This is a genomic window from Pseudomonas sp. 67(2021) (assembly GCF_017491835.1).
Taxonomy (GTDB): domain Bacteria; phylum Pseudomonadota; class Gammaproteobacteria; order Pseudomonadales; family Pseudomonadaceae; genus Aquipseudomonas; species Aquipseudomonas atacamensis.
In genome coordinates, this window is sequence record NZ_JAFGYL010000001.1 from 115,344 (window position 1) to 173,014 (window position 57,671).

Consider the following 57,671-nt stretch of genomic DNA (forward strand, 5'->3'; position numbering starts at 1 on the left):
CAAGCCGCAAGAAGTGTGCTGACCGCTTTTTCTTGCGGCTTGGAGCTTGGAGCTTGCGCTAAAGAACGACAGTTCTGTTGGCGTTCAGGAACACCCTTCTTTCGATGTGATACCCGACCGCCCGCGCCAAGGTCAGGCCTTCGATATCCCGGCCCTTGGCAATCAAGTCTTCGGGATAATGACTGTGATCCACCGCCTCGACGCCCTGGGCGATGATCGGTCCTTCATCGAGATCGTTGTTGATGTAGTGCGCCGTCGCGCCCACCAGTTTCACGCCCTTGTTGTAGGCCTGGTGATACGGCTTGGCGCCCTTGAAGCCCGGCAGCAGGGAGTGATGAATGTTGATCGCCTTGCCGTCGAGCTTGCGACACAGCTCCGGCGACAGCACCTGCATGTAGCGGGCAAGGATCACCAGTTCGGCGCCGGCCTCTTCGATCACCTGCCAGACCTGACGCTCCTGCGCCGGTTTGTCGTTGGGGTCGAGAGGGAAATGGTAGTAGGGAATCTGATGCCAGTCGGCCAACGGCTTGAGATCCGGATGGTTGGACACTACCGCCGCGACGTCCATAGACAACTGGCCGATGCGCTGGCGATAGAGCAAGTCGTTGAGGCAGTGATCGGCCTTGGAGACCATGATCACCACTTTCGGCCGGTAGTTGGGCGCGGTCAGCTCGAAGAGCATGCCGAACGCCTGTCCGCGCTCGGCCAGCCCGGCGCGGAAGGATTGCTCGTCGAAGCCGTCGGGCTGACGGAATTCCACGCGAATGAAGAAGCGCCCCGAGAGGCGGTCATCGAACGAGTGGTGCTCGGTGACATAACAGCCCTGCTCGAACAGAAAACGCGTGACCGCGTCCACCGTGCCGAGGACGCTGGGACAGTCGGCGGTCAGAATCCATGTGTCTGGGGCGCGGCTCATATTTTTTCCTCTGATCGTTCCTACGCTCTGCGTGGGAATGCCGCCATGGACGCTCTGCGTCCGCTCTTGGGACGCGGACCGTCCCGGGATGCATTCCCACGCGGAGCGTGGGAACGATCATCTATCTGCTCCCTTTCCCCTCTCCCCCTTGGGGGAGAGGGCTGGGGTGAGGGGGTAGCTTTTGATCTTTCAGGCCTGAACGCTGAGGCCGTACTCGGCCGAAGCATCCTGCAACCACAACCACCAGTAATCCGAGAAACTGCGCCGGATCAGCAGTTCCCAGGTGTCTTCGGCGGTATGACGAATCATCAGCTGCGATTTGGCGAACACCGTGCCCACCGCTTTGCCCACCGGGAAGTTGTTCGGGTGCACGTCATAGCTGGTGGATTTCATCAGCACCTGACGCACGTTCGGCCCGCTCAGTTCGAGGATCTGCTGGCCGCCGCTGACGTTGACAATGGCAATGTGCAGATCACCCAGCGCTTCACGCAGTTTCTGCTCGGCGGCGAATTCTTCGCCGCTTGGCACGATCAGCAGCCACTCGTCCGGGCCCATCCATTGCAGGCTGGTTTCGCCTTTGACGATCACGCTGAGGGCGCCGGGCAATTCAATGCCCAACACTTTGTGCACGCCGGCCGCGAAGGCTGCATCGTGGCCATCGCCACGAATGGTCAGGTGGCCGAGGAGTTTTTTCTCACGCACGATCACGCCGGCGTTCTTGCGGCCCTTGCCGACCAGGCTGGCGAGGTCGGCATGGTGCAGCGACGACTCGGCACGGGCACCGGTGGTCGGGCGTTGCTGGTAAACATTGGCTGTGGTCATAAAGCACCTTCTTGTATTGATCGTTCCCACGCTCTGCGTGGGAATGCCGCCATGGACGCTCTGCGTCCGCTCTTGGGACGCGGAGCGTCCCGGGATGCATTCCCACGCGGAGCGTGGGAACGATCAGTGTCAGATGTTCTGGCGATCACCCTTCGGATCGAAGAACACCGAAGACACGATTTCCGCCTCGATCACGCTGCCATCGGCCAGCGGTGCGAACACCCGCTCGCCCATGCGCTTGAGACCGCCCTTGACCACACCCATGGCAAACGAATAACCGAGGGAGTTGTGCGCGTAGCTGGAGGTGACGTGGCCGACCATGGTCATCGGGATCGCCTGCTTGGTGTTGAACACCAGTTGGGCACCTTCCGGCAGCCATTTGGTCGGATCGATCGGCTTGAGGCCCACCAGTTGTTTGCGCTGGTCTTTCACGCAATCTTCGCGGTTCATGCCGCGCTGGCCGATCCACGAGAACGGTTTGGTGCGACCGACACACCAGCCCATGTTCAGGTCGTCCGGGGTCATCGAGCCGTCGGTGTCCTGGCCGACGATGATGAAGCCCTTCTCCGCCCGCAAAACGTGCATGGTTTCGGTGCCGTACGGCGTCAGGTTGTACTGCTTGCCGGCCTCGACGATTTTCTCCAGCACGCCCATCGCATAATCGGCCTGCACGTTGACTTCGTACGACAGCTCACCGGTGAACGAGATACGGAACACCCGCGCCGGCACATCGCCGACCAGACCTTCTTTCCAGGTCATGAACGGGAACGCTTCGTTGCTCAGATCGATGTCAGTCACGGCGCTGAGCAGCTTGCGGCTGTTCGGCCCGGACAGGGTCATGGTCGCCCAGTGGTCGGTAACCGACGTGAAGTACACCTTCAGCTCCGGCCATTCGGTCTGGTGGTACAGCTCCAGCCACTGCAGTACGCGCGCGGCGCCGCCGGTGGTGGTGGTCATGACGAAATGGTTGTCGGCCAGACACGCGGTCACCCCGTCGTCGAAGACCATGCCGTCTTCCTTGCACATCAGACCGTAGCGCGCCTTGCCCACGTCGAGCTTGGTCCAGGCGTTGGTGTACACGCGGTTGAGGAACTCGCGGGCATCCGGGCCTTGGATGTCGATCTTGCCGAGGGTCGAAGCATCGAGCAGGCCGACGCTGTCGCGCACGGCTTTGCATTCGCGCTTGACCGCCGCGTGCAGGTCTTCACCGTTTTTCGGGAAGTACCAGGGACGCTTCCACTGACCGACGTCTTCAAACTCGGCGCCGTTCTTCACGTGCCAGGCATGCAGCGCGGTGTAGCGCACCGGTTCGAAGATGTGCCCGCAATGCCGACCGGCCACAGCGCCGAAGGTCACCGGCGTGTAGTTCGGGCGGAACATGGTGGTGCCCATCTGCGGGATGGTCACGTTCAGCGAACGGGCGGCAATGGCCAGACCGTTGACGTTGCCGAGCTTGCCCTGATCGGTGCCGAAGCCCAGCGCGGTGTAGCGTTTGACGTGCTCGACCGACTCGAAACCTTCGCGGGTCGCCAGTTCGATGCCACCGGCGGTGACGTCGTTCTGGAAGTCGACGAACTGCTTCGGTGCTCGCGCCGAGTTCTTCTCGTGCGGCACCTGGAACAGCGCCAGGGTCGGCTCTTCGAGACGGCTCAAGGCTTTCGGCAACACGCCTTCGACAGTCTGGAAACCGGCTTCGGCGGCAGCGCGCACGCCACCTTCAAAACCGTCGGCCAGCGAATCGCCGAGCGCGTAGACGCCATTGACGCCACCGACGCACACGCGCTTCTGCGGTGCTTCGCCCGGTACGAAACCGAGAATGTCTTCACGCCAGACCGGTTTGCCACCGAGGTGCGAAGCCAGGTGAACCACCGGGCTGTAACCGCCGGAGCTGGCGACCAGATCGCAATCGAGCCATTCGCCCGGACTGGTCACGGCGTGGGCCTTTACGTCAATCGCGGCGACGCGGGCAGCGGTCACTCGCTTGCTGCCACGCACCTCGATGACGGCGCTGCCGGTGAGGATGCGAATGCCTTTGGCGCGCGCTTCTTCGACCAATGCACCGCGCGGATTGCTGCGGGCGTCAGCGATGGCGACGACTTGCAGACTGGCATCGAGCCAATCCAGAGCAACGCGATAGGCGTGATCGTTGTTGGTCGACAGCACCAGTTTTTTGCCCGGCGCTACGCCATAACGACGCACGTAAGTCGACACCGCACCGGCGAGCATGTTGCCCGGCACGTCGTTGTTGCCGTACACCAGCGGACGCTCGTGGGCACCGGTCGCCAGCACCACGCGCTTGGCGCGGACACGGTGGATGCGCTGACGCACCTGACCGATCGGCGCGCGGTCACCGAGATGATCGGTCAGGCGTTCGTGAATGGTCAGGAAGTTGTGGTCGTGGTAACCGTTGACCGTGGCGCGCGGCAACAGCAGCACGTCCGGGGTGTTCTTCAATTCAGCGATGACGCTGGCGACCCATTCCATCGCCGGTTTGCCGTCGAGGCTTTCGCGGGAATCAAGCAGGCTGCCGCCGAACTCTTCCTGCTCATCGGCCAGAATCACGCGGGCACCGCTGCGCGCAGCCGCCAGGGCAGCGGCGAGACCGGCCGGGCCGGCACCGACGATCAGCACGTCGCAGTGCTGGTTCATGTAGTCGTAGGTGTCCGGATCGTTCTCGGTCGGCGAACGGCCGAGGCCGGCAGCCTTGCGGATGTACTTCTCGTAAGTCATCCAGAACGATTGCGGGTACATGAAGGTTTTGTAGTAGAAACCCGGCGGCATCAGCTTGCCGCCGACCTTGCCGAGAATCCCCATCATGTCGTTGTTGACGCTCGGCCAGCCATTGGTGCTGGTGGCGACCAGGCCCTGATACAACGCCTGTTGCGTGGCGCGCACGTTGGGAATCTGCGTGGCTTCGGTGGCACCGATCTGCAGCACCGCGTTCGGCTCTTCGGAACCGGCGGCGAAGATGCCGCGAGGGCGCGAATACTTGAAGCTGCGGCCGATGATATCGACGCCGTTGGCAATCAGTGCGGCGGCCAGCGAGTCGCCTTCATAGCCTTTGTAGGTCTGGCCGTTGAAGGTGAAGCTCAGCACTTTGTTGCGGTCGATCCGTCCACCGTTGGACAGGCGATTGGTCTGGCTCATACCTTCTCTCCCAGCGCCGTCGTGGCTGTTTTCGCAGTGCCAGCCTTGTCGGTGAATTGCGGCTTCTCGCCGATCTTGTAGCTCTCGAGAATCTCGTAGGTCACGGTATCGCGAGTGACGTTGAAGTACTGGCGGCAACCGGCAACGTGGTCCCACAACTCGTGGTGCAGACCGCGCGGGTTATCGCGAAAGAACATGTAGTCGCCCCACTCTTCATCGGTGCAGGCGTTCGGATCCAGCGGACGCGGGATGTGCGCCTGACCGGATGCGTGGAATTCCTCTTCAGAGCGCAGTTCGCCGCAGTGAGGACAGAAGATATGCAACATGGGGATTTCTCCTGTTAGTGGGCAACCGCAGCAGCGCCGTGTTCATCGATCAACGCACCGTTGTGGAAACGGTCGATGGAGAAAGGTGCAGCCAATGGGTGCATTTCACCCTTGGCCAGACTCGCGGCAAACACGTTGCCCGAGCCGGGTGTGGCCTTGAAGCCACCGGTGCCCCAACCGCAGTTGAAGAACATGTTCGGTACTGGCGTCTTGGAAATGATCGGGCAGGCATCCGGAGTGGTGTCGACGATGCCGCCCCACTGGCGGTTCATACGTACGCGGGACAACACCGGGAACATCTCGACGATGGCCTGGATGGTGTGTTCGATCACCGGGTACGAACCACGCTGGCCGTAGCCGTTGTAGCCGTCGATACCGGCGCCGATCACCAGGTCGCCCTTGTCGGACTGGCTGATGTAACCGTGTACGGCGTTGGACATGATCACGCTGTCGATAATCGGTTTGATCGGCTCGGACACCAGCGCTTGCAGCGGGTGGGATTCGATCGGCAGGCGGAAACCGGCAAGCTTGGCCATGTGCCCGGAGTTACCGGCAGTGACCACGCCGACGCGCTTGGCGCCGATGAAACCCTTGTTGGTTTCGACGCCGATGCACACACCGTTTTCCTTGCGGAAACCGATCACTTCGGTCTGCTGGATCAAGTCCACGCCCAAGGCATCGGCGGCACGCGCGAAGCCCCAGGCCACGGCATCGTGACGGGCGACGCCGCCGCGACGCTGCACGGTGGCGCCCATGATCGGGTAGCGGGTGTTTTTCGAGCAGTCCAGGTACGGAATCTCGTCCGCAACCTGCTTGGCGTCGAGCAATTCGCCGTCGACGCCGTTGAGGCGGTTGGCACTGACCCGACGCTCGGAATCACGGATGTCCTGCAGGGTGTGGCACAGGTTGTAGACGCCACGCTGGGAGAACATCACGTTGTAGTTGAGATCCTGCGACAGGCCTTCCCACAATTTCATCGCGTGTTCGTAGAGGTGCGCCGACTCGTCCCACAGGTAGTTGGAACGCACGATGGTGGTGTTGCGCGCGGTATTACCGCCGCCGAGCCAGCCTTTCTCGACCACGGCGACATTGGTGATGCCGTGCTCCTTGGCCAGATAGTAGGCCGTCGCCAGGCCGTGCCCGCCGCCGCCGACGATGACCACGTCGTAGACTTTTTTCGGGGTGGGCGTGCGCCACATGCGCTGCCAGTTTTCGTGGTGGCTGAGCGAGTGTTTGAACAGGCCGAAGCCGGAATAGCGTTGCATAGTCATTACTCCAAAACCGACTCAGCGATAAACCGGGAAGTCTGCGCACAGGGCCGAGACCTGCTGGGCGACATTGGCCTCGACATCGGCGTCGCCGAGGTTGTCGAGGATGTCGCAGATCCAGCCGGCGAGGGTTTCGCACTGGCTGACCTTGAAGCCGCGCGTGGTCACCGCCGGGGTGCCGATGCGCAGGCCCGAGGTCACGAACGGCGACTGCGGGTCGTTCGGCACGGCGTTCTTGTTCACCGTGATGTGCGCGCGGCCCAGCGCGGCGTCGGCGTCCTTGCCGGTCAGGCCCTGACGGATCAGGCTGACCAGGAACAGATGGTTGTCGGTGCCGCCGGAGATCACATCGTAGCCACGCTTGATGAACACGCTGGCCATCGCCTGGGCGTTGTCGATCACTTGTTGCTGATAGGCCTTGAAGCCAGGCTCCAGCGCTTCCTTGAAGCACACCGCCTTGCCGGCGATGACGTGCATCAGCGGACCGCCCTGGGCGCCGGGGAACACGGCGGCGTTGAGCTTCTTCTCAATCTCTTCGTTGGACTTGGCCAGGATCAGCCCACCACGCGGACCGCGCAGGGTTTTGTGCGTAGTGGTGGTGACCACATCGGCGTACGGCAGCGGGTTCGGATACAGGCCAGCAGCGACCAGACCGGCGACGTGGGCCATGTCGACGAACAGCAGCGCACCGACCTTGTCGGCGATCTGACGGAAGCGCGGGAAGTCCAGAGTTTTCGAGTAAGCAGAGAAACCGGCAACGATCATTTTCGGTTTGCACTCGACGGCCAGACGCTCGACTTCGTCGTAGTCGATCAGCCCGGTGTCGGTGTTGATGCCGTACTGCACAGCGTTGTAGAGCTTGCCCGAGGACGACACTTTCGCGCCGTGGGTCAGGTGACCGCCGTGGGCCAGGCTCATGCCGAGAATGGTGTCGCCCGGCTGGATCAACGCCAGGTACACGGCGCTGTTGGCCGAGGAGCCGGAGTGCGGCTGGACGTTGGCATAGTCGGCACCGAACAGTTGCTTGGCGCGTTCGATGGCCAGCGCTTCGACTTTATCCACATGCTCGCAGCCGCCGTAGTAGCGCTTGCCCGGATAGCCCTCGGCGTATTTGTTGGTCAGGCCGCTGCCTTGCGCCTGCATGACGCGCTTGCTGGTGTAGTTCTCCGACGCGATCAGCTCGATGTGATCTTCCTGACGTTGCTCCTCGGCATTCATCGCCGCCAGCAGTGCATCGTCGTAACCCTGGATCTGGTCTTGCTTGCTGAACATCGCGTCTCTCCCAGCGGCATCTGTGCGCCATTCGTCTCGGTAAGGCACTGGCAATGATGGCAGTGCCCTTTAATGCGATGGTATGACCGGCACAGACAGCTCAAATGCCTGCGGACGCCACGCAAAGGTGCGTTTACGACATGGCTGGAAATGACCCGAAGAATGCACTCCCCCTGTAGGAGCTGCCGAAGGCTGCGATCTTTTGACTTTGACTTTGAAGATCAAAGGATCGCAGCCTTCGGCAGCTCCTACAGGGGTCAGGCGATGATTTGGCGGATGGCAAGCAGCAGGAGGAAATGCGCGGGATACAGCGCATACGCCCAGCGCCGCATCGGTGGAGGCCGGACATGTCGCCCATGTCGCAACAAGAACATTCCGAGCATCGGCGCAAACACACATGTCACCAGCCCGAGAATCGCCACGCTGTTGCCGAAACGCGCCGATTCGAGCAGCACTTGCCATTGGTTCGCCGCCAGACACACCAGCCCCGGCAACAGGCTGAAATACCAGGGTCGGCGGAACACCAGCAGCATCGCCAACGGCAACAATATGCCGAAGAAACCGAACATCAGTCGTTCTGAAAAAACCGCCGCAACCACCAGTGCGGCCAGTGCGAGCGATCGCGCCACCAATGCTGAATCCTGCCAGCCGCGCGCCACCAGCAAGCCCAGCGCCAGCGTCGGCATCACGTTGAACGTGTCAGGGTCGGGGATATAAAAGCGATAAGGGACTTCGCTGATGGCGCTGAAGAGCAACAGCCAGCCCAGATAGCGCCATTCCATTTTGCGCGAACCGTCTCGTGCCAGATTCGCCGCCATCGCCAGGCAAAACCATGGAAACGCTAGGCGACCCGGCACATACAACCAATCGGCGGAGAAGCCGACATATCGCAGGTGATCGAGCAACATGCTCAGCAACGCCAGCCACTTGAGCAGATCCAGAGCACCGTCGCGTTGGCTCAGGTGCATAATCGGCCCATAAACTGGTAATTTTCCCCACCCGACATCGCATGTGCTCCCCGGAAGATCTTCGGTAAAGTGCGCATCCTCATTGACCACGAGCCTTCACAAGAGTCTCGATTACGGAAGCCGGCCATGACCGACAAGAGCCAACAATTCGCCAGCGACAACTATTCCGGTATCTGCCCGGAAGCCTGGGCTGCCATGGAACAGGCCAACCACGGCCACCAGCGCGCTTACGGCGACGATGAATGGACCGCCCGCGCGGCGGATCATTTCCGCAAACTGTTCGAAACCGACTGCGAAGTGTTCTTCGCCTTCAACGGCACCGCCGCCAACTCGCTGGCCCTGTCTTCGCTGTGCCAGAGTTACCACAGCGTGATCTGCTCGGAAACCGCCCACGTCGAAACCGACGAATGCGGCGCTCCGGAATTCTTCTCCAACGGCTCGAAGCTGCTGATCGCCGGCACTGAAAACGGCAAGATCACCCCGCAATCGATCCGCGAAGTCGCACTCAAGCGTCAGGACATCCACTACCCGAAACCGCGCGTGGTGACCCTGACCCAGGCCACCGAAGTCGGCAGCGTCTACACCCCGGAAGAAGTCCGCGCCATCAGCGCAACCTGCAAGGAGCTGGGCCTGCATCTGCACATGGACGGCGCGCGGTTCTCCAACGCCTGCGCATTCCTCGGCTGCTCGCCGGCGGACCTGACCTGGAAGGCCGGCGTTGATGTGCTGTGCTTCGGCGGCACCAAGAACGGCATGGCGGTGGGTGAAGCGATCCTGTTCTTCAACCACAAACTGGCCGAAGACTTCGACTACCGCTGCAAGCAGGCCGGGCAACTGGCGTCGAAAATGCGCTTTTTGTCGGCACCGTGGGTCGGCATTCTGGAAAACGACGCTTGGCTCAAATACGCCCGCCACGCCAACCACTGCGCGCAACTGCTGGCAGAACTGGTCAGCGACATTCCCGGCGTCGAACTGATGTTCCCGGTGCAGGCCAACGGCGTGTTCCTGCAACTGTCCGAGCCGGCCATCGCTGCGTTGACTGCAAAGAACTGGCGCTTCTACACCTTCATCGGCAAGGGCGGCGCACGTTTCATGTGCTCCTGGGACACCGAAGAAGAGCGCGTGCGCGAACTGGCGCGCGATATTCGCGAGGTCATGTCGGCCTGATTCCCACCGCATTGATCGTTCCCACGCGCAGCAAAGGAATGCCTCCCGGGACGCTCCGCGTTCCAGCCTCACCATTATCGACACGGTCAAGACCGCAATGACGCAGAGCGTCAGTGGCTGCATTCCCACGCAGAGCGTGGGAACGATCTTTATCTCCACATCTGCCCCACCCTGATCGTTCCCACGCTCCGCGTGGTAACGCCTCCAGGGACGCTCCGCGTTCCAGCTTCACCCTTGGCGACAGGCTGAAAACCGCAATGACGCGGAGCGTCAGTGGCTGCATTCCCACGCAGAGCGTGGGAACGATCTTCGGTCGGGAATGACTTTTCCCACTGTAGTTGCAGACGTCTCTTCTAGCACGTTCCCTACTCCGGCCTCACCCTGATCGTTCCCACGCTCTGCGTGGTAATGCATCTCGGGACGCTCCGCGTTCCATCTCATTCGCACCGCAAGATTCAAGGATCGAATCCCATGGGCCGCAGCCGCTATACGATTACCGAAGCCGACAAACCGCATTTCCTGACCTGCACCGTAATGGAGTGGTTGCCGTTATTCATTCGCCCGTACATCGTTGAGCACCTGCTCAACTGCTGGCGATATCAACAGGCTCATCATGACTTGAAGCTATACGGCTACGTGATTCTGGAAAACCACCTGCACTTCGTCGCCCAAGCACCCGATCTGAGCAAATGCCTCAGCCAGTTCAAGTCCTTCACCGCGCGACAAATCATCAATGACTTGCAAACAAAAGGCGCCGACAAAGCCTTGCAGCGCCTGCGCTTCAGCAAACGCGCGCATAAGCAGGACCGGGTGTATCAACTGTGGCAAGAAGGCACGCACGCGGAAATGGTCTACAGCGAATCTGTGATGCGCCAGAAACTTGAATACATCCACAACAACCCGGTGAAACGCGGATATGTGGATTTACCGGAGCATTGGCGTTATTCGAGTGCCAGGGACTACGCGGGAATCGAGGGTATGATCGAGGTTCAGCGCTGGTATTGAAATGGGACGCGGAGCGTCCCGGGCGGCATTCCCACGCGGAGCGTGGGAACGATCATAAAAGCCTCAGAACTCAATCCGCACATCCCCCTTCGGCACGCTGCAGCACGACAAGATAAACCCTTCAGCCTCGTCATCCTCGGTAATCCCGCCGTTGTGCTCCATCTCCACTTCGCCGCCCAGTTTCATCACCTTGCACGTTCCGCAGATACCCATGCCGCAGGCTTTCGGGATCATCAGGCCGAGTTTGGCGGCGGCTGCGTGGACGGTTTCGCCCGGGCCGACGCGAATGCTTTTGCCGGAGGCGGTGAATTCCACCTGATGCAGATCCGCGGCGTCGATTTCCGGCGCATCGGCGGCTTGTTCGGCCTGTTCCACCGCGTCGGCGCGGGCCTCGGGTGGCGTGGCGCCGAAGGATTCTTCGTGGTAGCGCGACATGTCGTAGCCGGCCGCTTCCAGCAGGCGTTTGACCGCAGTCATGTATGGCGTCGGGCCGCAGCAGAACACTTCGCGTTCGAGGAAGTCCGGAACCATAAGTTCGAGCATCTTGTGGTTCAGGTAACCGCGATAACCGGCCCATGGCTCACCGAGGCCGTGCTTTTCGCAGATCAGGTGCAGGCTGAAGTTATCGATCCGCGAAGCCATGTGCTCGAGTTCGCGGTGGTAAATGATGTCTTTCGGCGACCGCGCGCTGTGCACGAACGTCATGTCGACGTTGGCGTTGGTGTCGTAGAACCAGCGCGCCATCGACATGCACGGGGTGATGCCGACGCCGCCGCTCAAATACAGAACCTTCGGGCTCGGGAAGTCGATCGCGTTGAACAGCCCGACCGGGCCGTGCACCGCCAGTTCTTGCCCCTCATGCAAAGTGTCATGCAACCAGTTGGAGACCTTGCCACCCGGCACGCGCTTGATCGTGACCGAGAAGCTGTACGGCACCGACGGCGAGCTGGAGATGGTGTAGGAGCGCATGATCGGCTGGCCTTCGATTTCCAGCTCCAGCGTGACGAACTGCCCCGGCTTGAAGAAGAACAGGATCGGCTGGTCGGCCATAAAGCAGAAGGTGCGCACATCCCAGGTTTCCTGGATGACTTTGACGCAACGGACAATGTGTCGGCCATTGGCCCAGGTCTGGGTGGTGACCGGATTCAGGAAGCTGTTGGACATGCTGTTCTCCACGGCCGACTGTCGGCCTCTTGTCGGCGATTCTGCGTATAGCGCAGACCGCGCGTTTACCTATCCGCGACATTGACATACTTATCGCGACCAGCCCTTGAACACCGGGGCTTGCGCGTCGGGAACAGATTGCGCCATGTCGCGCATGGATAAGGTTCCCCCCAGCGCCGGCCCCACACTCGCCCCAACACAAGACGACTTCTTTACACCTTGCGTAGCAACCGTTTTGCAGCACACCTGATCAGCCACTTTCGCCGGCCACGCAGAGGGCCATGAGGATTACATCGATGGACGTCACCGCAAAAATCAGCCTGGGCGATCCGCTGGAACCCGCACGCAAGGCCACCGCACAAATGCTCCAGGAGCGCGAGCGCACTTTTTCGCTGCCACAGCCGTTCTACAGCGACGAGCGCCTGTTCGATATCGATATGCAGGAGATCTTCCAGAAGGAATGGTTGATCGCCGGCATGACCTGCGAGATCCCGGCCAAGGGCAACTACCTGACCCTGCAGGTCGGCAAGAACCCGATCATCGTCATTCGCGGCGCAGAGGGCGTGGTGCATGCGTTCCACAACGTCTGCCGCCACCGTGGCTCGCGCCTGTGCACCAGTGAAAAAGGCAAGGTCGCCAAACTGGTCTGCCATTACCACCAGTGGACCTACGAACTGGACGGGCGCCTGCTGTTCGCCGGCACCGAGATGGGCGCCGACTTCGACATGAAGCAGTACGGCCTGAAACCGGTGAATGTGAAAACCGCTGGCGGTTACATCTTCATCAGCCTGGCGGAAAACCCGCCGGCCATCGATGACTTCCTGTCGACGCTCAACCATTACATGGAACCGTACGACATGGAGAACACCAAGGTGGCGATCACCACCACCTTGATGGAAAAGGCCAACTGGAAACTGGTGCTGGAAAACAACCGCGAGTGCTACCACTGCAACGCGTCGCACCCGGAACTGTTGAAAACCCTGCTGGAATGGGACGACGTCACCGACCCGCGCGCCGATCAGGCGTTCAAGGATCACGTCGCCGCCTCCGCCGCTGCCTGGGAAGCGGAAAAGATCCCTTACGCTCACGCCAGTTTCGGCTTGCGCAACCGTATCGTGCGCATGCCGCTGCTCAAGGGCACCGTGTCGATGACCCTCGACGGCAAGCAAGGCTGCGCGAAACTGATGGGCCGGATCAAGAACCCGGACCTGGGCTCGATGCGCATCCTGCACCTGCCGCATTCGTGGAACCACTGCATGGGCGATCACATCATCGTCTTCACCGTGTGGCCGATCAGCGCTCAGGAAACCATGGTCACCACCAAGTGGCTGGTGCACAAGGATGCGGTGGAAGGTGTCGATTACGACGTCGAGCGCATGCGCCAGGTGTGGGACGCGACCAACGATCAGGACCGCCGTCTGGCTGAGGAAAACCAGCGCGGGATCAACTCCACCGCTTACCAGCCGGGGCCTTACTCGAAGACCTATGAATTCGGCGTGGTCAACTTCGTGGACTGGTACAGCGAGCGGATGTTGAACAACCTCGGGGCCGAGCCTGCGCCTTACCTCAAAGGTGTACCGGTTCAGGGCTGATCAGGAGCAAAAGATCGCAGCCTGCGGCGGCTCCTACAGGTGGAATGCATTCCCCTGTGGGAGCGAGCCTGCTCGCGAAGGCGTCCTGACCCACGCTACATCTTTCAGTTGGTCAATTTCCGACCAATCACCCCCGCCCCCATACCCATCAAGCCCTCCAGCCTTCCGCAAACAAGTTATCCACATACCCGCCCACAGCAAATGGGGGTAACTGTGGATGAGTCAAAAAATATCTTCCTGATTTGCAAAGAAAAACCGTGACTTATGCTGAATCACAGTTTCTCAAAACGATTGATCGTTTTTTGATCAACACTATGCAGACCACGGTTTCAAAGGCCTCCAGCGGGTAGCGAACACGTTATCCACAGAAGAGCCAACAGAGATCGGGGACAACTTTCCATCTTCTGTGGAAAACACCTATGACTGGGGAAAACCCGTTCGCCTTAACAGCTCTCGGCGCCCGGGAGTTACATTTGATCAATAATTGATCAAACACCTGTAACCCCTGATCCATATGGCCTACAGCTGAGAGCGAACATCTTATCCACAGAAGCGCCAACAGACATTGGGGGCAACTTGTCGATTTATACCGAAGGAAAAGCCTGAGAAATCCGAGAGTTACGCTGATCGTTTTTTGATCTTAAGGCTGGAAGGCTTGAATGGCGTGGGGTGCGAGCAAGGGCGAACACGTTATCCACAGCTTCGCCAACAGGGTTTGTGGGTAAACAGTAAAGATTGGCTGTGAATGAATACCACTGTGGGAGCGAGCCTGCTCGCGAACGCGTCGGGTCAGTCGATGCATGTGTCGACTGACAGTCTGCCTTCGCGAGCAGGCTCGCTCCCACAGTGGTTATTCCATGCTAGGAAGAGGGTGACTAGCGGACAACGCCCTCTTCAATCAGCAGCTTCAGAATCGCCTCCGCCCCAGCCTGCGCAGTAACGCCTTTGAGCACCTGCCCCCCGCCGCCACTGGCCTTGGCCGTCGCGGCCTTCATCCGATCAGCACCGCTCTTGGCCTTGATCACCTTCAAGCGCTTGGGCCGTGGCTTGGCCGGTTGCAGCGTGGCGACGGCCAACAATTGGTCCTCCACCACTTCAACGTCATCGGCGGCCAGTTCGCCCCGTCGGGCCGGGCCATACGCGCTCTGCCGAGGCTTCGGTGCGGCGTTATCCACAGTGGCCAGAAACGGCAGTTTGACCTTCAAGCAGCGTCGCTGGCCGCGCGGCAACGCTTGCAGGACCAGCGCTGAACCATCATTGATCGATTCGACCTGCGCCAGCCCGACCACCAGCGGCCAGCCCAGACCTTCCGCCAGGAGGAACGGCAACATTCCTGAACCTTCGCCGGTTTCCGCCTGGCTACCGGTCAGCACCACCTGCGCACCGGCATCGCGCAAGTACGCGGTCAGCGCCGGCAAGGCATCGGCGCCAGCGGGTTGTTCCAGCACATGCAGCTGTTCCAGGCCCATGCCCAGATAGGCACGCAGGGCCGGTTCGGCAACATCACCGGCGTGCAGCACTTGCAGGTTATCCCCAGCCAGTTGCAGGCCCAGTTCCACCGCGCGCGCATCCTGATCGGCGCGCCGTGGCCGACCCGAAGTCGGGTGAGCGCCGATTGAAACCAGACTGATAACGTTCGTGTTCATAGGGTTTCCTTAAGCCGCATCGCGCTTGGCTTCGTTGCGGTAAGCCGCGACCGCTTCGATCAACGCTTGCAGAATCTCTGCGCTTTCGCCGATCACCGAGAGGTCGGCACGCTTGATCATGTCGCAACCCGGATCGAGGTTGATCGCCACCACCTTGTCGCAGGCGCCAATGCCTTGCAGGTGCTGGATCGCGCCGGAGATACCGACAGCGACATAGACCCGCGCGGTGACCCAGGTGCCGGACGCGCCGACCTGACGATCCCGCGCCATGAAGCCATCGTCCACCGCAACCCGCGAAGCGCCTTCGGTGGCGCCGAGGGCTGCGGCGGTTTCGTGGAACAACTGCCAGTCCTTGACGCCGTTACCGCCGGAGAAGATGAACTCGGCTTCGGCCATCGGAATCGCCGCCGGATCTACCGCCACTGCGCCGAGATCTTCGATGCGCGACAAGCTGCGCGCAACGCTTGTGGATAACTCCACTGGCAACGCTTCGTGACGAGTTTCGCTGACCGGTTCTGCGCATTCGGCAGCGGCGAGAATCAACCGCGCCACTGGACGCGCCAGGTCTTGCAATCCGGCCCCGGCGCGGCCGATGCATTCCTGATCCTTGACCTGCCAGACCCGCGTGGCCGGGCGCTCGCCCAAGGCTGCAGCAAAGCGCCGGCCGAGTTCGCCGCCACCGCTGCGACTGTCCGGCAGCAACCAGTGACGCGGATTGAATTGGTTATCCACAGCGCGCAAGCCCTGCACCCGCTGTTCCGGTGCATAACCGCTGAATTCCTCGCCTTCAAGCACCAGCAGGCGATCGACGCCAGCAGTTTCGAAAGCGCTTTCCTTGTGCTCGCCGAACACTACAGCAAGCACCGCACCATCGCTGCCGGCCAGTTGGTGAGCGAGGCCGAGCAGATCGCGGTCGTGGCTGCTCAGGCGACCGCCGACCATATCCGGCACCACGCTGATGTAGAACGCAGGAGCCGGTACCTGATGCAGCGGCAACTGCACTTCAACAGCAGCCGAGCGTTTGACCGTCCCACCCTGCTGCGCGCCGCTGCGGTCAATGCGTTTGATGCCGTTAGGGCCGATAAAACCCATGCCGTGCAGATTCTTGCGAATGACGCCATTGGGCCCCATCCAGCTGTGTTGCGCCGGTTGCATCGCCGCGTGCAGCGGGTGCAAACGGTTACGGGCAATCCATTCGGCGCGCGGGTCGCGGCGGATAATGTCGCTCATCAGTGCACCTCCGCAGGTTCACGTTTGGCCGGGGTGGCAGGCTTGCTTGGCGCGGCGTCTTCGAGCAGCGCGTCGGCCACCAGTTCGGCGATGTCCTTGATCAGCGGACGCGGTTCGACCACGCCTTCGAGCATCGCCGTGCACTGTGGACAACCCACCGCCACCAGTTCGGCGCCGGTTTCGCGGATGTCTTCCATGCGCATGTCGGGGATGCGCTGCTTGCCCGGAATGTCAGTGATCGGCGCGCCGCCACCACCACCGCAGCAGCGCGAGCGGAAGCCGGACCGTTGCATCTCTTTGACTTCAATGCCGAGGGCGCGCAGCACTTCGCGCGGCGCTTCGTACTCGCCGTTGTAGCGGCCCAGGTAGCACGGATCGTGATAGGTCACGCTGCTGCCTTTGTGCTGACCGAGGTTGAGCGCGCCGGCCTGAATGATCTCGGCCATGTAGGTGCTGTGGTGCTGCACCAGGTAGTTGCCATCGAAGGCGCCGTACTCGTTTTTCAGCACATGGAAACTGTGCGGATCGCAGGTGACGATGCGGTTGAAGCTGTATTTGGCCAACGTCTGGATGTTGCGCTTGGCCAGCAACTGGAACGTCGCTTCGTCGCCGAGACGCCGCGCCACATCGCCGCTGTCACGTTCTTCAAGGCCGAGTACGGCGAAGTCGATGTTTGCCGCTTTCAGCACTTTGACGAACGCGCGCAGGGTGCGCTGGTTGCGCATGTCGAAGGCGCCGTCGCCGACCCAGAACAGCACGTCGGTGGATTTCTTCTCACTGAGCAGATTGAGGTTCAGATCCGCCGCCCAGTTCATCCGCCCGCCCGGGGCGAAACCGCCGGGGTTATCGGTGGCGATCAGGTTTTCGAGGACTTCGGCACCCTTGTTCGGCGTCGCACCTTTTTCCAGGGTCAGATGCCGGCGCATGTCGACGATCGCATCGACGTGCTCGATCATCATCGGGCACTCCTCGACGCAGGCACGGCAGGTGGTGCACGACCACAGGGTTTCGGCGTCGACCAGACCGTTGACGATCGGTTGATGCGGACTGCCGCCATGCTCGCCGATCGGTTTGCCTGGATACGGGCTGCCGGCGAACTTCGCGTCGGTGCCGCCGGCGAGGCCAACGACCATGTCCTGAATCAGTTTTTTCGGGTTCAGCGGCTGGCCGGCGGCGAAGGCCGGGCACGCTGCTTCGCACTTGCCGCACTGCACGCAGGCGTCGAAACCGAGCAACTGGTTCCAGGTGAAATCCTTGGGTTTTTCCACGCCCAGCGGCGCATCGGGATTGTTCAGGTCCAACGGTTTCAAACCGGTCGAGCGCCCGCCGCCGAAACGTTCCGGGCGACGGTGCCAGGCCAGGTGCAGCGCACCGGCAAAGGCGTGCTTCATCGGCCCGCCCCAGGTCATGCCGAAGAACAGCTCCGACACGCCCCACAGCACGCCAACACCGAGAATGGCGGCGAGCAGCCAGCCGCCGAAGTTTTCCGGCAGGATCCCGGCGACCGGAAGGGTCACCAGGAAAAACGACGCGGAGAAGGCCAGCAGGCTTTTCGGCAGGCGCATCCACGGGCCTTTCGACAGACGCGCAGGCGGATTGACCCGGCGCAGATACATGAAGATCGCGCCGACAAACATCACCGCCGACATCAGCAGCAAGGCGTAGCCGAGGATGCGGTTATGCAGGCCGAAACCGTGCACCAGAATGGCCAGCACAATCGACGCCACCGCACCGCCCGCCGTGGCGACGTGGGTGTTGGCAATGTATTTGTCCCGCGCGACGACGTGGTGCAGGTCGACCATGTAGCGCTTGGGCATGGCCAGCAGACCGCCGAGCAGATCGACCTTCGCCGCCCGCCCCCGGCGCCACATGTTCATCCGCCGCAACGCGCCGAGGACCGCAAGGCCCAAGGCTGCGAACAACAGGATTGGAAGAAGGGTGTTCAACATCAGAGTCACCTCTGGCGAGCGGCAAGCTGCAAGCTACAAGCGGCAAGAAAGAGCAGCATGGATCGGCTGTGCTTTTACTTGCAGCTTGCAGCTTGTGGCTTGCAGCTGAGCCGTCAAAAATCCTTACAGAGCCGAAGTGCGTCGTAAATGGCGGCATGGGTATTACGCTGCGCCACGCAGTCGCCGATGCGGAACAGCAAGTAGCCGTCGCCCGCTTCGCTCAGCGAAGGTTGCGGCTGGATCGCGAACAGCGCTTCGACGTCGATCTGGCCCTTGTTGCGCGAGCCGTCCTTGAGCGCGTAGTAGATTTCCTCGTCCGGGCGCACGCCGTTTTCGACGACCACCTGATCGACCACCCGTTCCTCTTTCGCGCCGGTGTATTCGTTCTCCAGCACCGCGATCAGCTTGTCGCCTTCGCGGTAGACCTTCTCCAGCATCATGTCGCCGGTCATGATCACTTCTTTCGGGTACATGCTGCGGTAGTAGGTCGGGAACGATGTGCCGCCGATGGCCACGCCCGGTTTGATGTCGTCGGTGACGATCTCGACCTGGCTGCCCTTGTCGGCGAGGAAGTCGGCGACCGACATGCCGGTGAACTCGCAAATGGTGTCGTAGACCAGCACGTTCTTGCCCGGCGCAACCTTGCCGTCGAGCACGTCCCAGCTGCTGACCACCAGCCCTTCGGCGGCGCCCCAGTGCTCGTTCTGCTCAAGGTACGGATGACCGCCGACCGCCAGCACCACGACATCCGGACGCAGGTCCATGATGGTGTCGGCATCCGCCGCCGTGCCCAGGCGCAGATCGACTTTCAGCCGCGCCAGTTCCAGCTGGAACCAGCGGGTGATGCCGGCGATCTGGTCACGCTGCGGTGCTTTCGATGCGGTGGTGATCTGCCCGCCGATGAAGTCTTTTTTCTCGAACAGCGTGACATCGTGGCCACGCTCGGCAGCCACGCGTGCGGCTTCCATCCCGGCCGGGCCGGCACCAACGATCACCACCTTGCGTTTCGGCCCGGTGGATTTCTCGATGATGTGCGGCACGCCCATGTACTCACGGGAGGTCGCGGCGTTCTGGATGCACAGCACGTCCAGACCCTGATACTGACGGTCGATGCAATAGTTGGCGCCGACGCACTGCTTGATCTGGTCGATCTGGCCCATCTTGATCTTGGCGATCAGGTGCGGGTCAGCGATGTGCGCGCGGGTCATGCCGACCATGTCGACGTAACCGCCCTCAAGGATGCGCGTGGCCTGGTTCGGGTCCTTGATGTTCTGCGCGTGCAGCACCGGCACCTTGACCACTTCCTTGATCCCGGCAGCCAGGTGCAGGAACGGCTCCGGTGGATAACTCATGTTCGGAATAACGTTGGCCAGGGTGTTGTGGGTATCGCAACCCGAGCCGACCACGCCGATGAAATCGAGCATGCCGGTGTCGTCGTAATACTTGGCGATCTGCTTCATGTCCTCGTGGGACAAGCCGTCCGGGTGGAACTCGTCACCGCACAGGCGCATGCCCACGCAGAAGTCGTCACCGACCTCGGCGCGCACGGCTTTCAGAACTTCCAGGCCGAACTTCATTCGGCCTTCAAAGGTGCCGCCCCATTCATCGGTACGCTTGTTGACGCGCGGGCTCCAGAACTGGTCGATCATGTGCTGGTGCACGGCCGACAGTTCGACGCCATCGAGGCCACCAGCCTTGGCCCGGCGCGCAGCCTGGGCGTAGTTGCCGATCACTCGCCAGATCTCTTCCGGCTCGATGGTTTTGCAAGTGGCGCGGTGCACCGGTTCACGGATGCCCGACGGCGACATCAAGGTCGGCCAGTTGAAACCGTCCCAGCGCGAGCGACGACCCATGTGGGTAATCTGGATCATAATCTTGGCGCCATGCTTGTGCATGGCGTCGGCCAGATTCTGGAAGTGCGGAATGATCCGGTCGGTGGACAGATTGACCGAGCTCCACCATTCCTGCGGGCTGTCGATCGCCACGACGGACGAACCGCCGCAGATGGCCAGGCCGATACCGCCCTTGGCTTTCTCTTCGTAGTATTTGACGTAGCGGTCGGTGGTCATGCCACCGTCAGTCGCGTAGACCTCGGCGTGCGCGGTGCTGAGCACGCGGTTGCGGATGGTCAGTTTGCCGATCTGGATCGGCTGGAACATTGCTTCGAAAGCCATGGCACGGTCCTCGGCTTACAACGGCTTGACGATGAACAAGCCGTCATCGTGGCCCTCTTCGGAGCCTCCGTAGACTTGTTCGGCGACAGTACGGATCTTGCTGCCACGGGCTTCGAGAATCTGGTCCATGGCGCCGGCGAACCAGCCGGTGAACATGTAATCGACCTTGCGCCCGACCTTGCCGTAGACATAGACGAATGCGGAGTGCTCGAGCTTGACGCTGGCGGTGCCTTTGTCGAGGTCGATGTCCTGGATCTTGAACAGGCCCCAGCCGCGCTGCGACAGGCGCTTCATGTAGTGCTCGAACACCGCGACGCCCTCCAGGCCGTGGCATTCGGCTTCCTTTTCACACCAGTGCCAGGCGGATTTGTAGCCGGCCTTGTAGAGGATCTCGGCATAGGCTTCAGCGCCGAGCACTTCCTCGATGCCCATGTGGTTGTTGACGAAAAAGTGACGCGGCACATACAGCATTGGCAGGGCGTCGGAGGTCCAGACACCGGTCTCGCTGTCGACTTCGATTGGCAATTGCGGGGCGATCTTGGCCATGGAAACTTAACTCCAGAAAATTTTGTGTGTTGCCCCCGGCGCGGGTGGCCGGGAGAAAGGATTCAGAAGTGCGGCGGCTTATTCGCCCCAGACGTCTTTCAGGACGCTTACCCAGTTCTCGCCCATGATCTTGCGCACCACGCGCTCGGAATGGCCGCGCTTGAGCAGGGTTTCGGTGAGGTTGGGGAATTCGCCGACGGTGCGGATGCCCAGCGGGTTGATGATCTTGCCGAAGCTGGTCAGGCGGCGGGCGTAGCCCTTGTCGTGGGTCAGGTATTCGAAGAAGTCCTGGCCGTGACCCTGAGTGAAATCGGTGCCGATACCGATGGCGTCTTCGCCAACGATGTTCATGGTGTATTCGATCGCTTCGGCGTAATCGTCGATGGTCGAATCGATGCCCTTGGCGAGGAACGGCGCGAACATGGTCACGCCGACAAAACCGCCGTGGTCGGCAATGAACTTCAGCTCGGCATCGGATTTGTTGCGCGGGTGCTCTTTGAGACCCGACGGCAGGCAGTGCGAGTAGCAGACCGGTTTTTTCGATTCGAGAATGACTTCTTCGGAGGTCTTGGAACCGACGTGGGACAGGTCGCACATGACGCCGACGCGGTTCATCTCGGCGACAATCTCGCGACCAAAACCCGACAGGCCGCCGTCACGCTCGTAGCAACCGGTGCCGACCAGATTCTGGGTGTTGTAGCACATCTGCACGATGCCAACGCCGAGCTGCTTGAACACCTCGACATAGCCGATCTGGTCTTCGAAAGCGTGGGCATTCTGGAAGCCGAAGAGGATACCGGTCTTGCCCTGCTCCTTGGCCCGACGGATGTCGGCGGTGGTGCGCACCGGCATCACCAGGTCGCTGTTCTCGCGGATCAGTTTCTGGCTGGCAGCAATGTTGTTCACGGTCGCCTGAAAGCCTTCCCACACCGACACAGTGCAGTTGGCCGCCGTCAGACCGCCCTTGCGCATGTCTTCGAACAGCTCGCGGTTCCATTTGGCAATGATCAGACCGTCGATAACGATGCTGTCGGCGTGTAATTCGGCTGGGCTCATCAGGCGTCCCCTTATTGGCGATTCATGCGCCGAATCGTCTGCCGGCGCTTTGGGGCCAGCATATGCCTCGGTGCCGGGGCGACCGGGTGCAAAAACGACAGGGGAATTGCCGAAAGCGTCAATCCGCGACAAAGGGTCGTCGGCCGCCCTCCTCGGCTGGCTGTTCAAGCCCGCGCGCTTGCGCCAGAATCTGCCGCAGCCTGCACCTACCAACGGATTAGAGCGACCCCAATGAAATCGATCTTCCTCGCCCTGGCACTGATTGCGACCGGCGCCCACGCCGCCGAAGAATCCGAGAACAACCCGTGCGACGCGGTGGAAAACGACATCCAGACCCTGGAATGCTCCGCCTACAGCCGCAGCACCGCCGAAGACCTGCTCAAGGACAACTACGCCAGCCTCAACGAACGCATGCAGGCCGCCTACGGCAAGAACCCGACGCAACTGGCCGACATCACCGCCAAACTGAAAACCGCCCAGCAGCAGTGGTTGAAGACGCGGGATGCGGATTGCGCGGTGGAAGCGTTCCCGGCCACGGCGGGGAGCAAGGCGTTTACCATTGCGCAGAATGATTGTGTCGCGCGGATGAGTGATGAACGGTCGGAGTTTTTGGAGTCGATCGGGCAGGAGTAAGTGTTTGAGCTGTAAGCTGAACCTCTTAAGCCAGTCTAAGGATTCCCATGAACATCTGCGGCATTGAAATCAAAGGCAGCGAAGCGATCATCGCCGTGGCGGCGCTCGATGGTTCGACGTTGAGCCACGTCCCTCTCGCCACGAAGAAGATTGCTCTGGATGACGATGACGAGGCGGCGAACGTGCGGCGGTTTGCGGCGCAGGTGGCGTTGTTTGTGCGGGAAAACTCGGTGGACCGGATCGCGATCAAAAAGCGCAGCAAAAAGGGCGAGTTTGCCGGTGGGCCGACGACGTTCAAGATCGAGGGCGTGTTTCAGTTGCTTGATGGCTGTGAGGTGACGCTGCTGTCGCCGCAGACGATCAATGCCCAGGCCAAGAAGCACAATTTCGAGCTGCCGGGGACGTTGAACAAATATCAGCATGAGGCTTACAAGGCGGCGTGTTCGGCGTTGGTGAAGAAATAACCCGATTCCCGAAATCACCTTGGAACCTGTGGGAGCGGGCTTGCCCGCGATGGCGGTGTGTCCGGCAATAACAATGTTGGATGTGCTGGCCTCATCGCGGGCAAGCCCGCTCCCACAGGGTTCTAGGGTGTCGCTGAAACCATTCAGGCCTGCGCGGTACGCCGGTCTTCGCGGGGGCAGCGGGCGAAACGTGCGCGATAGCTGCGGGTGAAATACGACGGTGATTCAAAACCGCAGGCAATGCTGACTTCGAGCACGCTCATGTCAGTCTGGCGCAACAGTTGCCGGGCCTTTTCCAGCCTCAACCGCAGATAGAAGTTGCTCGGCGTATCGTTCAGGTGCAGCCGGAACAACCTCTCCAGTTGCCGCCGGGTCACCTTGATCGACTCCGCCAGTTGCAGCGTGGTCAGTGGCGGTTCGCTGTGCTGTTCCATTTCGCCGATCACCTGCACCAGTTTCTTGTTGCTGATGCCGTAACGCGTGGCGACTTCCATGCGCTGGTGATCCTTGCGCGGGCGGATGCGCCCGAGCACAAACTGCTCGCTGACCTGAATCGCCAGTTGCGGGCCGTGGGCCTGGGCGATCAGGTCGAGCATCAGATCAATCGAGGCCGTACCTCCCGCCGAGGTGATCCGCCGGCGGTCGATCTCAAACAGTTCCTGGGTCACGCTGAGCTGTGGATAAGACTCCTTGAACGCATCGATCGCCTCCCAGTGCAGGGTCAGGCGATGGCCATCGAGCAGGCCCGCTTCGGCGAGGACGAAGCTGCCGGTGTCGATGGCGCCGAGGGTTACGCCTTCGTTGTCCAGCCTGCGCAACCAGTGTTCCAGCATCGGCGTGATGAACTTCAGCGGTTCGAAGCCGGCCACCACCAGCAAGGTCGCGCCTTTCTTCAGCGGCTCCAGTGCCGCATCGGCGTTGACCGACATGCCGTTGCTCGCCAGTACCGCGCCGCCATCGGCGCTGAGCACATGCCAGCGGTACAACTCGCCGCGAAAGCGGTTGGCCACGCGCAACGGTTCGATCGCGGAAATAAAGCCGATGGCGGAGAACCCCGGCATCAGCAAAAAGTAGAAATCCTGGGACATGGGCGCACTCGGTTGGCGGGTCGCGTGGCTCGTTGATACGCCGATTATCGGCGGCGTTCAAGCGTGCAGGTCGCTACAGTGCAAATGCCAGTCGCCGCAGTGCGCTTTCACGGGTGCATAGCTGCGTAACTTGGCCTCACCGGCGCGCAGATGCCGGGAACCACAATAATCGAACTGCCGAGGAACCCGACATGAAACGACTGATCAGCAGCTGCGTTCTTGCACTCAGCGGCACCGCTTTCTTCAGCACCGGCGTGATGGCGGCCGAACCGGCCTCCTGCAAGAACGTACGCATGGGCGTGGTCAACTGGACCGATGTGATCGCCACCAGTGCCATGACCCAGGTCCTGCTCGACGGCCTCGGCTACAGCACCAAACAGACCAGCGCCTCGCAGCAGATCATCTTTGCCGGGATTCGCGATCAGCGCCTGGACCTGTTCCTCGGCTACTGGAACCCGCTGATGACCCAGACCATCACGCCATTCGTCGAGGCCAATCAGGTCAAAGTGCTCGAAGCACCGAGCCTGAAAGACGCCCGCGCCACCCTCGCCGTGCCGACCTATCTGGCTGACAAGGGCCTGAAAACCTTCGCTGACATCGCCAAATTCGAGAAGGAATTGGGCGGCAAGATCTACGGCATCGAGCCAGGCTCGGGCGCCAACACGCAGATCAAAGCGATGATCGCCAAGAACCAGTTTGGTCTGGGCAAATTCCAGCTGGTCGAATCGAGCGAGGCCGGCATGCTCGCCGCCGTCGACCGCGCCGTGCGGCGCAAGGAAGCCGTGGTGTTCTTCGGCTGGGCGCCGCACCCGATGAACGTCAACATTCAGATGACCTACCTGACCGGCAGCGAAGACGCCCTCGGCCCGAACGAAGGCATGGCCACGGTGTGGACGGTCACGTCACCGAAGTACGCCGAGCAATGTCCGAACATCGGCCGCCTGCTGACCAACCTGACGTTCACCGCTGAATCCGAGAGCCGGATGATGCAGCCGCTGCTCGATCACAAGGATGCCTTCGAGTCGGCGAAGCAGTGGCTCAAGGATCACCCCGAAGACAAGCAGCGCTGGCTTGAAGGTGTGACGACTTTCGATGGCAAACCGGCTGCTGAAAACCTCCAGCTGACCAGCAAATAACCTTTATTGACCCCCCCTCTCCCAGATGGGAGAGGCCACTGAACCACGCTTCGCAGCCCGGTAGCGGGCTGCGGACAGACCCATCACGCCTGAAGGAAACGCACCATGAACCACGACGTCATCATCACCTGCGCACTCACCGGTGCTGGCGACACGACCGCCAAAAGTCCACACGTGCCGGTCACCCCGAAACAGATTGCTGCTGCCGCGGTGGAAGCGGCCAAGGCTGGCGCCACTGTGGTGCACTGCCATGTGCGCGATCCGCAGACCGGCAAGTTCAGCCGTGACGTGGCGCTGTACCGCGAAGTGATGGAGCGCATCCGCGAGGCGGACGTCGACATCATCGTCAACCTCACCGCCGGGATGGGCGGCGACCTGGAAATCGGCCCTGGCGAGAAGCCGATGGAGTTCGGCCCGAACACCGATCTGGTCGGCCCGCTGACCCGTCTCGCCCATGTTGAAGAACTGCTGCCGGAAATCTGCACCCTCGATTGCGGCACGCTGAACTTCGGCGACGGCGACACCATTTACGTCTCCACCCCGGCGCAACTGCGCGCCGGCGCCAAGCGCATCACCGAACTGGGGGTGAAGGCCGAACTGGAGATTTTCGACACCGGGCATCTGTGGTTCGCCAAGCAGATGATCAAGGAGGGCTTGCTCGACAACCCGCTGTTCCAGCTGTGCCTGGGCATCCCGTGGGGCGCGCCGGCCGACACCACCACGATGAAGGCCATGGTCGACAACCTGCCCGCCGAAGCGGTGTGGGCCGGTTTCGGCATCGGCCGCATGCAGATGCCGATGGCGGCGCAAGCGGTGCTGCTCGGCGGCAACGTGCGGGTCGGGCTGGAGGACAACCTGTGGCTGGACAAAGGCGTGCTGGCGACCAACGGCCAACTGGTCGAGCGCGCCAGCGAGATCCTCAGCCGCCTCGGTGCTCGCGTGCTGACGCCGGCCGAAGGTCGCAAAAAGATGGGCCTGACCCAGCGCGGCTGAACCTCACCCTTTCTCCCTGTGAACATGAATTTTGTGGTGAGGGGATTTATCCCCGATGGGTGGCGAAGCCGCCCCAAAACCTGACAACCCGGGGCATCAGATAGACCGAGAGCACTGGTTTTACGACTGCTTCGCAGCCGATCGGGGATAAATCCCCTCGCCACGAGAACAGAGTTTCCACAGGGATCACCGAACTCTCTCAGGAAATCACCATGCGCTTTATCACCGAAATCAAAACCTTCGCCGCTCTCGGCAGCGGTGTCATCGGCAGTGGCTGGGTCGCCCGCGCACTCGCCCACGGTCTCGATGTAGTGGCCTGGGACCCGGCACCCGGCGCCGAGGCGGCACTGCGCCAACGCGTGGCCAATGCCTGGGGCGCGCTGGAAAAAAACGGCCTGGCGCCGGGTGCTTCGCAGGATCGTCTGCGCTTTGTCGCAACCATCGAGGAATGTGTGCGTGACGCCGATTTCATCCAGGAAAGCGCCCCGGAGCGGCTGGAACTGAAACTCGATCTGCACAGCAAAATCAGCGCCGCGGCCAAGCCCGATGCGCTGATCGGCTCCAGCACTTCAGGCCTGTTGCCAAGCGAGTTCTATGAGAGTTCGATGCACCCTGAACGCTGCGTGGTCGGGCATCCGTTCAACCCGGTTTATCTGTTGCCGCTGGTGGAAGTGGTCGGCGGCAAGAATACCGCGCCACAAGCGGTGCAAGCGGCGATGCAAGTCTACGAATCCCTCGGCATGCGCCCGTTGCATGTGCGCAAAGAAGTGCCGGGGTTCATCGCCGATCGCCTGCTCGAAGCGCTGTGGCGCGAGGCGTTGCACCTGGTCAACGACGGTGTGGCGACGACCGGCGAAATCGACGATGCGATTCGCTTTGGCGCCGGTCTGCGCTGGTCGTTCATGGGCACTTTCCTGACTTACACCCTGGCCGGCGGCGATGCCGGCATGCGCCACTTCATGTCGCAATTCGGCCCGGCGTTGCAGTTGCCGTGGACGTATCTGCCGGCACCGGAGCTGACAGACAAGCTGATTGATGATGTGGTCGATGGCACCACCGATCAGCTCGGTCGGCACAGCATTTCCGCGCTGGAGCGCTATCGTGATGATTGTTTGCTGGCGGTGCTCGAGGCAGTGAAGACCACCAAGGAAAAGCATGGAATGAGTTTCAGCGAGTAATCCGCCACCTGATCGTTCCCACGCTCTGCGTGGGAATGCAGCCCGGGAACGCTCCGCGTCCCAGAAGCGTGACGCACAGCGTCACAAGAGGCGTTACCACGCAGAGCGTGGGAACGATCGCCGCCAGGAGAAACCATGCCCCACCTCACCACCTACCAGACCACCATCATCCCCGACTGGGTCGACTACAACGGCCACCTGCGCGACGCCTTTTACTTGCTGATCTTCAGCTACGCCACCGATGCGCTGATGGACTGCCTCGGCATGGACAGCAGCAACCGCGAGGCCAGCGGCCACTCGCTGTTCACCCTCGAACTGCACCTCAATTACCTGCACGAAGTGAAGATCGACACTGAGGTGGAAGTGCGCACGCAAATCATCGGCCACGACAGCAAGCGCCTGCACCTCTACCACAGCCTGCACAAAATCGGCGATGAGCAAGCGCTGGCCGGCAATGAACAGATGCTTTTGCACGTCGACCTCGCCGGCCCGCGCTCGGCGCCGTTCAGCCCTGATACGTTGCATCGGTTGCAAGCCATCGTCGCCGATCAGACCGACCTGCCCGCTCCCGCTTACATCGGCCGCGTGATCGCGCTGCCACCCGCTCGGTAAATCCCCCACTGCCAAGGAGCCGCCATGAACACCGCCGTCGCTGTTGCCGATTTTCGTACTTATCCGTTGATCAGCGCGCTCGGTGGCGTGCAGGGTCTGGCGGATCGCGTTGTCATCGAATGGGCTGACGGTCGTGTCAGCCCGTTTCACCACGTATGGCTGCGCGACAATTGCCCGTGTGATCAATGTGTCTACAGCGTCACTCGCGAGCAGGTTTTCGAGAGCGTCGATGCCGCCGAGGATTTGCGACCGCTGGCCACGCGCATCGACAGCGATGGCTGCCTGCGCATCGACTGGCAGGACGGTCACCTCAGCCGCTTCGATCCGGGCTGGTTGCGCGCACATGCCTATGACGATGAATCCCGCGCCGAACGCCTGGCCGGCAAACCGCAGCCCCATTTGTGGCACAGCGATCTGCAGTTGCCGGTGTTCGACTACATCGCGCTGATGAACGACAACGCCGCGCTGCTGCAATGGTTGCTCGCCGTGCGCGACATCGGCCTGACCCAATTGCGCGGCGTGCCCACCGAGCCGGGCTCGCTGAAGCTCATCGCGCAGCGGATTTCCTTCATCCGCGAAAGCAATTTCGGCGTGCTGTTCAATGTGCAATCCAAAGCCGACGCCGACAGCAACGCCTACACCGCCTTCAACCTGCCATTGCACACGGATCTGCCGACTCGCGAGCTGCAACCGGGGCTGCAATTTCTGCATTGCCTGGTGAATGATGCCGAGGGTGGCGAGAGCATTTTCGTCGATGGTTTTGCGATCGCCGACGCCTTGCGTCAAGAGGAGCCGCAGCTGTTTGAGGCCCTGTGCGAAATCCCTGTGGAATTTCGCAACAAGGACCGGCACAGCGACTATCGCTGCCTGGCGCCGATCATCGCTGTGGATGCGCTGGGCCGGGTGGCGGAGATTCGCATGGCCAACTTTCTGCGCGGGGCGTTCGATACGTCGGTGGCGCAGATGCCGTTGCTGTATCGAGCCTATCGGCGCTTTATTGCGATGACCCGCGAGCCGCGATTTCGGCTGACGCAGCGGCTCAAGCCGGGCGAGTTGTGGTGCTTTGACAACCGCCGCACGCTGCATGCACGCAATGCCTTTGACCCAGCGACCGGGGCGCGGCATTTTCAGGGCTGCTATGTCGACCGGGATGAGTTGTTGTCGCGGATTCTGGTGTTACAACGTTGAACCGCGTCATCGTTCTTCGCGAGCAGGCTCGCTCCCACATTGGAATGCATTTCAACTGTGGGAGCGAGCTTGCTCGCGAAAGCGTCAGTCCAAACAACGCGCTACTAACTGAATCACAAGCAAAAAAAACTCCGATCAAGCCGTGACAGGATCGGAGCTGAGGAGGGTACTGTTGAGGAGCTGCCAGGCGAGGGTGACCAAACCTTCGTGAAGCGAGCTGGAGCCAGTGTGCCTAGTCGCCCATCCAGTCGGTTAGCCGAAAACGACCTGTTCATAGTCGTCCCGGCCACCGCGACAAAACGCCCTTGCCGCGTCCGGTCGGGGCCACCAGAATCGAGCCAAGACCTCCGTTGCCACAGAAGGATTTGCGTAATGATGTACGCCGATTTGATTGACCAGGAAGATCTGTTGGGCCAGCTCAAGGCCTTGGGTATTCAGGTGCCGAGCGGTACCACCGCCGAGCAGGCCTGCGAGTGTGCGGTGCGTGGCCTGGACAATGTTCGCGCATTCGAACTGCGCAAGATGGTCAAGGACATGTACACCAGCGGCGCCAGCATTCAGCCGGCGGTGCGTCAGGCGATCGACAAGCAATTGTTGCCGGCCCTCTCGGATTACCAGCAGTCACACAGCGCCTGAGAAACCCCTTCGCGAGCAGGCTCGCTCCCACCTGATCGTTCCCACGCTCTGCGTGGGAATGCCTCAACGGACGCTCCGCGTTCGGCCTTTTGGGACGCAGAGCGTCCCGGGCTGCATTCCCACGCAGAGCGTGGGAACGATCAGACTCGGTCTACAGCCTTACGCTGGCAAATGTCGACTCATTGCGCGCCTGACTCAGCGCTGACATCGGCCCCGACAGCGGCGACATCACGATGGCCTGCGGCAGTGGCAGCATCGCCACCTGCTGGGTGGTGTTGGAGCCGACGCGCTCGTCACGCGGCGGAATGCCGAAGTACTCGCGATAGCACTTGGAGAAGTGCGGCGTGGAGACGAAACCACACACCGACGCCACTTCGATGATCGACATCGGCGTCTGCTTGAGCAGTTGCCGGGCGCGGATCAGGCGCAGCTTCAGGTAATAGCGTGACGGCGAGCAGTGCAGGTATTTCTGGAACAACCGCTCCAGCTGTCGACGCGACACCGCGACATACACCGCCAGTTCATCCAGATCGATCGGCTCTTCCAGATTGGCTTCCATCAGCGCGACGATTTCCTGCAACTTCGGCTGGTTGGTGCCGAGCATGTGCTTGAGCGGCACACGCTGGTGATCCTGTTCGTTGCGGATGCGCTCGTAGACGAACATTTCCGAGATCGCTGCCGACAGTTCACGCCCGTGATCGCGGCTGATCAGGTGCAGCATCATGTCCAGCGGCGCGGTACCGCCGGAACTGGTGAAGCGGTTACGGTCGAGGGTGAACAGGCGTGTGCTCATGGCCACGCGCGGGAAAGCTTCCTGCATCGCCGCCAGACATTCCCAGTGCACGCTGCAATCGAAGCCGTCGAGCAGACCGGCGCAGGCCAGCGCCCAACTGCCGGTGCACACCGCGCCCAGGCGCTTGGATTGGCGCGCCTGGCTTTGCAGCCACGAGACGTGTTCACGGGTCACGGTACGTTGAATGCCGATGCCGCCGCAGACGATCACCGTGTCCAGGGGCGGGGCTTTGTGCATGGAGGCGTCGGGAGTGATCTGCAGACCGTCACTGGCCCAGACCTGGCCGCCATCGACGGTGAGGGTGCTCCAGCGATACAGCTCGCGACCGGACAACTGGTTGGCCATGCGCAGCGGCTCAACGGCGGACGCCAGGGAAATCAGCGTGAAATTGTCCAGCAGCAGAAAGCCGATGGATTGAGGCGCACGGTTCTGGGGTTGGGCCCCGGAGTTGAACGACGTCATCGCGGTATCTCCTCACACAAAGCGGGTGGCGGCCTCAGGCGGAGGCTCTTGTTATTGCCCGCGTCTCACAGAGAAAGCAGGCTTTGTTATGACAGAGCAATTGCCGTGCCTGAAATTGGACGGCCATTCAATAACTCCTGAAAACGACCTCGCGGCGCGTCTATACGAGACCTCGGAACATGCCATTTCGAAGTGCCATCAAGCGCCGCCAGAGCCCTGCCGCGCAGCCTGTGAGCAGATCGGTAGCACTTGTGGGAACTGGCCTGCAGAGGATTTGCACAGAGTGTCACCGCAAGCACGGACGACGGACGGTCAGGTAACGACTGACGAGTCACGACTGACAATGGCGCTTGTCTGATTGCGACGCGCCAAAAGGTGGCGCGGCTGGATTGGGGTGTTCTTTTGTCGAGCAGTTTTGACTGGTCTGGCACTCCACTCTGCCAGATCAACCTGTGGCGAGGGGATTTATCCCCGATCGGCTGCGCAGCAGTCGTAAATCCATTCACCAAAGTGTGTCAGGCAAAACTCGATTGCAGGATTTGGGACTGCTTCGCAGCCCAGCGGGGATAAATCTCCTCGCCACGGGTTCACGGTCAGCACTCAACCGCACTGACCGCCAAGCCACCGCGCGAAGTTTCTTTATATTTGTCATGCATATCGGCGCCGGTATCGCGCATGGTGCGGATCACCCGGTCCAGCGAGATAAAGTGCTGCCCGTCGCCACGCAGGGCCATTTGCGCCGCGTTGATCGCTTTCACTGCGGCAATCGCATTGCGCTCGATGCACGGCACTTGCACCAGGCCACCGACCGGGTCGCAGGTCAGGCCCAGGTTGTGCTCCAGGCCGATTTCCGCCGCGTTGCACAATTGCTCGGGCGTGGCGCCAAGAATCTCCGCCAGCCCCGCCGCTGCCATCGCGCAGGCCGAACCGACCTCGCCCTGACAGCCGACCTCGGCGCCAGAGATCGAAGCGTTCTTCTTGCACAGAATGCCGACCGCCGCCGCGCCGAGGAAATAGTCGACGACGTTGGCGTCGGTGACCGCTTCGCTGAATTTCATGAAGTAGTGCAGCACCGCCGGGATGATCCCCGCCGCGCCGTTGGTCGGTGCAGTGACCATGCGCCCGCCAGCGGCATTCTCTTCATTGACGGCCAGAGCGAACAGATTGACCCATTCCATCGCGCTCAGGGTCGAGCCGATGACATTGGGCTTATTCAGCTCTTGCAGGCTGCGGTGCAACTTCGCCGCACGCCGCCGCACGTTCAGGCCGCCGGGCAGAATGCCTTCGTGCTTGAGGCCTTGCTCGACGCAATCCTGCATCGCCCGCCACAGTTTCATCAGCCCGGCACGGATCTCTTCTTCGCTGCGCCAGACCTTTTCGTTGGCCATCATCAGTTCAGCGACGCGCAGGTTGTGCGTTTTGCACAACTGCAGCAGCTCGACCGCACTGGAGAAGTCGTACGGCAATTCGGTGCGATCCAGATCGACCACACCGCTGGCCGCTTGCGCCTCGTCAACGACGAAGCCGCCGCCGACCGAATAGTAGGTGTCACGGTGCAGCTCAGCGAACTCGCCTTCGGCCACCAGCGTCATGGCGTTGGGATGGAATGGCAGGTTTTCATCGATCAGGCGCATGTCCCGCGCCCACACAAACGGCACCGACAGGCGACCATCCAATAACAACGTATGGGTTTCCCGCAGCGCCTGAATGCGCGGGCCGATCTGCGCCGGGTCGATTGCGTCCGGCCACTCGCCCATCAGGCCCATGATCACCGCGTTGTCGCTGCCGTGGCCGATGCCGGTGGCCGACAGCGATCCAAACAACTGCACCTCGATACGCCGCACCTGCTCCAGTTGATGCTTGCCGCGCAGCGACTCGACGAACAATGCGGCGGCGCGCATCGGCCCGACGGTGTGGGAACTGGAAGGGCCGATGCCGATTTTGAACAGGTCGAAAACGCTGATAGCCATTGCTGCGAAGCTCCTGAGAATACCGGTCCGGGCGGCAAAAGCGCCCGCTGGCGGAGCTGCTACGCTCAAGCTGCGATCCGCCGAATGCCGGCATCATCGGGCTTTTGTCGGCGCGCTCGGCGTCTGACACCGACGCAGTCATGTCCAGCAGCGTCGTTACGTTTTCGCCCCGCAAATACGCCGTTTTTATGCCGTTGTGCAGGTCATCGGGGGCGGAAAAAAGCTGTAAGCGACGTCACCGACACTGGAAGCGACCATCCCTGTACTGGATACGACCCTCCCTGTAGGCGTCAGATTTTCACTGGTACATGATCGGGATGACTCGATTGCAAGGCGCTGCGGTAGAGCTGTCGTCAGAACGCCACCAACCGCAACCCATAAGTGCGGTGGTCCACAGTCGGAACACTGCCAAAAAAAACACCAAGGAGTCCATCCATGAAAGGTTCCCCGTCGTTGTTGTTGGCCGCCCTGCTGAGTCTGCCGTTACTGGCGCAAGCCGCAGAACCGGCACAGTGCAGCCTCGTTAACTTCTCTGATGTCGGCTGGACCGACATCACCGCCACCACCGCTACCACTTCCGTTGTTCTCAACGCCCTCGGCTACAAGACCAAAACCACCATGATCTCCGTGCCCGTGACCTACAAGTCGCTGGCCGACGGCAAGAACATGGACGTGTTTCTCGGTAACTGGATGCCGACCATGGAGAACGACATCAAGCCGTATCGCGATGCCGGCACCGTCGACACCGTGCGCACCAACCTCAAGGGCGCCAAATACACCCTCGCCGTGCCGCAAGCCCTGTACGACAAAGGCCTGCATGACTTCGCCGACATTGCCAAATTCAAGAAAGAGCTCGACGGCAAGATCTACGGCATCGAGCCGGGCAACGACGGCAACCGGCTGATCCAGAGCATGATCGACAAGGATGCCTTCGGCCTGAAAACCGCAGGCTTCAAGATCGTCGAATCCTCCGAGGCCGGCATGCTCTCGCAAGTCGACCGGGCGCAGAAGCGCGACACTGCCGTGGTCTTCCTCGGCTGGGCACCGCACCCGATGAACAAGCGCTTCAAGATTCAATACCTGACCGGCGGCGACGACTTCTTCGGCCCCGATTTCGGCGCAGCCACCGTGGCGACCAACACCCGCAAGGGTTACGCCGAAGAATGCAGCAACGTCGGTCAGCTGTTGAAAAACCTGGAGTTCACCGTCGACATGGAAAGTGAACTGATGGGCAACATTCTCGACGACAAGATGAAGCCTGACGCGGCCGCCAAGGCCTGGCTGAAAAAGAATCCACAGGTGCTCGATACCTGGCTCGCTGGCGTGACCACCATTGACGGTAAACCAGGCCTGGAGGCCGTGAAAGCCAAGCTCGCGCCTTGATTTGAAAGGCACCGCTTATGCCGGGCAGGCGTGCCTGCCCGGGCTGTTAATTTCCTTGCATGCGGACGTTCACTACCATGCTGATTGATCAGAAAATACCTTTAGGCCAGTACATCGCGGGCTTCGTCGAATGGTTGACGCAACACGGCGCCAACACCTTCGACGCAATCGCCGTGACACTGGAAACGATGATCCACGGCGTGACGTTTGCGCTGACCTGGTTCAACCCGTTGGTGCTGATTGGCCTGATTGCCATCATTGCCCATCTGATTCAACGCAAGTGGGGCCTGACCGCGTTCGTGGTCGCCTCGTTCCTGCTGATCCTCAACCTGGGTTACTGGCAGGAAACCATGGAAACCCTCGCCCAGGTGCTGTTCGCCACCCTGGTCTGCGTGTTGATCGGCGTGCCGCTGGGCATCGTCGCCGCGCACAAACCGATGTTCTATACCATGATGCGGCCGGTGCTCGATCTGATGCAGACCGTACCGACCTTCGTTTACCTCATTCCTACCCTGACCCTCTTCGGGCTGGGTGTGGTTCCGGGCCTGATCTCCACGGTGGTGTTCGCCATCGCGGCGCCGATCCGCCTGACCTACCTGGGCATCCGCGATGTCCCGCAAGAACTGATGGACGCCGGCAAGGCCTTCGGCTGCTCGCGTCGCCAATTGCTTTCAAGGATCGAACTGCCGCACGCCATGCCGAGCATCGCGGCCGGCATCACCCAGTGCATCATGCTGTCGCTGTCGATGGTGGTGATCGCGGCACTGGTCGGCGCCGACGGACTCGGCAAACCGGTGGTCAACGCACTGAACACTGCTGATATTGCGCTGGGCTTCGAAGCAGGCCTGGCAATCGTACTGCTGGCGATCATGCTCGACCGTATCTGCAAACAACCCGACGCTAAAGTAGGGGGTGACGCATGAGCATAATTCGCTTCGAAGACGTCGACGTAATCTTCTCCAAGGATCCGCGCGAGGCACTCAAGCTGCTCGATCAGGGCATGACCCGCAACGAGATCCTGAAGAAGACCGGTCAGATCGTCGGCGTGGAAAAAGCCACGCTGGACATCAACAAAGGCGAGATCTGCGTGCTGATGGGCCTGTCCGGCTCGGGCAAGTCGAGCCTGCTGCGCTGCATCAACGGCCTCAACACCGTGAGCCGTGGCAAGCTGTTCGTCGAGCATGAAAACCGTCAGATCGACATCGCGTCCTGCACGCCCGCCGAGCTGAAGATGATGCGCACCAAGCGCATTGCCATGGTTTTCCAGAAGTTCGCCTTGATGCCTTGGCTGACAGTGCGCGAGAACATCAGTTTCGGTCTGGAAATGCAGGGTCGACCGGAGAAGGAACGCAAGAAACTGGTCGATGAGAAACTCGAACTGGTCGGCCTGACCCAGTGGCGCAACAAGAAGCCGGACGAACTCTCCGGCGGCATGCAGCAACGCGTCGGCCTCGCCCGCGCGCTGGCCATGGACGCCGATATTCTGCTGATGGACGAACCGTTCTCGGCTCTCGACCCGCTGATCCGCCAAGGCCTGCAGGATGAACTGCTGGAGCTGCAACGCAAGCTGAGCAAGACCATCGTGTTCGTCAGCCACGACCTCGATGAAGCGCTCAAACTGGGTAGCCGCATCGCGATCATGAAGGACGGTCGGATCATCCAGTACAGCGTGCCGGAAGAAATCGTCCTCAACCCGGCGGACGACTATGTGCGCACCTTCGTCGCCCACACTAATCCACTCAACGTACTCTGCGGCCGCAGCCTGATGCGCACGCTGGACAAGTGCAAACGCATCAACGGCTCGGTGTGCCTGGATCCTGGCGGCGACTCGTGGCTGGACCTGGCCGAAGGCAACACCATCAAAGGCGCACGCCAGAACGGCTCGGTGCTGAACCTGCAGAACTGGGCACCGGGGCAAGCAGTGGAAGGCCTGGAGCGCAAGCCAACGCTGGTGGACTCGAACATCGGCATGCGTGATGCGCTGCAGATCCGTTATCAGACCGGCAACAAGCTGGTGCTGCACGATAACAATCATGTGGTGGGGATTCTCGGCGACAGCGAGTTGTATCACGCGTTGCTGGGCAAGAATCTGGGGTAAACCCCGCAGACACAAAACGCCGCGAGATTATCGCGGCGTGGGAACGATCATGCAAAAGGGGCTCAATCGAGCCCCTTTTGTTTTAGCTGTTTAGCTGTACACCCGGCCAAGAAGCTGCCGATGGCTTTCAAACTGATCCAGCACATCCCGCGTAATCTGCTCCGGGGTGAAGCCCATCAAGTCGTAATCCTGGCTGCCATTGTGCAGATACACCTCAGCACGGTAATAACGCTGACGCGCTTCATCTGATTGCGCCGATTCGGTCGGGGTCGCCAGATAACCATCCAGGCTCACTTCGTAAACGAAAGGGTTGCCCTCTTCCATCTCGACCCGCACGCCCATGCAACGCTTGGCCTTGCCCAACAGCGTCTGCACTTCAATGCCCTGATTGCGCAATTGCGCCGCTGCATCTTCCAGCGCCGGGGTGACATGCTTGTCCATGAAGCGCTGCACCACCGATTGGCTCGGCTGCAGATCCAGTTGCGTCAGGCGCTCGCTGAAACCACGGCGTCCACGCTCGGCCAGTTGCGCTTGCTCCTGTTCGATCTGCACGTCCTGGCGCATCGCCTTGTGCAGGCCGAACATGAAGCAGATCAGCACCACCGAGAACGGCAGGCCGGCCAGCACGACCATGGTCTGCATGGCTTCGAAGTTGCCGGCGAACAGCAGGCCGATGGTCACCAGCGTGATCACCACCGACCAGAAGATCCGCAGCCAGTGCGGCGCGTCTTCATCGACGTTGCCGCCCTTGCAGGAAAGATTCGCCATCATCACCGCGCCGGAGTCGGCCGGAGTCAGGAACAGCACGAAGCCGACAAAGATCGACACCCCGATGACGACTTTCGACGCCGGATAATGCTCAAGCAACTGATAGATCGCCATCGACGGCTGTTCCAGCGCCGTCTTGCCCAGCTCCACCGCGCCCTGATTCATCACCAGATCCAGCGCCGAGTTGCCGAAGATCGACAGCCACGCCAAGGTGAAGCCCAGCGGAATCAGCAGCACGCCAGCAACCAGTTCACGCACGCTGCGGCCACGGGAAATCCGTGCGATGAACATGCCTACGAATGGCGCCCAGGAAATCCACCAGGCCCAGTAGAACAGGGTCCACAGACCCAGCCAGCGGTCGGACTTGGCGCTGTCGCCTTCATAGACGTACAGGTCGAAGGTCTTCAGCACCACGCCGTTGAGGTAGTCACCGATGTTCTGCACGAAGCCGTTGAGCAGGTGCAGGGTCGGGCCGAACAGCAGGACGAAAATCAGCAGGCCGCTGAACAGCACGATGTTCAGGTTGGACAGACGACGGATGCCGTTTTCCACACCGGACACAGCGGCGATGGTCGCTACGGTGCTCATGACGATGATGACGATCAGCAGGTTGGTGTTGCTGTGCTCCATGCCGAACAGGTTTTCCAGCCCGGACGACACTTGCAGCGAGCCAATCCCCAGGTTGGTCACCAGACCCAGCAGGGTCACGAACATGCCGAAGCCGTCCACCGCGTGACCGGCCGCGCCTTTGACCCAACGCTCGCCGACCAGCGGATACAGCGCCGAACGCAGCGCCAGCGGCTGGTTATGCCGATAGGCAAAATACGCCACCGCCAGACCGACCAAAGCGTAAATAGCCCAGCCGTGCAGGCCCCAGTGCAGGAAAGTCAGTTGCACCGCCTGACGCGCGGCCATGTTGGTGGCCGAGGTGCCTTCCGGCGGATTGAAGTAGTGATCCAGTGGCTCGGACGCGCCGAAGTACAGCAGCGAAATGCCGATGCCCGACGAGAACAGCATCCCCGCCCAGGCGCCGTAACTGAAATCCGGGGTGTCGTCCTTGCTGCCCAGTTTGAGTTTGCCGTACGAGGAAAACGCCAGACCGACCACGAACACCAGGTAGGCGGCGATCACCACCATGTAGTACCAGCCGAAGCTGCGCGACAACCAGGCCTGGGCCATCCCTAACATTCTGCCGGCCTCTTGCGGGGCGATGATCAGAATGGCGGTCAACAACAGAATCAGCGCGGTCGAGGTGTAGAACACCCAACCGTTGACCGTCACCTTCTCGGGCGGGGTCTTTATTAGCGAGGCAGAACTCATGGCACAAATGCTCCAGGCAGTGCGAGAGAAGAACACAAGGCATCACGGAACCCGACCAATCGGTTAGTTGGCAGCCGACCGGCGGGTGATATAAAGACACTCCGAAAAAAGCCCGAACCTGCCGAATGGCGTTGCGTATTCGCTTTCGTGGCCAGAGGCGACGGACGTTCATCCGAAACCTGGCCCCGAGCGTCTTGCCCTTTCAACACGTCCATCGAATCGCGAACCGCGCCATGCCCCGCGCAGGTTTCGAGCCGTTTCAGGTGTCGGTTTTTATCGTCATTACACGTAGGAAAAAGCTGTAGGCAGCGACGAATTGTCGCAGATCTTATTCTTTGTTGATTGAACGTTCAATCAAAACAAAATAGACTGGCCCTCAATCCGATCGGCGTCATTCGCCCCTCGGAAGGCCTAAGGAGATGTGCAAGATGCCCAAGGTCGGTATGCAACCCATCCGCCGCCAACAACTGATCGAAGCCACTTTGCAAGCGGTCGATCAGGTCGGAATGGGGGACGCCAGCATTGCGCTGATCGCCCGTTTGGCCGGTGTCTCGAATGGCATCATCAGTCATTACTTTCAGGACAAGAACGGCCTGATCGCCGCCACGATGCGGTATCTGATGACCGCCCTCAGCGAGAGCGTCACCGCGCGCCGTCAGGCGCTGGCAGATGACAGCCCACGGGCGCATCTGCAGGTGATCATCGAAGGCAACTTCGACGCCAGCCAGGTCAATGGCCCGGCAATGAAAACCTGGCTGGCCTTCTGGGCCACCAGCATGCACCAGCCGTCTTTGCACAGGTTGCAGCGGATCAACGATCACCGTCTGTATTCCAACCTGTGCTGCCAGTTCCGCCGTGTGCTGCCGCTCGAAGATGCGCGCAGCGCCGCCCGGGGTCTGGCAGCGTTGATTGACGGCTTGTGGTTGCGCGGCGCGCTGTCGGGAGACGCTTTCGACACGGCGCAGGCGCAACAGATCGCTTACGAATATATGGATTTCCAATTGGCCAAGAAGGTGAGCTAGAGCACACAGAAAATGCTCGGCCCCTGAACTCCACCGCAGCGTGATCGCGGTGGTCAACGCCAACCACCAATGCACTTGCGAGGACACTATGGCCCGTTTCGAACTGCAAAAACTCTACATCGATGGCGCGTACACCGACGCCGGCAGCGACGCCACCTTCGAAGCCATCAACCCGGCGAACGGTGAAGTCCTCGCACTGGTGCAACGTGCGACCAAAGACGACGTCGAGCGCGCCGTGGTCAGCGCCGAAAAGGGCCAGAAAATCTGGGCTGCGATGACCGCCATGGAGCGTTCGCGCATCCTGCGTCGCGCCGTTGACATCCTGCGCGAGCGCAACGATGAGCTGGCTGCGCTGGAAACCCTGGACACCGGCAAATCCTTCTCCGAAACCAAGTACGTCGACATCGTCACCGGCGCTGACGTGCTGGAATACTACGCAGGCCTGGTGCCCGCCATCGAAGGCGAGCAGATCCCGCTGCGTGACACCTCGTTCGTTTACACCCGTCGCGAGCCGCTGGGCGTGGTCGCCGGTATCGGCGCGTGGAACTACCCGATCCAGATCGCCCTGTGGAAATCCGCTCCAGCCCTGGCGGCCGGTAACGCGATGATCTTCAAGCCAAGCGAAGTCACCTCGCTGACCACCCTGAAACTGGCCGAAATCTACACCGAAGCCGGCGTGCCGAACGGCGTGTTCAACGTCCTGACCGGTAGCGGCCGCGAAGTCGGCACCTGGCTGACCGAGCACCCGCGCATCGAGAAAATCTCCTTCACTGGCGGCACCGACACCGGCAAGAAAGTCATGGCCAGCGCTTCGGCTTCGTCGCTCAAAGACGTGACCATGGAACTGGGCGGCAAGTCGCCGCTGATCATCTGCGACGACGCCGATCTCGATCGCGCCGCCGACACCGCGATGATGGCCAACTTCTACAGCTCCGGTCAGGTCTGCACCAACGGCACTCGCGTGTTCGTACCGGCGCACCTGAAAGCCGCTTTTGAAGCCAAGATCGTTGAGCGCGTTGCGCGCATCCGCGTTGGCAACCCGGAAGACGAAAACACCAACTTCGGCCCGCTGGTCAGCTTCCCGCACATGGAAAGCGTGTTGGCTTACATCGCCAAGGGTAAAGAAGAAGGCGCACGCATACTGTGTGGTGGCGGTCGACTGACCGACGGCGAATTCGCCAAAGGCGCGTTCGTGGCTCCAACCGTATTCACCGACTGCACCGACGACATGACCATCGTGCGTGAAGAAATCTTTGGCCCGGTGATGGCGATCCTCTCCTACGAAACCGAAGAAGAAGTGATCCGCCGCGCCAACGACACCGACTTCGGCCTGGCCGCCGGTATCGTCACCAAAGACCTGAACCGCGCCCACCGCGTGATCCATCAACTGGAAGCCGGTATCTGCTGGATCAACGCCTGGGGCGAGTCCGACGCAAAAATGCCGGTCGGCGGCTACAAGCAGTCGGGTGTTGGCCGTGAGAACGGGATCAGCTCGCTGAACAACTTCACCCGCATCAAATCGGTACAGGTCGAGCTGGGCGATTACGTCTCGGTGTTCTGATCAGCTAGCTGATCTGCTGCAAGCGGCAAGTTTCAAGCTGCAAGTAAAAGCAGTTTGGGCTTGCCGCCCTCCCCGATTTCGAAGCCACCGCTCGCTGCTTTTCCTTGCAGCTAGAAGCTAGTGGCTTGTAGCTCCCGCAGGAGAATTTATGACTCAAGAATATGACTACATCATCATAGGCGCCGGCTCTGCAGGTAACACACTTGCGACCCGTCTGACTGAAGACGAAGGCGTCACCGTTCTGCTGCTCGAAGCCGGGGGGCCGGACTACCGCCTCGACTTCCGCACGCAAATGCCCGCCGCGCTGGCCTTCCCGCTGCAGGGGCGTCGCTACAACTGGGCCTACGAAACCGATCCAGAGCCACACATGGACGGTCGCCGGATGGAATGCGGACGCGGCAAAGGCCTTGGCGGCTCTTCGCTGATCAACGGCATGTGCTACATCCGTGGCAACGCGATGGACTACGACGGCTGGGCGAAACTGCCGGGCCTGGAAGACTGGTCGTACCTCGATTGCCTGCCGTACTTCCGCAAAGCCGAAACCCGTGACATCGGCCCGAACGATTACCACGGTGGCGACGGCCCGGTCAGCGTGACCACGCCGAAAGCCGGCAACAATCCGCTGTTCCACGCCATGGTTGAAGCCGGCGTGCAGGCCGGTTACCCGCGCACCGAAGACCTCAACGGTTACCAGCAGGAAGGCTTCGGCCCGATGGACCGCACCGTGACGCCGAACGGCCGCCGTGCTTCCACCGCGCGTGGCTACCTCGACATCGCCAAGAAGCGTTCGACCCTGACCATCGTCACCCACGCCCTGACCGACAAGATTCTGTTCGAAGGCAAGCGCGCGGTCGGCGTGCGTTACCTGATCGGCGACGCTGAAGAACGTGTTGAAGCCAAGGCGCGCAAGGAAGTTCTGCTGTGCTCCGGCGCCATCGCTTCGCCGCAGATTCTGCAGCGCTCCGGTGTCGGCCCGGCGAAACTGCTGGAAAGTCTCGACATCCCGGTGGTCCACGATCTGCCGGGCGTTGGTGAAAACCTGCAGGATCACCTTGAGCTGTACCTGCAATACGCCTGCACCCAACCGGTTTCGCTGTATCCATCGCTGCTCTGGTACAACCAGCCGGCGATCGGTGCCGAGTGGCTGTTCAACGGCACCGGTATCGGCGCCAGCAACCAGTTCGAGGCCGGCGGTTTCATTCGTTCGCGTCCGGAATTCGAATGGCCGAACATCCAGTACCACTTCCTGCCGGTGGCGATTAACTACAACGGCAGCAACGGCGTGAAAGAACATGGTTTCCAGGCGCACATGGGCTCCATGCGCTCGCCGAGCCGTGGTCGCATCCAGGTCAAATCCAAGGACCCGCGCCAGCACCCGAGCATCCTGTTCAACTACATGGCCACCGAGCAGGACTGGCAGGAGTTCCGCGACGGCATCCGCCTGACCCGCGAAATCATGCAGCAACCGGCACTCGATCAATACCGTGGTCGTGAAATCAGCCCGGGCATCGACGTGCAAACCGATGAACAGCTCGACAAGTTCATCCGCGAGCACGCCGAAACCGCGTTCCACCCGTCCTGCTCGTGCAAGATGGGCACCGACGAGATGGCCGTGGTCGATGGCGAAGGTCGTGTGCACGGCATGCAGAGCCTGCGCGTGGTCGATGCTTCGATCATGCCGATCATCACCACCGGCAACCTCAACGCACCGACGATCATGATGGCCGAGAAAATCGCCGACAAGATCCGTGGCCGCAAGCCGCTGCCGCGCAGCAACGCTGCTTATTACGTCGCGAACGGCGCGCCGGTCAAAGGCAAGCCGATGCGGGATATCACCCCGGTTACGCAGTAAGTCGTAATACCTCCCCTGATCGTTCCCACGCTCCGCGTGGGAACGCATCCCGGGACGCTCCGCGTCCCGAAGCGGACGCAGAGCGTCCATGGCGGCATTCCCACGCAGAGCGTGGGAACGATCTGCTGTCGGACATAGTAAAACCTCCTACACCCCCTCTTCACTTGATCCTACCCCCACGCAGGCCTACTCTAGACCTCGCGCAACCGTTTCACCCCTCCCCGCTGTCGCCATGCCGCTACTCCATTACAAGGAGGTTCCCGAATGTTCGATTTCCACCCCCAGCTCAAGCAGCGCTTTGCTGCCTTGCGCACGGGCGCTGAATTTTTTTCCCTGCGGTATGTGCGCGAGTCCGGGCAGTTTCTGTCGGTGCGCAAGAACGTCGCCGAACCGCCGAGCCTGAGCCGCGATGAAGGGGCGATGCTCACCGTGCGCGTGAATGGCGTCGAAGCCTACGCGGCGACCAATGACCTCTCGCAACAAGGCCTGCAAGCCGCCCTCGAGCGCGCCGAGCAACAGGCCCGCCGGCTCAAGCCGCACGCCTTGCTCGATCTGCGCGAGCAGCCGCTTTCCAGCGATCGCGCTGATTATTTTTCACCCAATCTCGAACAGCCCTTCCCGTCCCTGAGCGAATGCTTCGATCTGCTCGGCGCGGAATCCGCCTCGGTGCCCAAGGATGAACGCCTGGTCAATTGGCAGGTGAGCATCGGCATCACTAACGTCGAGCAGATCTACCTGAGCAGCGCCGGCGCCGAATTGCGTCAGGCCCAGCGCTTCGTTTATCCGAGCCTCGACGTCACCGCCTACGACGGCAACGACAGCCAGACCCGCAGCCTCGGCCGGGAGAACTTCGGCCAGCAGGGTGGCGCCGATGTCATCAGCCGCTGCGGCCTGGTCGGTGCCGGTCCGCAAGTCGCCGACCAGGCCCTGCAACTGCTGCTCGCGCCGAACACCCCGCAAGGCCCGCGCGACCTGCTGCTGATGCCTGATCAGATGATGCTGCAGATCCATGAATCCATCGGTCACCCGCTGGAGCTCGACCGCATCCTCGGCGACGAGCGCAATTACGCCGGCACCAGTTTCGTCAAGACCAGCGATTTCGGCAGCCTGCAATACGGCTCCAACCTGCTCAACGTAACCTTCGACCCGGGCATCCCGGAAGAACTCGCCAGCTACGGCCATGACGACGACGGCACTGCGGCGAGCAAACAATTCCTGATTCGCGACGGCCTGTTGCTGCGGCCACTGGGCGGAGCGCTGTCGCAATATCGCGCCGGCCTCGATGGCGTTGCCAACAGCCGCGCCTGCGGTTGGAACCGGCCGCCGATCGACCGCATGGCCAACCTCAACATCGAGCCGGGCGATCAGACGCTGGAGCAGATGATCGGTGGTATCGAGCACGGCATCCTGATGAGCACCAACCGCTCGTGGTCGATCGACGATGCGCGCAACAAATTCCAGTTCGGCTGCGAATGGGGCCAGTTGATCGAGCATGGTGAACTGAAAGGCGTGGTGAAAAATCCCAACTACCGGGCCATTTCCGCGCACTTCTGGAAGAGCCTGCGCGCCGTCGGCGATGCCAACACCGTCAAGGTGCTGGGCACGCCGAACTGCGGCAAGGGCGAACCGAACCAGGTGATTCGCGTCGGCCACGCTTCGCCGGCCTGCGTATTCAGCAACATTGATGTGTTTGGGGGAGACGCCTGATGAGCATTTCGAAGCGTCAGTCCGACGCCTTCAAGGTCATGGTCAACTGGCTGCGCGACAGCGTGCGCGAGCCGGAACAGTTCACGCTCAGCTACGCCGCCGAAGCCTCGGCGTTCGTGCGCTTCAATCACGCCAAGGTGCGCCAGGCCGGGCAAGTGCAACAGGCCAACGTCGGCCTGAAACTGATCGACGACGGGCGCCACGCCGACCTGCAGATCACCTTGTCCGGGGATCAGGAAGCCGATCTGCAACGCCTCGCCGAGGGCCTGCAGCAATTGCGCGAAACCCTGCCGCTGCTGCCGCAGGATCCGTACCTGCTGCTCAATCACAACAGCTGGCAGAGCACGCAAGTACAAGCGCATCCGCTGCCGGACACCGAAGATGTCGTCGGGCAAATCTGCGCTGCCGCTGAAGGTCTCGATCTGGTCGGTTTCTATGCTGCCGGCCCGATCAGCCGCGGTTTCGCCAGCTCCGCCGGTGCGTTCGGCTGGCATGAAGCGAACAGTTTCAACTTCGACTTCAGCCTGTTCCATGAAAACGGCGAAGCGGTGAAGGCCAGCTACGCCGGGCATGACTGGAGCGACGAGGGCTTCGCCCGGCGTTTCGCCCAGGCCCGCGAACAGCTGGAGTTTCTCGGCCGACCGTTACGCACTTTGGCACCGGGACAGTACCGCGCCTATCTGGCGCCGGCGGCACTGGAAGAAATCATGGGCATGCTCAGTTGGGGCGGGTTCTCGGCGCAATCGATCGCCAGCAAGAGCAGTCCGTTGCAGAAACTCTACGTCGGCGATCAGGCGTTCAGTCCGCTGGTGTCGCTGGATGAGAAAGTCAGCGAATCCCTGAGCCCGGCGTTTTCCGCCGAGGGATATCCGCGCAGCGATCTGCGTCTGATCATCGAAGGCCGGGCCGGTGATCAACTGGTCGGCTCGCGCAGCGCCGCCGAATATGGTCTGGCGGCGAACGGTGCGGGCGGCGGCGAAATGCCCAGTGCATTGAACATGGCCGCCGGTGATCTGTCGCAGCAAGAGATCCTCAAGCAGTTGGGCACCGGGCTGTACATCAGCAACCTGTGGTACCTGAACTACTCGGATCAACCGGCGGCGCGCATGACCGGCATGACCCGTTTCGCGACCTTCTGGGTCGAGAACGGCGAGATCCAGGCGCCGGTCAGCACCATGCGCTTCGACGACAGCGCCTACAACCTGCTCGGCTCGCAGTTGGAAGCGTTGACTACCGAGCGTGAATTGCTGCTGTCGGCGAGTACCTACAGCCAGCGCAATACCTCGTCATCGCTGTTGCCGGGGGCGCTGGTCAGCCGGTTGACCCTGACCCTCTGACGGCGATCGTTCCCACGCTCCGCGTGGGAATGCAGCCCGGGACGCTCCGCGTCCCAGCAAAAGCGGACGCAGAGCGTCCGTTGAGGCATTCCCACGCAGAGCGTGGGAACGATCATCAAACAGACCACACGAGGTTCCATGCCCAACCGCCCGCCTCTCGACGCCATCACCGCCCGCTGGTTGCCGTGGGTCGTCGCCATTGCGTTCTTCATGCAGTCCCTCGACGGGACCATCCTCAACACCGCGCTGCCGGCCATGGCCAGCGATCTGGCCGAAGACCCGTTGCGCATGCAGGGTGTGATCATCGCCTACATGCTCACCGTGGCTCTGCTGATCCCGGCCTCCGGCTGGATCGCCGACCGCTTCGGCACCAAGAAAATCTTCTTCGGCGCGATTCTGCTGTTCAGTTTCGGCTCGTTGCTGTGCGCTTTGTCCAGCAGTCTGAGCATGCTCATCGGTGCACGGGTGATTCAGGGCCTCGGCGGCGCGCTGATGCTGCCGGTCGGGCGACTGGTGGTGCTGCGTGCCTACCCGCGCTCGGAACTGGTACGGATCATGGGTTTCATCACCATTCCCGGCCTGCTCGGCCCGCTTATCGGCCCGACCATGGGCGGCTGGATGGTGGAATACGTGACGTGGCACTGGATCTTCCTGATCAATCTGCCGGTCGGGGTGATCGGCTGTTATGCGGTGTGGAAGTTCATTCCCGACCTGCGCGGCACGGAGCGCACCCGCTTCGATAGCCTCGGCTTTCTGCTTTTCGGCGCGGCGATGATCCTCATCACCATCGCCATGGAAGGTCTTGGTGAACTGCACCTACCGCACCTGCGGGTGATGTTGCTGCTGTTCGCCGGCATGGCCTGTCTGGCAGCGTACTGGCTGCGCGCCGGGCACATCGAGAATCCGCTGTTTGCGCCTTCGCTGTTCAAGACCCGCACGTTCGCCGTCGGCATTCTCGGCAACCTGTTCGCGCGACTGGGCAGCGGTGCTCTGCCATTTCTGGTTCCGCTGCTGTTGCAAGTGGCGTTGGGCTATTCGCCGTCGCAAGCCGGGATGAGCATGTTGCCGCTGGCCGCTGCGGCGATGGTCGCCAAGTGGGTCGCGCGGCCGCTGATCGAACGCCTCGGCTATCGCATCGTCCTCACCGGCAACACCCTGGCGTTGGGGATCATGCTGGCGAGCATGGGTCTGGTCAGCGAGCAGACGCCGTACTGGCTGCTGCTGTGCCTGCTGGCGGTGCTCGGTGCGATCAACTCGCTGCAATTCACCGCGATGAACACGGTGACGCTGATCGACCTCGACGATGCCAGCGCCAGCAGCGGCAACAGTCTGCTTTCGGTGGTCGCGCAGTTGTCGCTGAGCCTCGGCGTGGCCTGCGCCGGTGCGCTGCTTGGTGGCTTCACTGCGAAGGTCGGCAACGATGGCGTGGAAACCGTACTCGGTGCGTTCCAGCTGACCTTCGTCACGGTCGGTGTGATGGCGATGCTGGCGGCGACGATTTTCTCCCAGCTGTCCAAGGAAGACGGGCGCCGGGCGAAACGGCCGCAGGAGCACATCGAACACTGATTGTGCTGGAGGACATCTGTGGCTGCTGAAGGACTTCCGTGGCGAGGGGATTTATCCCCGCTGGGTTGCGCAGCAGCCCCAAAAAGGTTGGATGCGGTCAGCCGGATGAATTGAGGTGGCAGGTATTGGGGGGGTGCTGCGCACCCCATCGGGGATAAATCCCCTCGCCACAGATAAATCCCCTCGCCACAGGTAATCCCTGCCTCGGGTTCAATCGCTGTTCGTCCAGAACTGTCGAGGAAACTGGCACGGGGCTGCTACACTGCGCGACATTTTGTTTTGCAGGCCAGTCCCGTGACCACCATCGCCACCGCTTTTAATACGCTGCCGCTGTCCGCCGCCATGCTGGCTAACCTCGAATCACTCGGTTATGCCCAGATGACGCCGATCCAGGCGCAGAGCTTGCCGGTGATCCTCAAGGGGATGGACCTGATCGCCCAGGCCAAGACCGGCAGCGGCAAGACCGCCGCGTTCGGCATCGGCCTGCTCAACCCGATCAACCCGCGCTACTTCGGTTGCCAGGCGCTGGTGATCTGCCCGACCCGCGAGCTGGCCGACCAGGTGGCCAAGGAAGTCCGCCGTCTGGCCCGCGCCGAAGACAACATCAAGGTCCTGACCCTGTGCGGCGGCGTGTCGTTCGGCCCGCAGATCGCTTCGCTGGAACACGGCGCGCACATCATCGTCGGCACCCCGGGGCGCATTCAGCAGCACTTGCGCAAGGGTTCGCTGGTGCTGGATGGCCTGAACACCCTGATCCTCGATGAAGCCGACCGCATGCTCGACATGGGTTTCTACGACGCCATCGAAGACATCATCATCAAGACCCCGGAGCGCCGGCAGACTCTGCTGTTCTCCGCGACCTACCCGGTGGGCATCAAGCAACTGGCCTCGAAATTCATGCGCGATCCGCAGACCGTCAAGGCTGAAGCCTTCCACGACGACACGCAGATCGAGCAGCGCTTCTACGAGATTTCCCCGGAAGAGCGCATGAGCGCGGTGACCAAAGTCCTGCACCACTTCCGTCCGGCGTCCTGTGTGGCGTTCTGCTTCACCAAGCAGCAAGTGCAGGAAACCGTCGATCACCTGACCGCCAAAGGCATTTCCGCCGTCGGCCTGCACGGCGATCTGGAACAGCGTGACCGCGATCAGGTGCTGGCAATGTTCGCCAACCGCAGCACCTCGGTGTTGGTCGCCACCGACGTCGCGGCCCGTGGTCTGGACATCGATGCGCTGGACATGGTGATCAATGTCGAGCTGGCGCGCGATTCGGAAATCCACATCCACCGCGTTGGCCGTACCGGTCGCGCGGGCGAGAAAGGCATCGCCATCAGCCTGGTCGCGCCGTCCGAAGCTCATCGTGCGCAAGCCATCGAACAACTGCAGAAAGCGCCGCTGAACTGGGATCAGATCGACAACCTCAAGTCCCAGGGCCTGGCACCGCTGCAACCGCCGATGACCACCCTGTGCATCGGCGCTGGCCGCAAAGACAAAGTGCGCCCGGGCGACATTCTTGGCGCACTGACCGGCGAAGCGGGCATTCCCGGCGCGCAGGTTGGCAAAATCGCCATCTTCGATTTCCAGGCCTACGTCGCTGTCGAGCGCACCGTGGCCATGCAGGCCTTGCAGCGCCTGAACGACGGCAAGATCAAGGGCCGCTCGTTGCGCGTGCGTATTCTCTGACCTGATCGTTCCCACGCTCTGCGTGGGAATGCATCCCGTGACGCTCCGCGTCACATAACAACGGACGCAGAGCGTCCATGGCGGCATTCCCACGCAGAGCGTGGGAACGATCATTGTGTGAGGACACCGTTTTGCGCTCTACCGAAGTCGTGATCATTGGCGCTGGCGCGGCCGGCTTGATGTGTGCCCTGACCGCCGCCGGGCGCGGGCGTCAGGTGTTGCTGCTCGACCACGCGAACAAGGCCGGCAAGAAAATCCTCATGTCCGGCGGTGGCCGCTGCAATTTCACCAATATGTACACCGAACCGAGCAATTTCCTTTCGCAGAACCCGCATTTCTGCAAATCGGCGCTGGCGCGTTACACCCAGTGGGATTTCATCGGTCTGGTCGGCAAACATGGCGTGCCGTACCACGAGAAGAAACTCGGCCAGCTGTTCTGCGATAACAAATCCAGCGACATCCTCGGCATGCTCCTTGATGAATGCGATCAGGCCGGCGTCGAGCTGCACCTGGACACCTCGATCCAGACCATCGAAAAAACCGACAGCGGTTATCTGCTCGACACCACACTCGGCCAGGTCCAGTGCCAGTCGCTGGTCATCGCTACCGGAGGCCTGTCGATCCCGACTCTCGGCGCTACCGGTTTCGGTTATCAGGTTGCGAAACAGTTCGGCCATGAGCTGCTGCCGACCCGCGCCGGGCTGGTGCCGTTCACCATTACCGACCAGCTCAAGGAGTTGTGCACAGAGCTGTCCGGCACCTCGGTGGATTGTCTGGTCAGCTGCAATGACCAGAGCTTTCGCGAGAACATTCTGTTCACTCACCGTGGCCTCAGCGGCCCGGCGATCTTGCAGATCTCTTCGTTCTGGGAACCCGGCGACACGGTGGAAATCAACCTGCTGCCGGATCACGACGCGGCGAGCTGGCTGCAAGAGCAAGTCGCCGAGCGTCCGAACAGCGAGCTGAAGACTTTGCTTGGCGAGATCTTCACCAAGAAGATGGCCAATCTGCTGGCGGACAACTGGTTTGTCTCCAAACCGATGAAGCAGTACACCCACGCTGAACTGGCGGAGATTGCCGAGAAGCTCGGCAGCTGGAAGGTTGTGCCGGCGGGGACCGAAGGCTATCGCACGGCTGAGGTGACCCTGGGCGGCGTCGACACCCGCGAGGTGTCGTCGAAGACCATGGAGTCGCTGAAAAGCCCCGGCCTGTACTTCATTGGGGAAGTGCTCGACGTCACCGGGCACTTGGGCGGCTTCAATTTCCAGTGGGCCTGGGCCTCTGGTTACGCCGCCGCGCAGTACGTTTAACTCAAGGCCAAATACAAAACCCTGTGGGAGCGAGCCTGCTCGCGAATGCGGTGTACCAGTCGACATCAATGTTGAATGACACTCCGCTTTCGCGAGCAGGCTCGCTCCCACAGTGGTTTGTGGTGTAAGTAAAAGGAACACTTTTTGCGGTCAGATGTGCTCGACGCCATTGCGTCGGCGTCATTACTGGCTCAATTTAGCGGCATCGCCTCGGAAGGCCTTCGCACTTCATGTCCTCGACCTCGTTTCGTCAGTCTTTGCGGCGCCTGTGGGCGCTGGATAAATTCAGCTACAGCGTGCGGGTATTCATCGCCCTGACCGGCAGCATGGCGCTGTGCTGGTATCAGGATGAAATGGGCCTGCTGATCCCGTTGTTCCTCGGCATCATCGCCAGCGCCCTGGCCGAAACCGACGACAGTTGGCAGGGTCGCCTGAACGCTCTGGCGGTGACGCTGGTGTGTTTCAGCATCGCCGCGCTGTCGGTGGAATTGCTCTTTCCCTACCCGATCATTTTCGCCGTGGCCCTGGCACTGGCCAGTTTCAGCCTGACCATGCTCGGTGCGCTGGGCGAGCGTTACGGCGCGATCGCCTCGGCGACGCTGATTCTGTCGGTGTACACGATGATCGGCGTCGATCAGCGCGGCGGCGCGGTCACTGACTTCTGGCATGAGCCGATGCTGCTGGTCGCTGGCGCGGCGTGGTACGGCCTGCTCTCGGTGCTGTGGCAGGCACTGTTTTCCAATCAACCGGTGCAGCAAAGTCTGGCGCGCCTGTTCCGCGAGCTGGGCCTGTACCTGAAGCTGAAATCCTCGCTGTTCGAGCCGATCCGGCAGATGGACGTCGAAGCCCGCCGCCTCGAACTGGCGCAGCAGAATGGCCGCGTGGTCGCCGCACTGAACACGGCCAAGGAAATCATCCTGCACCGGGTCGGCAACGGTCGACCCGGCTCGAAAGTCAGCCGTTATCTCAAGCTGTATTTCCTCGCGCAGGACATTCACGAACGCGCCAGCTCTTCGCACTACCCTTACAACGCGCTGGCCGAGGCGTTCTTCCACAGCGACGTGCTGTTCCGCTGCCAGCGCCTGCTGCGCCAGCAAGGCAAGGCCTGCCGGGCCTTGGCCGAATCCATCCAGATGCGCCAGCCGTTCATCTACGACGCCAGTTTCGCCGAAGCCCTGAACGACCTGCATGCCTCCCTCGAACACTTGCGCATCCAGAGCAACCCGGCATGGCGCGGCCTGCTGCGCTCGCTGCGCGCACTGGCGGCCAACCTCGGCACCCTCGACCGCCTGCTCAGCGATGCCAGCAACCCCGATGCCCTGGCGGACGCCACCGACAGCAGCCTGCTCGACCGCTCACCGCGCAATCTCAAGGACGTGTGGATTCGCCTGCGTACACAACTGACACCGACTTCGCTGCTGTTCCGCCATGCCCTGCGCCTGCCGCTGGCACTGAGCATCGGCTACGGCATGGTGCACCTGATCCACCCGTCCCAAGGCTACTGGATCATTCTCACCACGCTGTTCGTCTGCCAGCCGAATTACGGCGCCACCCGACGCAAACTCGGCCAGCGGATCATCGGCACGGCCATTGGCCTGACGGTGGCGTGGGCGCTGTTCGATCTGTTCCCCAACCCGGTGGTGCAATCGTGCTTCGCCATCGCTGCCGGTGTGGTGTTCTTTACCAACCGCACCACCCGCTACACCCTGGCGACGGCGGCGATCACCATCATGGTGCTGTTCTGCTTCAATCAGGTCGGCGATGGCTACGGGCTGTTCCTGCCAAGGCTGTTCGATACCTTGCTCGGCAGTTTGATTGCGGGTCTGGCGGTGTTCCTGTTCCTGCCGGACTGGCAGGGCCGGCGCCTGAACAAAGTGCTGGCCAACACCCTGACCTGCAACAGCATCTACCTGCGCCAGATCATGCAGCAATACGCCGCCGGCAAGAGCGACGACCTCGCTTATCGCCTGGCCCGCCGCAACGCGCACAACGCCGACGCGGCGCTGTCGACGACACTGGCGAACATGCTCATGGAGCCGGGACACTTCCGTAAGGAGGCGGATGTCGGCTTCCGTTTCCTGGTGCTGTCGCACACCCTTCTCAGCTATTTGTCGGGGCTCGGCGCGCACCGCGAAACACAGTTGCCTGCGGAGGTACGTGAGCATCTGATCGAAGGCGCCGGGGTGAAACTGGCGACCAGCATCGACGAAATCGCTCAAGGCCTTGCGAGCAAGCAGCCGATTGCAATTCAGAGTGATGAAGAAGAAGCGCTGGCCAATGAGCTGGAACAGATGCCGGATGAAATCGATGAAGGGCAACGGTTGGTGCAAACGCAGTTGGCGCTGATTTGCCGGCAGTTGGGGCCGCTTCGGACATTGGCGGCGCATTTGATCAAAGAGGTCTAGCTACAAGCTACAAGCTACAAGCTACAAGCTACAAGCCAAACGCTACCCGGCTTCTAACTTGCAGCTTGCCGCTTGTAGCTCCCAACTACATTCCATGCCGCCGCAATAACTTCTCATAAGTCCCGTCAGCCTTCATCGCTGCAATCGCCCGGTCAAACCCGGCGACGATCTGCTCATGCTGCGGATTCTTCAGGCTGACCAGAATATGCAGGCTGTTCTCACTCAACGGCTTGGATAGGAACTCCACCGAATTGCGCACCTTGGCCGATTCCCGCGCCAGGTAATACTTCGCTACGTACTCATCTTCAAGCGTCAGCTTGACCCGATCCGCCGCGAGCATGCGCACGCCCATGGCGAAGTTGTGCACGGGCACTTTCTGCATCGCCGTGTCGGCATCGAAAGGGGCGGAATAGGCATAGCCGCGCACCACCGCAATCGGATAGGTGTGCAGTTGCTCGAGGCTGTTGTATTCAATGGGTGCGTCTTTACGCTTGAGGAAGCGGATGCGGTTGATCAGGTACTCACCGGAAAACTGGCCGATCTGCGTGCGCTCGTCGTTGTACCAAGCGTTGACCAGCACGTCGTAACGCCCCTCGCCAATCCCCAGCAATGCGCGCGCCCATGGCACTTGCTCGTAACCGCTGGCATAACCGGCGCGAGCCAGTGCGGTGCTGACAATGTCAGTGGCCAGTCCACCGTTGACCAGTGCATCGTCGGTAAACGGCGGCCAATTATCGAACGCCAGCCGCAGCTTCTGCGCCGCAGCATCCTGGCCCAGCACCAGCAGTCCGATCAAAGCAACGGCTTGAAGCAATCGCAGCATGCTTGAACATCCTCAGCGGGCAACCGCCCGACGTGGTTTCACGTCAAAACCCAAGGCCCCTTATCGGCAAAACCCAAGCATTGAACATTAGCTCATGGGAGCCCGTGGACAGTGCTCTTGAGCAGATTACACAAAGTCGCAGCCAGCGCGAGAAAGGAATAGTGGCATTTTGACCTTTATCACAGACTGTTGCGCCATACAGACATACGGCGCTGCTGCGCTTAGTATCGGGCGACATGGTCAAGGAATCGAAAAATGACAATCGAGTGGATCTGCAAACATCATCGCGATTTGGGCAAAGAGCAGTTGTACGCCTTGTTGAAGCTGCGCTCTGACGTATTCGTGGTCGAACAGAAATGTGCTTATCCAGACCTCGACGGCCAGGATCTGGAGGGCGATACCCATCACCTGATGGGCTGGGAGGATGATCAGCTGATGGCTTATCTGCGCCTGCTGGACCCGGAATCCCAAGGCGGCGACGTGGTGATTGGCCGCGTGGTGACCGCGCCCGCCGGCCGTGGCAAAGGGTTGGGCCACGCGATGATGGAACAGGCGCTGAAGCAGGCCGAAAAGCACTGGCCGCAGGTGCCGATCTATCTGTCGGCGCAGGCACACTTGCAGGGGTATTACGGCAAGTACGGGTTTGTCGCAGTCGGCGAGGAATATCTCGAGGATGACATTCCGCACATCGGCATGCGTCGGTCCTGAAGGCCCTTTCGCGAGCAGGCTCGCTCCCACAGGGAATGCATATCCATTGTGGGAGCGAGCCTGCTCGCGAAGGCGCCAGAACCGTCCGCGCAGGAATCAGGGGTATTCCAGCACCGCTTTTATCTGCCGCAAATTGCGCTCGATCCAGCCGCGATCAATCGCTCCCCACTCACGAATCCGATAGCGCCCGGCATGATTGCGCGCGCCCTCTTCCTGTTCGAACTCACAGATGATGTCCAGATCGGCCAGCGCGGCAATCGTGTCCTGCGCCGTGCGTCGCGGCATGCCGGTGACTTCGGTCAGCGTCGGCACACTCGGCGCCAGGCCGCTATCGATCAGATAAGCCACGTACAAACGGCGATAGAAACTGCTCTTGGTCTTGCTGACGTCCATCCACACCTTCCTGATTGGTCAAGCCTGCATATCCCGCCACGTCAGGTACACACGCAGATCGAACTCGATCTGGTGATACCCCGGCAGCATGTGCTCGCACAGTTTATAGAACGCCTTGTTGTGATCCGATTCCTTGAAGTGCGCCAGCTCGTGCACCACGATCATCTTCAGAAAATCCGGCGCGGCGTCCTTGAACAGCGCGGCGATGCGGATTTCCTTGTTGGCCTTGAGCTTGCCGCCCTGCACCCGCGACACCGTGGTGTGCAGACCGAGCGCGCGGTGGGTCAGGTCGAGGCGGTTGTCGAACAGCACTTTGTCGATGGCCGGCGCATTGCGCATGTACTGCTGTTTGAGATCCAGCGCGTAGCTGTACAAGGCCTTGTCACTCTGCACGTCGTGTCGCCCTGAATAGCGCTGATTCAGGTATTCACCCAGGCGCCCTTCGGCTATCAGTTGGCGCACCTGATCCTGCAATTGTGCGGGGTAGGCCTGGAGGTACTTCAACACAGTCATGGACGAGCGACGCGGTTCGAAAAAGGTCCGCCAGTGTAGCGAATTCAACCGGGCAACGCGCTCCAGTCAAACGGTTCAACGAAGCTGACCGCGTCTTCGGCGATCAACGGCCGCGCGACGAGGAAGCCCTGCACGTATTCGCAACCATGGGTTTGCAGCCACTGATATTGCTCGAGGGTTTCCACTCCTTCGGCAATCACCAGCAGACCGTATTGCTTGCACAGATCGATGACCATGCGCACCAGCGCCGCATCACGTGGCGAGTCCGGCAGGCGCGCGATCAAGTGGCGGTCGAGTTTCAGCGTATCCAGTTCGAGATCGCGCAGATGCGCCAGCGAGCACGGCCCCGAACCAAAATCATCCAGCGCCACGCGCACCCCGAGATGACGCAGCAGCCGCAGTTGCTTGCGGGTTTCGTCCGGGTTTTGCATCAACGCTTCTTCGGTGACCTCGACTTCCAGTTGCCGCGGTTGCAGCGCATGGCGTTCCATGACTTGACGCAATTCAGTGACCAGATTCGGCAGGCCGAACTGGGTGTTGCTCAGGCTCACGCCGAGCACCAGGTCTTCGGCGAACAAGGTTTCCCAAGCTTTGCGCTGACCGGCGCCACGGTGATAGATCCAGCTGCCGAGGCGACTGATCAAGCGCGCCTCTTCCAGCAACGGCAGAAACAACCCCGGCGGCACATCGCCGACGCTCGGATGCTGCCAGCGCAGCAACGCTTCGAACCCACGGATCTGTCCGCTGCCGATCGCCACCTGCGGCTGATAGACCAGATTGAAATCACGATTCTCGATGGCCTCGCGCACGCTGTCTTCAAGCATCAGACGCGAACGCGCGCGGCCGTTCATTTCATGATCATAGAAACGATATTGCTGGCGCCCGGCACGCTTGGCTTCGTACATGGCAATGTCCGAAGCGCGCAGCAAACCGTCGAGGTTACGGCCACAGTCGGGATAAGTAGCGATGCCGATACTGGCGCCAAGGACGATATCCAGGCCTTCGATCTGCTGACAGACCGATACCCGTTCGATGAGTTTTTCGGCAATCTTCGCCGCTTGCTCGGGAAACTCCAGATCCAGCAGCGCGGTGAATTCATCGCCGCCCATGCGCGCGAGAATATCGAACGGCCGCAGGCACGCCTTCAGTTGCTCGGAAACCCAGCGCAACACGCGGTCGCCGGCGTCATGGCCGAGGGAATCATTGACCCGTTTGAAGCCATCGAGATCGAGGTAGAGCAGCACCCAGCTGCTGTCGCTGCGTTCCCCGCGCAACAACAGGTTTTCCACGGTCTGGTAGAACCCGCGCCGGTTGAGCAGCCCGGTCAGCGGATCGGTTACCGCCTGGAATTCCAGTTGCTGGTGCAAGTGACGCACCACCGACATGTCCAGCACCGTCACCACCATCGCGTGCTGCTCCGAGGGCAGCGGCGCGCAGGACAATGCCACCGGCACTTGCTGCCCCGGCGCCGTGCGCAGCAACGCATCATGCAGGCGCAGGGTTTCACCGCGCTGGTAACCGGCGTAGAACTCGGAATCGACCCACAGGGGAATGTGTGGCTTCTGCAGGAAATCGAGAAACTCCTTGCCTTCCAGATCCTTCACCGGCGCATTGAGCAGTCGCGAAATCGCCGGGTTGGCAAAGCGGATCACGCCGTCCTCGCTCAACACCAGAATGCCTTCGGCGGCGTTGTCCAGCACCGAGGCATTGAAGGCGCGCGCCACTTCCAGGTCATGACTGAGGCGTTGCAGGGCACGGCGATTGCGCTGGTGCTCGAGCAGCGCCTGGACCTTGGGCTTGAGGATTTGCGGATCGAACGGCTTG

46 protein-coding genes and 1 pseudogene (1 of these 47 only partly in view) are annotated in these 57,671 nt (G+C 61.3%); 25 read left to right on the forward strand and 22 right to left on the reverse strand.

The window, feature by feature from the left end; genetic code table 11:
• Positions 1-58 precede the first annotated feature (58 nt).
• The 7 genes from purU to J5M66_RS00550 form a co-directional block, all read right to left on the reverse strand.
• The gene (gene purU, locus J5M66_RS00520) at positions 59-916 is read right to left on the reverse strand and encodes a formyltetrahydrofolate deformylase (protein ID WP_039757644.1); all 858 of its coding nucleotides are present in this window, start codon (positions 914-916) and stop codon (positions 59-61) included.
• Between the two features lie 189 nt (positions 917-1,105).
• The gene (gene soxG, locus J5M66_RS00525; protein WP_207807491.1) at positions 1,106-1,738 is read right to left on the reverse strand and encodes a sarcosine oxidase subunit gamma family protein; all 633 of its coding nucleotides are present in this window, start codon (positions 1,736-1,738) and stop codon (positions 1,106-1,108) included.
• A gap of 129 nt (positions 1,739-1,867) precedes the next feature.
• On the reverse strand, positions 1,868-4,885 hold the full coding sequence (locus tag J5M66_RS00530; RefSeq protein WP_207807492.1) for a sarcosine oxidase subunit alpha: 3,018 nt from the start codon (positions 4,883-4,885) through the stop codon (positions 1,868-1,870).
• Positions 4,882-5,211 (reverse strand): sarcosine oxidase subunit delta, encoded by a 330-nt coding sequence (locus tag J5M66_RS00535; protein ID WP_016772830.1) that lies wholly within the window; start codon positions 5,209-5,211, stop codon positions 4,882-4,884. The genes J5M66_RS00530 and J5M66_RS00535 overlap by 4 nt, the downstream gene beginning before the upstream one ends.
• 14 nt (positions 5,212-5,225) lie before the next feature.
• Positions 5,226-6,476 carry a sarcosine oxidase subunit beta gene (locus J5M66_RS00540; RefSeq protein ID WP_016772829.1) on the reverse strand — a complete coding sequence of 417 codons (1,251 nt, stop codon included), beginning with the start codon at positions 6,474-6,476 and terminating at the stop codon, positions 5,226-5,228.
• 21 nt (positions 6,477-6,497) lie between these two features.
• Complete coding sequence (gene glyA, locus J5M66_RS00545; RefSeq protein ID WP_123443804.1) at positions 6,498-7,751, reverse strand: serine hydroxymethyltransferase; 1,254 nt, start codon at positions 7,749-7,751, stop codon at positions 6,498-6,500.
• A gap of 257 nt (positions 7,752-8,008) precedes the next feature.
• Positions 8,009-8,719: a TraX family protein gene (locus J5M66_RS00550; RefSeq protein ID WP_123443803.1), complete on the reverse strand. Its 711-nt coding sequence runs from the start codon at positions 8,717-8,719 to the stop codon at positions 8,009-8,011.
• A gap of 126 nt (positions 8,720-8,845) precedes the next feature.
• Between J5M66_RS00550 and J5M66_RS00555 the strand changes: the two genes are divergently transcribed.
• Together J5M66_RS00555 and J5M66_RS00560 are read left to right on the forward strand one after the other, a co-directional pair.
• Positions 8,846-9,886, forward strand: a complete 1,041-nt coding sequence (locus tag J5M66_RS00555; protein ID WP_016772826.1) for a low specificity L-threonine aldolase — start codon at positions 8,846-8,848, stop codon at positions 9,884-9,886.
• A gap of 471 nt (positions 9,887-10,357) precedes the next feature.
• Positions 10,358-10,891, forward strand: coding sequence for a transposase (locus tag J5M66_RS00560; protein WP_207807493.1), 534 nt, complete (start codon positions 10,358-10,360; stop codon positions 10,889-10,891).
• Positions 10,892-10,954: 63 nt separating this feature from the next.
• Here J5M66_RS00560 and gbcB read toward each other — a convergent pair whose 3' ends face one another.
• Entirely contained in the window at positions 10,955-12,055 is a 1,101-nt protein-coding gene (gbcB, locus tag J5M66_RS00565; protein ID WP_016772824.1) for a glycine-betaine demethylase subunit GbcB, read from the reverse strand.
• Between the two features lie 296 nt (positions 12,056-12,351).
• Between gbcB and gbcA the strand changes: the two genes are divergently transcribed.
• Entirely contained in the window at positions 12,352-13,647 is a 1,296-nt protein-coding gene (gbcA, locus tag J5M66_RS00570) for a glycine-betaine demethylase subunit GbcA (protein WP_016772823.1), read from the forward strand.
• A gap of 875 nt (positions 13,648-14,522) precedes the next feature.
• Here gbcA and J5M66_RS00575 read toward each other — a convergent pair.
• The 6 genes from J5M66_RS00575 to J5M66_RS00600 all read right to left on the reverse strand — a co-directional run bounded on the left by J5M66_RS00575 (position 14,523) and on the right by J5M66_RS00600 (position 22,248).
• A complete protein-coding gene (locus J5M66_RS00575; protein ID WP_207807494.1) occupies positions 14,523-15,293 on the reverse strand; it encodes an electron transfer flavoprotein subunit beta in 771 nt (256 codons plus the stop codon).
• 9 nt (positions 15,294-15,302) lie between these two features.
• On the reverse strand, positions 15,303-16,523 hold the full coding sequence (locus J5M66_RS00580; protein ID WP_122612402.1) for an electron transfer flavoprotein subunit alpha/FixB family protein: 1,221 nt from the start codon (positions 16,521-16,523) through the stop codon (positions 15,303-15,305).
• Complete coding sequence (dgcB, locus tag J5M66_RS00585; RefSeq protein ID WP_207807495.1) at positions 16,523-18,472, reverse strand: (Fe-S)-binding protein; 1,950 nt, start codon at positions 18,470-18,472, stop codon at positions 16,523-16,525. The genes J5M66_RS00580 and dgcB overlap by 1 nt, the downstream gene beginning before the upstream one ends.
• A 113-nt stretch (positions 18,473-18,585) precedes the next feature.
• Positions 18,586-20,646 carry a dimethylglycine demethylation protein DgcA gene (gene dgcA, locus J5M66_RS00590; RefSeq protein WP_024014595.1) on the reverse strand — a complete coding sequence of 687 codons (2,061 nt, stop codon included), beginning with the start codon at positions 20,644-20,646 and terminating at the stop codon, positions 18,586-18,588.
• A gap of 15 nt (positions 20,647-20,661) precedes the next feature.
• The gene (locus tag J5M66_RS00595; protein WP_039757633.1) at positions 20,662-21,192 is read right to left on the reverse strand and encodes a 4-vinyl reductase; all 531 of its coding nucleotides are present in this window, start codon (positions 21,190-21,192) and stop codon (positions 20,662-20,664) included.
• Between the two features lie 78 nt (positions 21,193-21,270).
• On the reverse strand, positions 21,271-22,248 hold the full coding sequence (locus J5M66_RS00600; protein WP_016772817.1) for a dipeptidase: 978 nt from the start codon (positions 22,246-22,248) through the stop codon (positions 21,271-21,273).
• 231 nt (positions 22,249-22,479) lie between these two features.
• Between J5M66_RS00600 and J5M66_RS00605 the strand changes: the two genes are divergently transcribed.
• Both J5M66_RS00605 and J5M66_RS00610 read left to right on the forward strand, forming a co-directional pair.
• Positions 22,480-22,881: a lysozyme inhibitor LprI family protein gene (locus tag J5M66_RS00605; protein WP_024014598.1), complete on the forward strand. Its 402-nt coding sequence runs from the start codon at positions 22,480-22,482 to the stop codon at positions 22,879-22,881.
• Between the two features lie 47 nt (positions 22,882-22,928).
• Complete coding sequence (locus tag J5M66_RS00610) at positions 22,929-23,345, forward strand: DUF3010 family protein (protein WP_207807496.1); 417 nt, start codon at positions 22,929-22,931, stop codon at positions 23,343-23,345.
• 143 nt (positions 23,346-23,488) lie between these two features.
• On the opposite strand, the gene J5M66_RS00615 is transcribed toward J5M66_RS00610, so the two are convergent.
• Positions 23,489-24,433, reverse strand: a complete 945-nt coding sequence (locus tag J5M66_RS00615) for a GlxA family transcriptional regulator (RefSeq protein WP_207807497.1) — start codon at positions 24,431-24,433, stop codon at positions 23,489-23,491.
• 191 nt (positions 24,434-24,624) lie between these two features.
• On the opposite strand from J5M66_RS00615, the gene J5M66_RS00620 reads away from it, so the two are divergent.
• From J5M66_RS00620 to J5M66_RS00645, 6 genes are all read left to right on the forward strand, one after another.
• On the forward strand, positions 24,625-25,569 hold the full coding sequence (locus J5M66_RS00620; RefSeq protein ID WP_016772813.1) for a choline ABC transporter substrate-binding protein: 945 nt from the start codon (positions 24,625-24,627) through the stop codon (positions 25,567-25,569).
• Between the two features lie 105 nt (positions 25,570-25,674).
• The gene (locus J5M66_RS00625; protein ID WP_160769298.1) at positions 25,675-26,562 is read left to right on the forward strand and encodes a 3-keto-5-aminohexanoate cleavage protein; all 888 of its coding nucleotides are present in this window, start codon (positions 25,675-25,677) and stop codon (positions 26,560-26,562) included.
• A 212-nt stretch (positions 26,563-26,774) separates the two neighbouring features.
• Entirely contained in the window at positions 26,775-27,740 is a 966-nt protein-coding gene (locus J5M66_RS00630; RefSeq protein WP_122699697.1) for an L-carnitine dehydrogenase, read from the forward strand.
• A gap of 135 nt (positions 27,741-27,875) precedes the next feature.
• Entirely contained in the window at positions 27,876-28,352 is a 477-nt protein-coding gene (locus J5M66_RS00635) for a thioesterase family protein (protein ID WP_130902432.1), read from the forward strand.
• 24 nt (positions 28,353-28,376) lie between these two features.
• Positions 28,377-29,540 (forward strand): gamma-butyrobetaine dioxygenase, encoded by a 1,164-nt coding sequence (locus tag J5M66_RS00640; RefSeq protein ID WP_207807498.1) that lies wholly within the window; start codon positions 28,377-28,379, stop codon positions 29,538-29,540.
• Between the two features lie 372 nt (positions 29,541-29,912).
• Positions 29,913-30,176, forward strand: a complete 264-nt coding sequence (locus tag J5M66_RS00645) for a hypothetical protein (RefSeq protein ID WP_016772808.1) — start codon at positions 29,913-29,915, stop codon at positions 30,174-30,176.
• A 151-nt stretch (positions 30,177-30,327) separates the two neighbouring features.
• Here J5M66_RS00645 and J5M66_RS00650 read toward each other — a convergent pair whose 3' ends face one another.
• Positions 30,328-31,431 (reverse strand): GlxA family transcriptional regulator, encoded by a 1,104-nt coding sequence (locus J5M66_RS00650; protein ID WP_007949927.1) that lies wholly within the window; start codon positions 31,429-31,431, stop codon positions 30,328-30,330.
• 593 nt (positions 31,432-32,024) lie between these two features.
• A complete protein-coding gene (locus tag J5M66_RS00655) occupies positions 32,025-33,401 on the reverse strand; it encodes an L-serine ammonia-lyase (protein ID WP_123443793.1) in 1,377 nt (458 codons plus the stop codon).
• A gap of 435 nt (positions 33,402-33,836) precedes the next feature.
• On the opposite strand from J5M66_RS00655, the gene J5M66_RS00660 reads away from it, so the two are divergent.
• The 3 genes from J5M66_RS00660 to choV all read left to right on the forward strand — a co-directional run bounded on the left by J5M66_RS00660 (position 33,837) and on the right by choV (position 36,882).
• Positions 33,837-34,784, forward strand: coding sequence for a choline ABC transporter substrate-binding protein (locus tag J5M66_RS00660; RefSeq protein WP_016772806.1), 948 nt, complete (start codon positions 33,837-33,839; stop codon positions 34,782-34,784).
• Positions 34,785-34,861: 77 nt separating this feature from the next.
• A complete protein-coding gene (gene choW, locus J5M66_RS00665) occupies positions 34,862-35,707 on the forward strand; it encodes a choline ABC transporter permease subunit (protein WP_016772805.1) in 846 nt (281 codons plus the stop codon).
• Positions 35,704-36,882: a choline ABC transporter ATP-binding protein gene (gene choV, locus J5M66_RS00670; RefSeq protein WP_016772804.1), complete on the forward strand. Its 1,179-nt coding sequence runs from the start codon at positions 35,704-35,706 to the stop codon at positions 36,880-36,882. The genes choW and choV overlap by 4 nt, the downstream gene beginning before the upstream one ends.
• A gap of 90 nt (positions 36,883-36,972) precedes the next feature.
• On the opposite strand, the gene J5M66_RS00675 is transcribed toward choV, so the two are convergent.
• Positions 36,973-38,913: a BCCT family transporter gene (locus tag J5M66_RS00675; RefSeq protein ID WP_223630511.1), complete on the reverse strand. Its 1,941-nt coding sequence runs from the start codon at positions 38,911-38,913 to the stop codon at positions 36,973-36,975.
• 485 nt (positions 38,914-39,398) lie between these two features.
• Between J5M66_RS00675 and betI the strand changes: the two genes are divergently transcribed.
• The 10 genes and pseudogenes from betI to yccS all read left to right on the forward strand — a co-directional run bounded on the left by betI (position 39,399) and on the right by yccS (position 53,410).
• Positions 39,399-39,992 (forward strand): transcriptional regulator BetI, encoded by a 594-nt coding sequence (gene betI, locus J5M66_RS00680; protein ID WP_008085771.1) that lies wholly within the window; start codon positions 39,399-39,401, stop codon positions 39,990-39,992.
• 88 nt (positions 39,993-40,080) lie between these two features.
• On the forward strand, positions 40,081-41,553 hold the full coding sequence (gene betB / locus J5M66_RS00685; protein ID WP_123443792.1) for a betaine-aldehyde dehydrogenase: 1,473 nt from the start codon (positions 40,081-40,083) through the stop codon (positions 41,551-41,553).
• A 148-nt stretch (positions 41,554-41,701) separates the two neighbouring features.
• Complete coding sequence (gene betA, locus J5M66_RS00690) at positions 41,702-43,405, forward strand: choline dehydrogenase (RefSeq protein WP_130900723.1); 1,704 nt, start codon at positions 41,702-41,704, stop codon at positions 43,403-43,405.
• A gap of 264 nt (positions 43,406-43,669) precedes the next feature.
• On the forward strand, positions 43,670-45,112 hold the full coding sequence (locus J5M66_RS00695; RefSeq protein WP_130900722.1) for a TldD/PmbA family protein: 1,443 nt from the start codon (positions 43,670-43,672) through the stop codon (positions 45,110-45,112).
• Complete coding sequence (locus tag J5M66_RS00700) at positions 45,112-46,449, forward strand: TldD/PmbA family protein (RefSeq protein WP_207807499.1); 1,338 nt, start codon at positions 45,112-45,114, stop codon at positions 46,447-46,449. The genes J5M66_RS00695 and J5M66_RS00700 overlap by 1 nt, the downstream gene beginning before the upstream one ends.
• Positions 46,450-46,587: 138 nt before the next feature.
• Positions 46,588-48,015, forward strand: coding sequence for a multidrug transporter subunit MdtD (gene mdtD, locus J5M66_RS00705; protein ID WP_056786508.1), 1,428 nt, complete (start codon positions 46,588-46,590; stop codon positions 48,013-48,015).
• A gap of 294 nt (positions 48,016-48,309) precedes the next feature.
• Positions 48,310-49,695, forward strand: coding sequence for an ATP-dependent RNA helicase DbpA (gene dbpA / locus J5M66_RS00710; protein ID WP_024014613.1), 1,386 nt, complete (start codon positions 48,310-48,312; stop codon positions 49,693-49,695).
• Between the two features lie 131 nt (positions 49,696-49,826).
• Entirely contained in the window at positions 49,827-51,005 is a 1,179-nt protein-coding gene (locus tag J5M66_RS00715) for an NAD(P)/FAD-dependent oxidoreductase (protein WP_207807500.1), read from the forward strand.
• A gap of 11 nt (positions 51,006-51,016) precedes the next feature.
• A pseudogene (locus J5M66_RS26875) lies at positions 51,017-51,118 on the forward strand (metal ABC transporter ATP-binding protein); the annotation flags it as partial.
• Positions 51,119-51,235: 117 nt separating this feature from the next.
• A complete protein-coding gene (yccS, locus tag J5M66_RS00720; RefSeq protein ID WP_151553060.1) occupies positions 51,236-53,410 on the forward strand; it encodes a YccS family putative transporter in 2,175 nt (724 codons plus the stop codon).
• 85 nt (positions 53,411-53,495) lie between these two features.
• Here yccS and J5M66_RS00725 read toward each other — a convergent pair whose 3' ends face one another.
• Entirely contained in the window at positions 53,496-54,233 is a 738-nt protein-coding gene (locus tag J5M66_RS00725) for a transporter substrate-binding domain-containing protein (RefSeq protein WP_122699705.1), read from the reverse strand.
• A gap of 255 nt (positions 54,234-54,488) precedes the next feature.
• Between J5M66_RS00725 and J5M66_RS00730 the strand changes: the two genes are divergently transcribed.
• On the forward strand, positions 54,489-54,941 hold the full coding sequence (locus tag J5M66_RS00730) for a GNAT family N-acetyltransferase (protein WP_056786498.1): 453 nt from the start codon (positions 54,489-54,491) through the stop codon (positions 54,939-54,941).
• 96 nt (positions 54,942-55,037) lie between these two features.
• Here the strand turns inward: J5M66_RS00730 and J5M66_RS00735 are convergent, their stop codons facing one another.
• The 3 genes in view from J5M66_RS00735 to J5M66_RS00745 are tightly spaced (at most 44 nt apart) and all read right to left on the reverse strand, a layout consistent with a single transcriptional unit that may run on beyond the window.
• A complete protein-coding gene (locus J5M66_RS00735; protein ID WP_016772794.1) occupies positions 55,038-55,334 on the reverse strand; it encodes a winged helix-turn-helix domain-containing protein in 297 nt (98 codons plus the stop codon).
• An 18-nt stretch (positions 55,335-55,352) separates the two neighbouring features.
• Positions 55,353-55,847, reverse strand: coding sequence for a M48 family metallopeptidase (locus J5M66_RS00740; RefSeq protein ID WP_038861199.1), 495 nt, complete (start codon positions 55,845-55,847; stop codon positions 55,353-55,355).
• Positions 55,848-55,891: 44 nt separating this feature from the next.
• Positions 55,892-57,671: the 3' portion of an EAL domain-containing protein gene (locus J5M66_RS00745; RefSeq protein ID WP_207807501.1), read on the reverse strand. It continues 344 nt past the right edge of the window; 1,780 of the gene's 2,124 nt are visible here — the last part of the coding sequence; its start codon lies beyond the right edge, outside the window; it ends in the stop codon at positions 55,892-55,894.

Coding starts and splice junctions, on each gene's coding strand:
- betI (WP_008085771.1), top strand. CDS start 39,399: ATGCCCAAGGTCGGTATGCAACCCATCCGCCGCCAACAACTGATCGAA.
- J5M66_RS00630 (WP_122699697.1), top strand. CDS start 26,775: ATGCGCTTTATCACCGAAATCAAAACCTTCGCCGCTCTCGGCAGCGGT.
- gbcA (WP_016772823.1), top strand. CDS start 12,352: ATGGACGTCACCGCAAAAATCAGCCTGGGCGATCCGCTGGAACCCGCA.
- betA (WP_130900723.1), top strand. CDS start 41,702: ATGACTCAAGAATATGACTACATCATCATAGGCGCCGGCTCTGCAGGT.
- J5M66_RS00615 (WP_207807497.1), bottom strand. CDS start 24,433: ATGTCCCAGGATTTCTACTTTTTGCTGATGCCGGGGTTCTCCGCCATC.
- J5M66_RS00605 (WP_024014598.1), top strand. CDS start 22,480: ATGAAATCGATCTTCCTCGCCCTGGCACTGATTGCGACCGGCGCCCAC.
- J5M66_RS00660 (WP_016772806.1), top strand. CDS start 33,837: ATGAAAGGTTCCCCGTCGTTGTTGTTGGCCGCCCTGCTGAGTCTGCCG.
- dgcB (WP_207807495.1), bottom strand. CDS start 18,472: ATGTTGAACACCCTTCTTCCAATCCTGTTGTTCGCAGCCTTGGGCCTT.
- J5M66_RS00695 (WP_130900722.1), top strand. CDS start 43,670: ATGTTCGATTTCCACCCCCAGCTCAAGCAGCGCTTTGCTGCCTTGCGC.
- J5M66_RS00645 (WP_016772808.1), top strand. CDS start 29,913: ATGATGTACGCCGATTTGATTGACCAGGAAGATCTGTTGGGCCAGCTC.
- dgcA (WP_024014595.1), bottom strand. CDS start 20,646: ATGGCTTTCGAAGCAATGTTCCAGCCGATCCAGATCGGCAAACTGACC.
- J5M66_RS00640 (WP_207807498.1), top strand. CDS start 28,377: ATGAACACCGCCGTCGCTGTTGCCGATTTTCGTACTTATCCGTTGATC.
- J5M66_RS00535 (WP_016772830.1), bottom strand. CDS start 5,211: ATGTTGCATATCTTCTGTCCTCACTGCGGCGAACTGCGCTCTGAAGAG.
- glyA (WP_123443804.1), bottom strand. CDS start 7,751: ATGTTCAGCAAGCAAGACCAGATCCAGGGTTACGACGATGCACTGCTG.
- J5M66_RS00595 (WP_039757633.1), bottom strand. CDS start 21,192: ATGGCCAAGATCGCCCCGCAATTGCCAATCGAAGTCGACAGCGAGACC.
- choW (WP_016772805.1), top strand. CDS start 34,862: ATGCTGATTGATCAGAAAATACCTTTAGGCCAGTACATCGCGGGCTTC.
- gbcB (WP_016772824.1), bottom strand. CDS start 12,055: ATGTCCAACAGCTTCCTGAATCCGGTCACCACCCAGACCTGGGCCAAT.
- J5M66_RS00735 (WP_016772794.1), bottom strand. CDS start 55,334: ATGGACGTCAGCAAGACCAAGAGCAGTTTCTATCGCCGTTTGTACGTG.
- J5M66_RS00550 (WP_123443803.1), bottom strand. CDS start 8,719: ATGCACCTGAGCCAACGCGACGGTGCTCTGGATCTGCTCAAGTGGCTG.
- J5M66_RS00635 (WP_130902432.1), top strand. CDS start 27,876: ATGCCCCACCTCACCACCTACCAGACCACCATCATCCCCGACTGGGTC.
- mdtD (WP_056786508.1), top strand. CDS start 46,588: ATGCCCAACCGCCCGCCTCTCGACGCCATCACCGCCCGCTGGTTGCCG.
- J5M66_RS00600 (WP_016772817.1), bottom strand. CDS start 22,248: ATGAGCCCAGCCGAATTACACGCCGACAGCATCGTTATCGACGGTCTG.
- soxG (WP_207807491.1), bottom strand. CDS start 1,738: ATGACCACAGCCAATGTTTACCAGCAACGCCCGACCACCGGTGCCCGT.
- choV (WP_016772804.1), top strand. CDS start 35,704: ATGAGCATAATTCGCTTCGAAGACGTCGACGTAATCTTCTCCAAGGAT.
- J5M66_RS00650 (WP_007949927.1), bottom strand. CDS start 31,431: ATGACGTCGTTCAACTCCGGGGCCCAACCCCAGAACCGTGCGCCTCAA.
- J5M66_RS00560 (WP_207807493.1), top strand. CDS start 10,358: ATGGGCCGCAGCCGCTATACGATTACCGAAGCCGACAAACCGCATTTC.
- J5M66_RS00530 (WP_207807492.1), bottom strand. CDS start 4,885: ATGAGCCAGACCAATCGCCTGTCCAACGGTGGACGGATCGACCGCAAC.
- J5M66_RS00575 (WP_207807494.1), bottom strand. CDS start 15,293: ATGAACACGAACGTTATCAGTCTGGTTTCAATCGGCGCTCACCCGACT.
- J5M66_RS00740 (WP_038861199.1), bottom strand. CDS start 55,847: ATGACTGTGTTGAAGTACCTCCAGGCCTACCCCGCACAATTGCAGGAT.
- J5M66_RS00625 (WP_160769298.1), top strand. CDS start 25,675: ATGAACCACGACGTCATCATCACCTGCGCACTCACCGGTGCTGGCGAC.
- J5M66_RS00700 (WP_207807499.1), top strand. CDS start 45,112: ATGAGCATTTCGAAGCGTCAGTCCGACGCCTTCAAGGTCATGGTCAAC.
- J5M66_RS00725 (WP_122699705.1), bottom strand. CDS start 54,233: ATGCTGCGATTGCTTCAAGCCGTTGCTTTGATCGGACTGCTGGTGCTG.
- J5M66_RS00620 (WP_016772813.1), top strand. CDS start 24,625: ATGAAACGACTGATCAGCAGCTGCGTTCTTGCACTCAGCGGCACCGCT.
- J5M66_RS00540 (WP_016772829.1), bottom strand. CDS start 6,476: ATGCAACGCTATTCCGGCTTCGGCCTGTTCAAACACTCGCTCAGCCAC.
- betB (WP_123443792.1), top strand. CDS start 40,081: ATGGCCCGTTTCGAACTGCAAAAACTCTACATCGATGGCGCGTACACC.
- J5M66_RS00555 (WP_016772826.1), top strand. CDS start 8,846: ATGACCGACAAGAGCCAACAATTCGCCAGCGACAACTATTCCGGTATC.
- J5M66_RS00730 (WP_056786498.1), top strand. CDS start 54,489: ATGACAATCGAGTGGATCTGCAAACATCATCGCGATTTGGGCAAAGAG.
- yccS (WP_151553060.1), top strand. CDS start 51,236: ATGTCCTCGACCTCGTTTCGTCAGTCTTTGCGGCGCCTGTGGGCGCTG.
- J5M66_RS00610 (WP_207807496.1), top strand. CDS start 22,929: ATGAACATCTGCGGCATTGAAATCAAAGGCAGCGAAGCGATCATCGCC.
- J5M66_RS00655 (WP_123443793.1), bottom strand. CDS start 33,401: ATGGCTATCAGCGTTTTCGACCTGTTCAAAATCGGCATCGGCCCTTCC.
- J5M66_RS00580 (WP_122612402.1), bottom strand. CDS start 16,523: ATGAGCGACATTATCCGCCGCGACCCGCGCGCCGAATGGATTGCCCGT.
- purU (WP_039757644.1), bottom strand. CDS start 916: ATGAGCCGCGCCCCAGACACATGGATTCTGACCGCCGACTGTCCCAGC.